A 57286-nucleotide genomic window follows, 5' to 3' on the forward strand; every position below is an offset into this window, starting at 1 on the left:
AACTACGTGGCCCTGGAAGGCAACATCGGCTGCATGGTCAACGGTGCCGGCCTGGCCATGGGTACCATGGACATCGTCAACCTGCACGGCGGCAAGCCAGCCAACTTCCTCGACGTAGGCGGCGGTGCCACCAAAGAGCGCGTTACCGAAGCGTTCAAGATCATTCTGTCCGACAGCAATGTCGCGGCCGTTCTGGTCAACATCTTCGGCGGCATCGTTCGCTGCGACATGATTGCCGAAGGCATCATCGGTGCAGTGAAAGAAGTCGGCGTTAAAGTTCCGGTCGTCGTTCGCCTCGAAGGCAACAACGCCGAACTGGGCGCTAAAGTACTGGCAGAAAGCGGTTTGAACATCATTGCGGCAACCAGCCTGACCGACGCTGCTCAACAAGTTGTCAAAGCTGCGGAGGGCAAGTAATGAGCGTCCTGATCAATAAAGACACCAAAGTCATCTGCCAGGGCTTCACCGGCTCGCAGGGTACTTTCCACTCCGAACAAGCCATCGCCTACGGCACCAAGATGGTCGGCGGCGTTACCCCAGGCAAGGGTGGCACCACCCACCTGGGCCTGCCGGTGTTCAACACCGTCAAGGAAGCTGTGGAAGCGACCGGCGCTGACGCTTCGGTCATCTACGTTCCGGCTCCGTTCTGCAAGGACTCGATCCTGGAAGCGGCCTTCGGCGGCATCAAGCTGATCGTCTGCATCACCGAAGGCATTCCTACCCTGGACATGCTGGATGCCAAGGTCAAGTGCGACGAGCTGGGCGTTACCCTGATCGGCCCTAACTGCCCAGGTGTCATCACCCCGGGCGAGTGCAAGATCGGCATCATGCCAGGCCACATCCACCTGCCAGGCAAGGTTGGTATCGTGTCGCGTTCCGGCACCCTGACCTACGAAGCTGTGAAGCAGACCACCGACGCCGGCTTCGGCCAGTCGACCTGCGTCGGCATCGGCGGTGACCCGATCCCAGGCTCCAACTTCATCGACATCCTGAAGCTGTTCCAGGAAGACCCGAAGACCGAAGCGATCGTCATGATCGGTGAGATCGGCGGTTCGGCTGAAGAAGAGGCGGCTGCCTACATCAAGGCCCACGTCACCAAGCCTGTCGTTTCCTACATCGCCGGTGTTACTGCACCTGCGGGCAAGCGCATGGGCCACGCTGGCGCCATCATTTCTGGCGGCAAAGGCACTGCGGACGAGAAGTTCGCTGCGCTGCAGGACGCGGGTGTGAAAACCGTGCGTTCCCTGGCTGACATCGGCAAGGCCCTGGCCGAGCTGACTGGCTGGGAAGCCAAGAAGTAAGTAACACGTAGTACCCCCCACGCGCACAGAGGCCACCTTCGGGTGGCCTTTGTCGTTGTATGGCACATAAAGGGTGCTTCGGAAAATTCGATTACCCCAATCAGGATTTTCAACCAGACATTCGCGCGATTCAGCAATAAATTGTCGCCTAACACGGTCAACCAGACGACAAACATGTACGCACATCGGACAAGCAGCACTGTGCCAGTGCGTTTGTTGGGTAAAACGGTTAATCTACGCGTTCACTCTGTGCCCGTACCCCAAAAGGGAACGACACGCTAAACGGGTCTGGCCTATCAGGCCGGGCAGCATTTCCCTCACCCATGGGGAAATCCCTTCTCGAATCCCGATTTCAGCAGTGTGGTACTACCCTAAATGAAAGTTTTAAAAGGCCAGGATATCCTGGCACTTGGCTTTATGACGTTTGCGCTTTTCGTGGGCGCCGGCAACATCATCTTCCCGCCGATCGTCGGTCTGCAGTCAGGGCCGCACGTGTGGATGGCCGCACTGGGCTTCCTGGTGACTGCTGTGGGCCTGCCAGTCATCACCGTGGTCGCTCTGGCCAAGGTCGGTGGCGGGATGGATGCACTGAGCAGCCCGATCGGCAAGTTCTTCGGTGGCCTGCTCGCGGCCGTCTGCTACCTCTCGGTCGGCCCGCTGTTCGCGACCCCGCGCACCGCGACCGTGTCGTTCGAAGTGGGTGTGGCGCCGCTGACTGGTGAAAGCCCGCTGGCGCTGTTCATCTACAGCCTGGTGTACTTCGCCGTGGTGCTGGCAGTTTCCATGTATCCGGGCAAGCTGCTCGATACCGTGGGCCGTTTCCTTGCGCCGCTGAAAATCATCGCCCTGGCTGCGCTGGGCATTGCCGCGTTCGCGTTGCCGGCGGGTAGCATGGGTGAGGCGCAGCCCGCTTACGCGGCTGCGGCATTCTCCAAAGGCTTTTCCGATGGTTACCTGACCATGGATACCCTGGGCGCGCTGGTGTTCGGTATCGTCATCGTCAACGCTATCCGCTCGCGCGGTGTCGAGTCGCCGAAGCTGATCACCCGCTATGCCATCATTGCCGGCCTGATTGCTGGTGTGGGCCTGGCGCTGGTGTACATCAGCCTGTTCCGGCTGGGCGCTACCAGCCACGATATCGCGGCGGATGCCACCAACGGTGCCGCGGTATTGCACGCCTATGTACAGCACACCTTCGGCTCGCTCGGCAGTGGCTTCCTCGCCGTACTGATCGCGCTGGCCTGCCTGGTGACTGCGGTTGGCCTGACCTGTGCCTGCGCCGAGTACTTCAGCCAGATCCTGCCGCTGTCGTACCGCGCACTGGTGGTGATCCTGGCGGGCTTCTCGCTGCTGATCTCCAACCTGGGCCTGACCAAGCTGATCATGTTCTCGATCCCGGTGCTGACCGCCATCTACCCGCCCTGCATCGTGGTGGTGGGCCTGAGCTTCGTCAAAGACCTGTGGAACTCGCCGGCGCGCATCCTCGCGCCGGTGATGCTGGTGTCGCTGGTGTTCGGCATGGTCGACGCAGTCAAGGGCAGCGGAATTGCCCATGTGCTGCCGGATTTCATGGCGCACTTGCCGCTGAGCGATCAAGGCCTGGCATGGTTGGTGCCTTCGGTGGTGACGCTGTTTGGTGCCGTGGCCTGCGACCGTATGCTGGGCAAGCCCCGCGAGGCGCTGGCCTGATGGCATAGGTTGAAGCCTGAGGGCGGCACCGGCCACAAGCCGTAAGGTGCCCGCCAAGGGTGGAAATACGAAAGCCCCGTATCCGCAAGGATGCGGGGCTTTTTGTTTCCTGTGCCGGCCTCTTCGCGGCTTACCGCCGCGAAGAGGCCGGCATCAACAGCGCAGTTTCAGCGTAAAAGGTGTGCCTTTTACCACTGGCCAACGTCGAATCCGGGACTCTACTCTTTATGCACCTGGCCCTCGGGAACCCTGCATGAACTTCATCCAAAGCAACCTCCACAACCTCCTGGCCGTCTGCTGGTTCGCGCTCTGCTGGGGGGGCTATACCCGCTATGCCATCTGGAAGGGCCGCGATACCGCCTGCCTGGCCAGTGTCCTGCATCTTTACCGCGAAGACTGGATGCGGCGCATGCTGCTGCGAGACAACCGGATCGCCGACGCCAGTGTGATCGGCAACCTGGAGCGCAATGCCTCGTTCTTCGCCTCCAGCACCTTGATTATCCTGGCTGGCATCCTGACCGTGCTGGGGGCCTCGGACCGCGCGCTGTCGTTGCTGGCTGACCTGCCTTTGGTGCAGCAGGCCTCGCAGGGCATGTCGGAGATCAAGCTGCTGTGCCTGGCAATGGTCTTCGTTTATGCGTTCTTCACGTTCAGCTGGTGCATGCGCCAGTACAACTTTGCTGCCGTACTGGTGGGCTCCGCGCCCATGATCGGCGAGCGCCTGGTCAATGAACTTGAACGCAAGGCCTTTGCCTCGCGGGCGGCGAGGGTGCTGTCGCTGGCCGCCAACCAGTTCAACTTCGGGTTGCGCTCTTATTACTTCGGCATGGCCATGCTCACCTGGTTCATCAGCCCTTGGCTGTTCATGGTGGTGAGTGTCGGCGTGGTATTGGTGTTGTACCGTCGCGAGTTCCATTCCGATGTACTGGAAGTCATGGTATTCACACCCACAGAAAATGCGCCCACCGACACTAACAAGGAAAGTGCCAGCCTCAATACCTGAAACGTTTAATCGGTAAATGGCAGGTACAAAAAAACCCGACAATGTCGGGTTTTTTTGTACAGCGCGATTACTGCTTGGCAGGCTCGGCTGGCGCAGTCGATGGAGCCGGAGTTGCCGGTGCGGCTTCTTCGGCAGCCTTCTGCTCGGCTTCGGCCTGATCTTTGGCGGCTTCGGCGTTTTCCTTGGCAGCGTCGTTCATTTTATCCTGAGCTTCGCCCATCTTTTCCTGGGCTTGCTCAGCGTGTTGCTGTGCGTCTTGGGCTTTGTCTTCGCTCGCTTTATCGCAAGCAGCCAGGCCCATGGCAGCAGCCAGCATCAGAGCAAAAGCAAATGGTTTACGCATGGGGGTGTTTCTCCTTGGTGGAATAAGTGACTTGTTCCTTCGAGTTCGGCCATGCGGGAATAGTTCCGCATCAGTTACAGATATATAACACCGCGTTCTATATAGACTTTTTGCCACTTTTATGCCGCTGCGGCAGTGATCAGGAACTGTACCGATGAGCGATTCAAGTTTGCTGCCCATGGCCGAACGCTTCTTGTCGGCATTGAAACATTGCCAAGTGTTGCAAATGCAAGTGGCCCATGCGGACCGCGACGGCATGACGCTGTTATTGCCCTGGTCGCCCGCCATCGTCGGCAACCCGCAGACCGGCGCGGTGCACGGCGGCGCCCTGACCACGCTGATGGACACCACCTGCGGCATGGCGACGCTCTGTGTGCTGCCCAGCTTCGAGGTGTGCCCGACCCTGGACCTGCGCATCGACTACATGCACCCGGCAGAAGCGGGCAAGGCCATCTACGGCCATGCCCAGTGCTATCGGGTTACCCGTGACGTGATCTTCACCCGTGGCACAGCCTACCAGGACGACCCCAGTCAGCCGATCTGCCAAGTGGTGGGCACCTTCATGCGCCTGGGGCAGGAAATCAAAGGCGGCATTCGTTTCGGCAAAAGCCTGAAGGAGGCCGGCGTATGATTCCCCAGGACGTTCGTATGCGGCTCAACCAAGCGCATGCCGTGGGCGACTACCAGCCCTTGCTAGGCCTGATCCCCTACGCCGGCCTGATCGGTATCGAGTGCGAGCGCCAGGGCGATGACCTGCTGTTCCGCCTGCCGGCCAACCCGGACAACATTGGTAACCCTTTGCTGCCCGCCATCCATGGTGGGGTGATCGCCGGCTTCATGGAGCTCTCTGCCGCCTTGTACCTGCTTATTTACAGCGAGAGTGCAAGCATCCCGAAAATCATCGACTTTTCCATCGACTACCTGCGCGCCGGGCATTTTCGTGACACTTACGCGCAGTGCCAGCTGTGGCGCCAGGGCCGGCGTGTGACCAATGTGGCGATCACCGCCTGGCAAGGCGATCGGCAATCGCCGATCGCCACAGCCCGTGCGCATTTCAAGATAGAACCGGAAAAGCCCTTGAAATCGTCCGGGCAGCCCCCATCTGCATGACATCCGCCAGTAAACGCATGCCGAATCGGCTGCAAGGCGCCCACTGCCATCAGATCGGAGTTTTGAAGACCATGAGTGTGGAAACACAAAAAGAAACCCTGGGCTTCCAGACCGAGGTAAAGCAGCTGCTGCACCTCATGATTCATTCCTTGTACTCGAACAAGGAAATTTTCCTGCGTGAGCTGATTTCCAACGCTTCCGACGCTGTCGACAAGCTGCGTTTCGAAGCCCTGGCCAAGCCAGAGCTGTTCGAAGGTGACAGCGACCTGAAGATCCGCGTGAGCTTCGACAAGGACGCCGGTACCGTGACCCTCGAGGACAACGGCATTGGCATGAGCCGCGTAGACGTGATCGCGCACCTGGGCACCATCGCCAAGTCCGGCACTGCTGACTTCATGAAGAACCTCACCGGTGACCAGAAGAAGGACTCGCACCTGATCGGCCAGTTCGGCGTGGGCTTCTACTCGGCCTTCATCGTTGCCGACAAGGTCGACGTGTTCAGCCGCCGTGCCGGCCAGCCGGCTGCCGAGGGCGTGCACTGGTCGTCCAAAGGCGAGGGCGACTTCGAAGTTGCCACTGTCGAAAAACCACAGCGCGGCACCCGCATCGTCCTGCACCTGAAGAAGGACGAGCAAGAGTTCGCCGATGGCTGGCGCCTGCGCAACGTGGTCAAGAAGTACTCCGACCACATCGCCCTGCCAATCCAGCTGCCTAAAGAGCAACCTGCCGCCGAAGGCGAAGAGCAGCCGGCCGAGGAATGGGAAACCGTCAACCGCGCCAGTGCCCTGTGGACCCGTCCGCGTACCGAGATCAAGGACGAGGAATACCAGGAGTTCTACAAGCACATCGGCCATGACTTCGAAAACCCGCTGGCCTGGAGCCACAACAAGGTCGAAGGCAAGCTCGAGTACAATTCGCTGCTGTACGTACCGGCCCGCGCGCCGTTCGACCTGTACCAGCGCGAAGCACCGCGCGGCCTGAAGCTGTACGTGCAGCGCGTGTTCATCATGGACCAGGCCGAGTCGTTCCTGCCGCTGTACCTGCGCTTCATCAAGGGTGTGGTCGACTCCAACGACCTGTCGCTGAACGTCTCCCGCGAGATCCTGCAGAAAGACCCGATCATCGATTCGATGAAGACCGCGCTGACCAAGCGCGTGCTGGACATGCTGGAGAAGCTGGCGAAGAACGAGCCAGAGCAGTACAAGGGCTTCTGGAAAAACTTCGGCCAGGTGCTGAAGGAAGGCCCGGCCGAGGACTTCGCCAACAAGGAAAAGATCGCCGGCCTGCTGCGCTTCGCTTCCACCCAGGACGACAGCGGCGAGCAAAGCGTTGCCCTGGCGGATTACCTGGCCCGCGCCAAAGAAGGCCAGGACAAGATCTACTACCTCACCGGCGAGTCGTACGCGCAGGTCAAGAACAGCCCGCACCTGGAAGTCTTCCGCAAGAAAGGCATCGAAGTGCTGCTGCTGACCGACCGCATCGACGAGTGGCTGATGAGCTACCTCAACGAGTTCGATGGCAAAGCTTTCGTCGATGTCGCCCGTGGCGACCTGGACCTGGGCAAGCTGGACTCCGAAGAGGACAAGAAGGCCCAGGAAGAAGTCGCCAAGGATAAAGAAGGCCTGGTCGAGCGCCTGAAAGGCGCGCTGGGTGACAGCGTCGCTGAAGTGCGTGTGTCGCACCGCCTGACCGACTCGCCGGCGATCCTCGCCATCGGCGAACAGGACCTCGGCCTGCAGATGCGCCAGATCCTCGAAGCCAGCGGGCAGAAGGTGCCGGACTCCAAGCCGATCTTCGAATTCAACCCGACCCACCCGCTGATCGAGAAGCTCGACAACGAGCAGAGCGAAGACCGCTTCGCCGAGCTGTCGCACATCCTCTTCGACCAGGCGGCCCTGGCGGCCGGTGACAGCCTGAAGGACCCGGCGGCTTACGTTCGTCGCCTGAACAAGCTGTTGGTCGAGCTGTCTGCTTGAGTTGATGCATAGGAAAGCCCGCTTCGGCGGGCTTTTTTCATGGTGAATGCCAAAGGAGTGCTTGATGAGCAAGGTAATCGTCGAATCGCTGGTCTATCACCTGTCCGGCAAGACGTATGAAAGCCGCCTGGTGTATGAGCCAGGGGCGCTGGGGCGCCCGGGCCTGGTGATGGCGCCGAACTGGATGGGTATTGGCGAAGGTGCCGAGCGCATTGCCAAGGAAGTGGCCGAGAAGGGTTACGTGGTGCTGATTGCCGACCTGTATGGGCAATCGGTGCGGCCCTCTAATGCCGACGAGGCAGGGGCGGCGATGATGCCGTTGAAGAACGACCGTGGCGAGCTGCGCAAGCGCATGAACGGGGCGCTGGAACAACTGCTGGCGCAGTCGAAGGCATTGCTGGAGCCTGGCAAGGTGGCCACCTTCGGCTTCTGCTTTGGCGGTTGCTGCGCCCTGGAGCTGGCCCGTACCGGCGCCGACCTGCGGGCTGCGGTGTCGTTCCATGGCACATTGGATACCCCCAACCCTGAAGATGCCAAGCACATCAAGGGCTCGGTGCTGGTGTTGCATGGTGCGTCCGACCCGCTGGTGCCGAGAGAGCAACTGCCGGCGTTCGAGGAAGAAATGAACGCGGCCAAAGTAGATTGGCAACTGCTGAGCTACGGCGGCGCGGTGCACTCGTTCACCGACCCGAATGCCAATGTGCCGGGCAAGATGCAGTATGACCGCAAGACCTCGGAGCGGGCGTTCCGCTCGATGCACAATCTGCTCACTGAGGTGTTCCAGCGCTGATGGCACGTTGGGGCTGCGCAGCAGCCCCAGTTTAGCGGGGCAACTCGATCCGAGAAGTCTCCCCTGGCACCACTGGCCAATCCCCCGCAGCCCACCTCGCCCTGGCCCGCTCGATCAACTCTGGGTCACTCGCCACAAAATTCCAGTTCATCCGCCGCGGCCCATCCAGCGGTTCGCCGCCGATCAACACCAATTGGCATTCACCTTGGGCATACAAGGTGATTGCTTCGCCTTCGGGCAGTACCACCAGGCTGCAGGGTTCGACGTCCTCATCGTTCACCAGCAGCTCGCCATCGAGCAGATACAGCGCCCGTTGCGCAGGCTCGGCAGGCACCAGCAGCGTGGTCGCCGGCTGCATCTGCACGTACGCGTAAAGGGTGGGGGAGAGCACCGGCACCGGCGATTCCAGGCAAAAACCGCTTCCGGCAATCATGCAGATACGTACGCCGAGGTTATCGCTCACCGGCAGGCTGGCCGCAGGGTGATGGCTGTAATGCGGCTCGCCTTGCTCAAGCGTGCGCGGCGATGCCAGCCACACCTGCAGCCCATGCAGGCGCGAACCCTGCGTCAGGGCATCCGCAGGTGTGCGTTCGACATGTGCCACGCCGCGGCCGGCAGTCATCCAGCTGACATCCCCGGGTAAAACGCGCTGGTTCGAGCCCAGGCTGTCCTTGTGCAAAATCGCCCCTTCAAACAGGTAGGTCAGCGTCGACAGCCCGATATGCGGGTGCTGACGGATGTCCATGCCATGGCCTGGCGCGTAGTCGGTTTCCAGCATATGGTCGAAGAACACGAACGGGCCAACGCTGCGGCATTGGGCCGAAGGCAGTGGGCGCAGGATCGGCTGGCCCTCGACCGATTCAGCACGCGGGCGGATGATCAGGGGGCTGCTCATGTTGGGCTCCAGGCGGGGGCGAGTGCGCCCAGCATAGCGGTTTGCCAGGCAATGCTGAACCGTCGGTTGCACCGGTCGGTCTACTCTGTTCATACCCGAAGAAGGATGCTGCCCATGATCGCCAGAGCGCTGGCCTGCCTGCTGTTATCCGCAGGGTTGTGCCACGCGGCACAGGCGCGTGACTACCGTTACAGTGACGCCCACCTGCACTATGTGGACTTCTTTCAGGAGACCGAGGGCATGCCTGCCCTGATCAAGGCCATGGATGAGGCGGGGGTGGAGCACGCGATGATCTCCGGCGTACCGGTGGCCAAGAAATGGCACGAGGACGAACCCAAGCGCCCTCGCTACTACGCCGGTGACGATGCTGATGCCTACTGGTATAGCGCCACCGATACCTACGTGGCAGCTGCAGTGCTACAGCTGCCCGAAACGCAGCGTAAACGCTTTCATCCGTTTCTAACCGGCTTCAATCCGGTAGACAAGAACGCGGTCAGCCATATCGAGCGCATGCTCGACCTCTATCCCGGTCTGTGGCAGGGCATTGGCGAAGTTTTTACCCGCCACGACGACCTGACCGCCCTTACCAGTGGCGATACGCCGCGCGCCAATAACGAGGCCATGACACGCATCTATCACCTGGCGGCCGAGCGCGACATGCCGGTGCTGCTGCATTCGAACATCACCTCCAAGCGTGAGCGCAACCCGCTGTACCTGGCCGAAATCGAAGAGCCGCTGCGCAATCACCCACATACCCGTTTCATCTGGGCGCATGCGGGCACGAGCATGGAAATTCATCGGCACCAGACGCAGATGGATTTTCTGCTGCCGGTGCTGACGCGCTTGCTGGAGGATTACCCGAACCTGTATATCGACTTGTCGTGGAGCGTGCTGGAGCCCTATCTGCTGGATGACAAGGGCGAGCCGCGCAAGGCATGGGTGGCGTTGGTCGAGCGCTACCCGGAGCGGTTCATGCTCGGGTCCGATGTGGTGGGTAAATTCGGTAGCGTTGGTGAGCAGATGCACGGCTTCAAGCCGTTTCTGGATGCTTTGCCGGAGGGGGTGGCCAAGCAGGTGGCGCGGGACAACTTCCTGGCGGTGTTGCCTAAAGCCCGCTAGCTGTGTGTACCGGCTGCTTCGCGTGCAGGTGTGGGCTGGCCTGAGAAGAGGCCGGTGCAGGCCACTACAAAGCTGACACGCAAAAAAACGCCCCGAACCAGTCGGGGCGTTTTTACTGCATCAAGGCCTTACTTGCCTTCCCAGCGCTTGAGCACCAGGGTGGCGTTGGTGCCGCCAAAGCCGAAGCTGTTGCTCATGACCGTGTCGATCTTGGCGTTTTCTTCGGTTTTGCGCAGGATCGGCAGGTCGGCGACCTCCGGGTCCAGCTCGTCGATGTTGGCGGAGCCGGCGATGAAGTTGTTTTCCATCATCAGCAGGCAGTAGATCGCCTCGTGCACGCCAGCGGCGCCCAGCGAGTGGCCGGACAGGCTCTTGGTCGAGCTGATCTTCGGCGCTTTGTCGCCGAACACTGCACGAACACCCTTGATCTCGGCAACGTCACCGACCGGGGTCGAAGTGCCGTGGGTGTTCAGGTAGTCGATCGGGGTGTCGACGGTGGCCAGCGCCTGCTGCATGCAGCGGATGGCGCCTTCGCCGCTTGGGGCGACCATGTCGTAGCCGTCGGACGTCGCGCCGTAGCCGACGATCTCGGCGTAGATCTTGGCGCCACGGGCCAGAGCGTGCTCCAGCTCCTCGACCACCACCATGCCGCCACCGCCCGCGATGACGAAGCCATCACGGTCGGCGTCGTAGGCGCGCGAGGCCAGTTCCGGGGTTTCGTTGCGCTTGGTCGACAGGGCGCCCATGGCATCGAACAGGAACGACTGGCTCCAGTGCTCTTCTTCACCGCCACCGGCGAAGACGATGTCCTGTTTGCCCCACTGGATCTGCTCCAGCGCGGTGCCGATGCAGTGTGCCGAAGTGGCGCAGGCCGACGAGATCGAGTAGTTCAGGCCCTTGATCTTGAACGGCGTGGCCAGGCACGCCGAAACGGTGCTGCCCATGGTGCGGGTGACGCGGTACGGGCCGACGCGCTTGACGCCTTTCTCGCGCAGCGTGTCCAGCGCTTCCATCTGGTTGAGGGTCGAGGCGCCGCCGGAGCCAGCCACCAGGCCGGTACGCGGGTTGGAAACCTGCTCTTCGGTCAGGCCGGCGTCCTTGATCGCGTCCTGCATTGCCAGGTAGGCGTACGCCGCAGCGTGGCCGACGAAGCGGTAGACCTTGCGGTCGATCAGTTCTTCGAGGTTGAGGTCGATGGAGCCGGAAACCTGGCTACGCAGCCCCTGTTCCTTGTATTCCGGGTTGTAACGGATACCCGGACGGCTGTTGCGCAGGTTTTCGGTGACGGTAGCTTTGTCATTGCCCAGGCACGATACGATGCCCAGACCAGTGATAACGACGCGGCGCATGCGAATAACCCTTAGAAATTGTCAGTGGAGGTGAACACGCCGACCCGCAGGGCTTCGGCCGTGTAGATCTCGCGGCCGTCAACGCTGACCGAGCCATCGGCGATGGCCATGTTCAGCTTGCCCTTCAGGACGCGCTTGATGTGAATGTTGTAGGTGACTTTCTTGGCGGTAGGCAATACCTGGCCAAAGAATTTCACTTCACCCGAACCCAGGGCGCGGCCACGGCCTGGCAGGCCCTGCCAGCCGAGGAAGAAACCTACCAGCTGCCACATGGCATCGAGGCCCAGGCAGCCCGGCATCACCGGGTCGCCTTCGAAGTGGCAGGCGAAGAACCACAGGTCCGGGGTGATATCCAGCTCGGCGACCAATTCACCTTTGCCGTACTTGCCGCCTTCTTCGCTGATATGGGTGATGCGATCGACCATCAGCATGTTCGGCGCGGGCAGTTGCGCATTACCTGGGCCGAACAGCTCACCGCGACTGCAGCGCAGCAGGTCTTCCCGAGTAAAGGCGTGTTGTTTGGTCATGCGAGCTCCTCAATAACCCCCTGCGGCAGGGGATGAATCTTCCCGGCCAACCCGGCATCTCTGTGGGTGGCAGCCTACAGGTAGACTATTGCGTTGTGGTGAAAGTCACAGCCCACCTGGCGAAAGAAGTACAGGTGTGCACTGAAACGTCTATTTTCAGGGCCGAAGAAGGTCCTGTCCAGTCCTTAAGACTGCCGCACTTTAGCATTTATCGCCAGTCGCGGCTGTCCGGCCGGGTAACCAGCGTTGCAATACCCGCTGCAGCTCGGTGCGGCGGAAGGGTTTGCTCAGGTAATCGTTCATGCCAGCGGCCATGCAGCGCTCGCGGTCGCCCTGCAGCGCGTTGGCGGTCAAGGCGATGATCGGTAGCTGGCCGCCGTTGGGCAGCAGGCGAATGCGCCGGGTGGCCTCGTAACCGTCCACCTGCGGCAGGCGGCAGTCCATCAGGATGGCGGCGAACTGCTGCTGGCTGACCTGATCCACGGCCTGGATGCCATCGTGGGCCACGCTGACTTCCAGCCCCAGGCTGCGCAGCATGGCCTCGATGACGCTCTGATTGACCGGATTGTCCTCCACCAGCAGGATGCGCTCACCTTCGGCCAGCGGCCCCTGGGCTGCCATGGCGCCTGGCAACTCAGCCGGTACGGCACTGGCCAGGGCCAGCGGCATTTCCAGCGTGAAGGTCGACCCCAGCCCTTCGCGGCTTTCGCCACGCAGCTTGCCGCCCATGCGCTCAGCCAGGGTGCGGGCGATGGACAGCCCCAGGCCGGTACCGCCGTAACGCCGCGAAATGGAGCTGTCGGCCTGCTGGAAGGCGACGAACATCATTTCCAGGCGCTCGCTGTCGATACCGATGCCGGTGTCGCGCACGCTGCAGGTGAACCACAGGGTCTGGCGGTCGAGCACCTGCCAGCGGGCTTCGACCTGCACCTGGCCGCGTTCGGTGAACTTCAGCGCATTGCCCACCAGGTTGAGGAGGATCTGGCGGATCCGCGTCGGGTCGCCAACCACGTGCAACGGCTCGCGTTCAGCGGGCAATTGCAGGTACAGCTCCAGGCCGCGCTGCTGCGCGCCGTGCTGGAACGACTGCACGCTGCTGGCGATCAGCTCGGCGAGGTTGAAGTCGATGTGCTCCAACTGCAGCGTGGTGCGCTCGATGCGCGAGAAATCGAGGATATCGTTGATCACCTTCAACAAGTGCCCGGTGGATTCGCTGGCCACGGCCGTGTATTCGGCCTGTTCGCTGGTCAGCGGGGTGGTTTCCAGCAGTTGCAGCATGCCCAGCACACCGTTCATGGGCGTGCGCAGCTCGTGGCTCATCATCGCCAGGAATTCCGACTTGGCGCCGTTGGCCTGCTCGGCCTCCTCGCGCGCCTGGATCAACTGGGCAATGGCTTGCTTCTGTTCGGCACTGGCCTGCTCGAGGGCGCTGGCCAGGTTGTTGATGTGGTGTGCCAGGTGGCCCAGCTCGCTGTCGTCCACCACCGGCAGCGGCGTGTTGTACTCGCCTTGCTGGATGGCCTTGACCGCATGGCCCATGTCGCTGATCGGCTTGGCCAGGCTCATGGCCAGGCGGCGGGCGAGGAGGAAGGTGAACAGCAGGGCGAACAGCGCCAGGATGCCGGCCTTGATCACGATTTCCTGCTGGCGCTGGCTGAACGCGTCGTCCGACATGCCGACGATCACCCGCCCTAGATAGTCGTCGCCAATCGACGGCGTGGGTGCCTTGCCCTGTTGCAGGAAATCGCTGTCCAGGCGGATCTGTTGCAGGCGGATCGGCGCCTGGAACACTTCCACGCGTTGTGCACGGTTGGCACTCTCGTCGGACTGCTCGACGTACACCAGGATGTGGTTGCGGCTGTCCTGGACCTCCAGGAAGCGTACATGGGGGATGCTCAGCGTGGCGCGCATCAAGCCTTCGAGCACCTCGTTGTTGCCCGAGATCACGCCGTACTCGGAGGCTGGAGCCAACTGGTTGGCGATCAGCTGCCCGGTGTGGTTGAGCTCCTGACGCAAGTCCTGGATACGCACGAAGGTGAAGAAACTGATCAGCAGCAAGGTCAGCAGCAACGCTGGGCCCAGGCTGATGATCTGGGTGCGGGTATGGATGTCCCAGCTCAGGCGCTTGCTCATGGGGTGGGTTCTCCTTCGGCCAGGGCCTTGGCAGTGGCCTTCGGATCGATCGGTTCAAGGCCCAGCGCGCGAGCCACCTGCTGGTTGCCGCTGACACCGAAATGCCCCGGGTACAGGCTGCGCGGCCAGCGGGCTGGCGGGTGGTCGAGCAGCTGGTCGAGCACCGCCAGCCAGTCGTCCTGGTCGCTGTAGGTGCTGGCCAGGGCGCCGGCGCGGACAAAGCCTGCGTTCGGGCCGATCAGCGCCATCTGCCGGCCATAGCTGCTGAGCAGCAGGTTTTTCGCGGTCTTGGAGTTGTACAGGTCGGGGTCGTCGAGGCCCAGCAGCACGTCGCTGTTGCCCAGCACATGTTGCAGGGGCCGGCTGTCACGCTGGTCTGGCCAGTCCTGGGCAATGACTTCCAGGCCCAGCGGGCGCGCCGCCTGGCGCAGCTCATCGAGCAGGAAGCGACTGTGTTCGCCATACAGCACGCCGATGCGCTGGGCCTGTGGCAGCAGGTAGCGGGCCAGGCGCAGCTGCCTTGCCAGCGGGGGGTCACTCCACAGCAGGGTCAAGAAGGCAGGGCGCGACTTTCCCAGGCGTTGTTCGGCCTGCACACGGCTGATGCGCATGGCCAGGGCTGGTGGGCCGGCGGTTTCGCCCAGCCGCCACTCCAGGGCGGCGCTGTCGAGCAGCACCAGGCGCACGTCGGCTTTGATCTGGCCGGGGCGGGGCAGTTCGGCGACGGTCTGGAACCGCACCTGGTCATGGCTACGGCGGCTTTCGAGCGCCGCGACAAAGCTGCGGATGCCGGGCTGGTCTTCGCCGCCGACCAACAGGATCTCGCTGGCAGACAGCGAACCCAGTGGCCATAGGCAGAACAGCAGCAGGCGCAGCAGTCGGGCCATCAGAACTCCAGCTCCGCGCTCACGCTCAGGCGGTGGTGGCTGTCATAGCGGTTCTGGATGGCTGTAGTGGGTTCATCGTCCAGGCGCTGCTGCCACAAGGCCGCCAGCTCCAGGTTGCTGCCCTGAATGCGAAAGCGCTTGGCCAGACGCAGGTCGAGGCGCTCGTAGCGGTACTGGTTGAGCGCATTGTCGCCATAGTAGAACAGCGCGCTCGACCAGCCATCGCCCCATTCGCGCATCCAGCCCGCCGAGCCGCTGTTGCGGGCCGTATTGGTGCTGTCGGCACGGTTGCTGGCCCAGGCATCGACGTAGGCGTAGGTAAAGCGCAGGCGGTCACGCCGGGTCGCACGCCAATCCAGCTGCGCTTCGGTACCGCTGAAGCGGGCCTTGTTGGCATTGCTGGCAATGTACTGGTTGTTTTTCAACGGTTCGCTGATCATCCCGGTGATCTCGTCGTAGAACAGCTTCACATCCATGTTCAGGTCGATGTCGCTGAACTGGCCGTTGTAGCCCAGTTCGCGCGAGCGCATGCGTTCCTGCTCGAGATCGCCCGGCCCGCGGGTCTTGACGAAGTATTCGGCGTTTTGCTGGCCGAACGCGGTGGGGGTCAAGTTCTTGACCGTGTAGCTCCAGTTGACGTTGTTCTCGAACATGTCCGGCGAACGTACGGCCTCGGAGTACACGGCCCGCAAGCCGTGACGCGGGGTGATCAGGTAGTTGACCGCCATGCGCGGGGTCAGCGAGCTGCCGGACAGCTGCGAGTCCTCGAACATCGCGCCGCCCTGTACGATCCAGTGTTCGTCGGCGCGCCATTCCAGCTGGCCGAACAGGCGCCAGGTCTGGTCGTCGAGGCTGCCGTTGAAATAGGTCTGCGAGTCGGCGCGATCATACCGGTAGTTCATGCCACTGAGCAGGCGCAGGCTGTCGGTCAGGCTCAGGGTGTCCTGGATTTCCAGGTCGTAGCGGGTTTCGCGGGTACTCTGGTCGACGTCGCCGCATACCACGTTGCTGCCACCCTGATTGTTCCACTGGTCCTTGATCGCATCGACCAACGCCTGTTCCTCGGGGTTGCTGCTATTGGGCGGGTTGTTGGCCCCGCGTGCCACCTGCTCGGCGAAATTCGGGTTCAGTTGCCACAGCCGGGTCAGTTCCGGGCTGAACGACAGCGCCGCGTCGCAGGCGCGCCAGACCTGCTGGCGATCAAAGTGCTGGGCCGAACCTTGGACGTACAGGCTGTGCTCGGGGTTGAAATCGATGTTCCAGCGCACGGAGCCGGCGTAGTCCTTGGCGTTCACGTCGGCGTTGTCCCCGCTTCGAGTGACGAAGGGGAACACTGGCTGATAGGTGTAAGGCCGCTGGTTGCTGCCTTCCTTCGCCGCCAGTTGCCATTCCAGGGTCTGGTTCGGCGCCAGGGTGTGGCTGACGCTGAGGTTGAAGCGGTTCAGGCGACGGCTGTCGCGGTAATCCTGGCCGAACTGGTTTTCATCGAAGCCGTCATCCTTCTGGCCTGACACCGACAGGCGCAGGTCGCCGCCGTCCCAGCCGAAACCGTGGCTCAGGTAGTAGTCGTCGATGCCATCCTGGCCTCGGGTCAGCTTCATGCGCGTGCCGTGGCTGTCGGCCGGGTTGCGGGTGAGGATGTTGACCACCGCCATCAGCGCGTTGGCGCCGTAGCTGACGGTGTTGGGGCCGCGGAACACCTCGATGCGCTCGATGTCTTCCAGCGCTACCGGGATGTCGCTCCAGTCCACCGTGGCCAGGCCCGCGCGGTACACCGAGCGGCCGTCGATCAGCACTTGCATGCGCCGCGCTTCGTTGACGTTGGTGCCGTGGTAGTTGACGGTCGGCTGGTTGCCGGCGCCGTAGCCGATCATCATGCCCGGCACCAGGCGCAGCAGTTCAGGGATGTCGCGGGCGCCGCTGGCGCGGATCAGTTCGCTGTCGAGCACGGTCATGCTGCCTGGCACGGCAGCCGGGGATTGTTTCAAGCGCGTGGCGGTCAGAACCTGCGGCAGGTCGGCGTTGTCGATGAACAGGTCGTCGGCCATGGCCGGGCCACCGAGCAAGGCAGTCAGCAGCAGCAGGCGAGGGTAGGGGGGCGTGCCAGGGAACACGATACGGCCTTGTATCAGGGTTGAAACAGGCATGTTAACTGACCGTGGGGGTTTTGCCAGTGATCTGCAGGGCTTGCATGGGGCGGTTGCGCTTTCACGGCTTGAAATTGTCTGCCTCTGTTCCTGTCGCATGCGCGCCGTATAATGGCCCGGTCGCCACTTAACTTATGGCTTTAACGGATTGATTATGACTGAACAGCAACCTGTTGCAGTTCTGGGCGGCGGCAGCTTCGGCACCGCTGTGGCCAACCTGCTGGCGCAGAACGGCGTGCCGGTGCGCCAATGGATGCGCGACCCCGAGCAGGCCGAGGCGATGCGCGTCAATCGCGAGAATCCGCGCTACCTCAAAGGCATCCGCCTGCATGATGGCGTCGAGCCGGTCAACGACTTGCTGGCCACCTTGCAGTGCAGCGACCTGGTGTTCGTCGCGCTGCCATCCAGCGCGCTGCGCAGCGTACTGGCGCCGCATGCCGACCTGCTGCGCGGTAAATGCCTGGTCAGCCTGACCAAGGGCATCGAGGCGCAGAGCTTCAAGCTGATGAGCCAGATTCTTGAAGAAATCGCGCCGCAAGCCCGCATCGGCGTGTTGTCCGGCCCCAACCTGGCCCGCGAAATTGCCGAACATGCACTGACGGCCACGGTCGTCGCCAGCGAGGACGAAGACCTTTGCCAGCGCGTGCAGGCGGTTCTGCACGGCAGCACGTTCCGGGTCTACGCCAGCAGCGACCGCTTCGGCGTCGAGCTGGGCGGGGCGTTGAAGAACGTCTACGCGATCATCGCCGGCATGGCCGTGGCGCTGGGCATGGGCGAAAACACCAAGAGCATGCTGATCACCCGCGCATTGGCCGAAATGACCCGCTTCGCCGTGAGCCAGGGTGCCAACCCGATGACCTTCCTCGGCCTGGCCGGTGTCGGCGACCTGATCGTCACCTGCTCCTCGCCCAAGAGCCGCAATTACCAGGTCGGTCACGCCCTGGGTCAGGGCCTGAGCCTGGAGCAGGCGGTCAGTCGCCTGGGCGAGGTGGCCGAAGGGGTCAACACGCTCAAGGTGCTCAAGGCCAAGGCTGAAGAAGTACAGGTCTACATGCCGCTGGTGGCCGGCCTGCACGCCATCCTGTTCGAAGGCCGTACGCTGAACCAGGTGATCGAGCGCTTGATGCGTGCCGAGCCCAAGACCGACGTCGACTTCATTTCCACCAGCGGTTTCAATTAAGCCAAGGAGCAGCACATGAACGATACCCCTGAGCACGCCCAGCGTGAGTCGATCATCCTGCGCGTGATGTGGATGCTGGTATTCCTGGTGGTCTGGCAACTGGCCGAACTGCTGCTTGGCGGCCTGGTGCTGGTGCAGCTCATCTACCGGCTGATCTACGGCGCGCCGAGCGCCAGCCTGATGAACTTCGGCGACAGCTTGAGCCAGTACCTGGCGCAAATCGGCCGCTTTGGCACCTTCCACACCGACACCAAGCCATGGCCGTTCGCCGACTGGCCGGCACCCCGTGCGCCGGAAGGCGAAGCGCCCCACGCCGTGGCCCCGGCACCGCACCCGGTGCGTGACGAGGAACCCAAGCTGTGAAGCTGTGGGTACTGCGCCATGGCGAAGCCGAACCGCGGGCCAATACCGACGCCGAGCGGCGCCTGACGGCCCATGGCCGTGAGCAGGTGTTGCACAGCGCGGCGTATCTGCTCGGCCAGCCGCTGCAGGCAATCATCGCCAGCCCTTATGTGCGGGCCCAACAAACGGCCGCTCTGGTGCATGACACCCTCGGCTTCGCCGAACCGGTGCGCACCGTGCCCTGGCTGACGCCCGAGAGCAATGTGCAGCAAGTGATCGGTGAAATCGAACGCCTGGGCCTGGAGCATGTATTGCTGGTCAGCCATCAGCCGCTGGTGGGTTCGCTGGTGGGCATGCTGGTGCATGGCCATGCTCAGCAGCCCGCGCCATTGAGTACCGCCAGCTTGGCGGAGCTGGAAGGGGGATGGCCGCTGGCCGGGTTGATGAACCTGCTGGCACTGCACCACGCGCACTGAGCCCTTGGCAACTGGCATTTTTGCCAGTTGTGGGCACATTGGATCCATTGCTAGCGTTGCACCGCAATGACAAGCGGATAACCTGGCAGGAAGCGTGGAATGATTGGTCAATTACCGGAACTGTTGCGCTCGCTGAATCTTCAGCCAACGATGGACAAGGTGCAGCGGGGTACCGTTCTGGACTATGCCCAGTACAGCGTGCTGCGCGATTCGGCCGACGCCAAGTTGCATCTCTTGCTGAGTCGAGTCCACCTTCTAAGCCCGCAACGTGCTGCAAACAACCTGCATGGCGAGGAAGAATTGCGCAAGCTGCAGGAGGCGTGCCTGCGCGCTTGCCATCTGTTGCAGACCAGCTGCCTGGCATTGCGCCGGCTGGAGCTTGATTGCAATGACCAGCGCCTGGCGCGCGAGGCCCTGGAAAGCCAAGTGGCCTATATGCAGGCCTGCTTGCGCCGCTCGCTGGCGAGCTTCGACGGTACGGCATGACCTGATCACCCTTGGCGATGACCTTTACAGACGTTGCCGATCGTCAGCGGGATGCCGACAATGGGCCATCATCCCCGCTCCGGACCAGGCGCCATGTCGCAGCAGATCTTCTTCGCCCATGCCAACGGCTTCCCGTCTGCCACCTACGGCAAGTTGTTCGCTGCCCTGGCGCCGGACTACCAGGTGCAGCACCTGCCCCAGCATGCCCATGACCCGCGCTTTCCGGTCAACGAAAACTGGCTGAACCTGGTCGATGAGCTTCTGCATCACCTGGCCCGGCAGGGCGAACCGGTCTGGGGCGTCGGCCACTCGCTTGGGGGCGTACTGCACCTGCATGCCGCCTTGCGTTGCCCGGAGTACTACCGAGGCGTGGTGATGCTCGATTCGCCAGTGCTGACCCGTGCCGACCAATGGCTGCTGCGCACCGCCAAGCGTTTCGGTTTCATCGACCGCATCACGCCGGCAGGCCGCACCCTGGGGCGGCGCGAAGCTTTCGCCGACCGTGACAGCGCCCGCGACTATTTCGCCAGCAAAAGCCTGTTCAGGCATTTCGACCCCGACTGCCTGGAAGCCTATCTGCAACACGGCCTGGAAGATGCCGAGCAAGGCCTGCGCCTGCGCTTCGACCCGGCGACCGAGATCAGCATCTACCGCAGCATTCCTCACGCCAGCCCAGCGCCGGCGCGCCAACTTCAGGTGCCACTGGCCATGGTGAGAGGGGACCGCAGCAATGTCATCCGTCGCCATCACACCCTGGCCGTGCGCGGCATGCCCCGGGGCGAGTACCACAGCGTGCCCGGCGGCCACATGTTCCCGCTGGAACGGCCGGCCGACACCGCCAGCCTCATCAAAGGCCTGTTCGACCGCTGGAGCCAGGCATGAGCGCGCAGGTCGAGGAAATTCGCCTGAGCCTTGGCCATATCGAACTGGCCGCCCACCTCTTCGGCCCCGAGGACGGGCTGCCGGTGATCGCCCTGCATGGCTGGCTGGATAACGCCAACAGCTTTGCCCGCCTGGCGCCGCAGTTGAAGGGGCTGCGCATCGTCGCCCTCGACCTGGCCGGGCATGGCTATTCGGAACACCGCCCTGCGGGCGCAGGGTATGCACTGGCCGATTACGCGCACGATGTTCTGCGGGTGTCCGAGCAACTGGGCTGGCACCGGTTTGCCCTGTTGGGGCACTCGCTTGGCGCAATCATTTCGGTGCAACTGGCCGGCGCCTTGCCGGAGCGGGTCAGCCACCTGGCGCTGATCGACGGCGTCATCCCGCCGACCGGCGCCGAAGAGGATGCCGGCGAACGCCTGGGGATGGCGCTGCAGGCCCAGCTGCGCCTGGATAGCAAGCGCAAGACGGTCTACCAGACCCTGGAGCAGGGTGTGCAGGCGCGCATGAAGGGTATGGTCGCGGTCAGCCGGGACGCCGCCGAGCTGCTCGCCCAGCGCGGGTTGATGCCGGTGCCCGGCGGATACAGCTGGCGCAGCGACAGCCGCCTGACCTTGCCATCACCGGTGCGTCTGACCGAGGCCCAGGCCATGGCCTACGTTCGCCGGGTCAGTTGCCCGGCCTGCCTGGTGGTGGCGGCCGATGGCATGCTGGCGCGCCACACCGAACTGCTGGAGCAGCTACCCTTTGAGCAGACCGTGCTGCCCGGTGGGCATCACCTGCACCTGAACGATGAACAGGGCGCGGCCCTTGTCGCAGACTGTATCAATCGCTTCTTTGGCTTTGCTTGACTTGCACCGGACAAGTGTCGAGGCTTGGCGGGTTGAACAGGGAGACAACCATGCAATTGCCAGACATCCTGGAGCTTCACTTCGGCGCCAGTCGCCGCCTGGTTCGCCGATGAGCGCGCCGGTTTTCATCCGCACAGCCGTCACGGCCTTCATGCTGCTCGCCAGCCCGTTGCTATGGGCTGGCAGCCTGCCAGTACCCCTGGACGCCAAAGTGGTCGACCAGCGCCCGGCGGTCGAGCAGGAACGCATCTACCCCATGGGCCCGCTGCGCAAGATCAGCGGCCGTCTGCGCGTCGACGATAAGGTCGAGAGTCGCGGCCAAGTCAGTTCCGTCACCTATGAATTGCCCGTCGAACGCACCGCGCGCGAAGCGTTTACCAGTGCCCGCGAGGCACTGCAACGTGACGGCGGCTACCCCTTGTTCTGGTGCCAGGGGCGCGACTGCGGTGAAGCCAGCCTGTGGGCCAACGATGTCTTCGGCAGTGCCCGGCTCAATGGTGGCGACGAGCAACAGGCGTTCATCCTCCTGCGCCGCTCCGCCGAAGAGGCCGATACCCTGGTGGCGCTGTACAGCGTCACGCGCGGCAACCGCCGCGCCTACCTGCATGTGGAAGAGTTCGTCGCCGGCAGCCCGCTGGGTGAACTGCTGCCCACGGCCGCCACGGTGCTGCGCGAAATGCGCGACACCGGCAAGCTCGACTACCCTGACCTGAGTGCACCGCAGCAGGCTTGGGCCAAGCTGCTGGCCCGCAGCTTGAACCTGGACAGCACCTTGCGCGCAAGCCTCAGTGGCGCCGAAGCCGAAGCCTGGCGCGAGCAACTGGTAAAGGAAGGTGTACGCAGCAACCGGCTCGAAGTCGGCAATGCCCCCACCGATGGCCTGCACCTGGAATTGATCCGTTGAACGAGCGCCACCATGGCCAACAATGATCGCCTGCTGATCCAGATTACCCTGCTGGCCTTGCTCGGCGCTGCCCTGTGGGTGATGGCGCCATTCATTTCGGCGCTGTTGTGGGGGGCAATCCTGGCCTTCGCCAGCTGGCCGCTGATGCGCCTGCTGACGCGTGCGCTGGGTGGGCGAGAAACGCTGGCCGCGAGCCTGCTGACCACGGCCTGGATCCTCATCGTGGCCTTGCCGCTGGTGTGGCTGGGGTTCAACCTAGCCGACCATATCCGCGACGCCACGGCGTTCGTGCGTGATGTGCAGGTGGACGGCCTGCCCGATGCGCCGGATTGGCTGGGTGGCATTCCCTTCGTGGGTGAGCGCTTGGTGCGAGGGTGGCAATCGCTCGACCAGCAGGGGGCCGCGCTAATTGCCTCGGCCAAGCCTTATTTCGGCCAGGTCGGCAATTGGCTGCTGGCGCGCAGCGCGCAGATCGGCAGTGGGGTGCTGGAGCTGACTCTGAGCCTTATCTTCGTGTTCTTCTTCTATCGCGACGGCCCGCGTCTGTCGGCATTCGTCCTGCGCTTGCTCAACCGCCTGGTGGGCGAGCGCGCCGAGTATTACCTGGATCTGGTGGCCGGCACCGTGCAACGGGTGGTCAACGGGGTGATCGGTACCGCAGCTGCCCAGGCACTGCTGGCCCTCATCGGTTTTTTGATTGCCGGCGTGCCCGGGGCCATCGTGCTGGGCCTGGTGACCTTCATGCTCAGCCTGATCCCGATGGGGCCGCCGTTGGCGTGGATTCCCGCCACTGGCTGGCTGGTGTGGAAAGGTGAGTACGGCATGGCGGTGTTCCTGGGTATCTGGGGCACCTTCGTCATCAGTGGCGTGGACAACGTGCTCAAGCCGTACCTGATCAGCCGGGGCGGCAACCTGCCGCTGGTGATCGTGCTGCTCGGCGTGTTCGGTGGGTTGATCGCCTTTGGCTTCATCGGCCTGTTCATCGGCCCGACCTTGCTGGCGGTGGGGTACAGCCTGCTGCTGGACTGGAGCCGCAACGCCGGTCAGCAGACGCCGCAGGCTTAATTCCACGCAGGCCCCGTGGGAGCGGGCTAGCCCCACGAATGGGCCCGCTCGACCAGCACAAAAAGGCTGATCTTTACGCATTCTTTATCACCAGCCCTACCCCTCGATCTCGCCCCTTTACGCCCCTCCCTCGGACAATTTCCCCAAAGCGGCCCAAGCCGCACTCAGGGGAGATCCACACATGTACATGCTCGACGGGCTGTCACTGCTTTTGGCAGTGGCATTGGCGATTTACCTGCTGGTGGCGCTGCTGCGCGCCGATCGCAGCTAGGGAGCGGCCATGCACAGTTACGATTACGCGTTGCTGCTGGCGTTTTTCGCCATCGTGCTGCTACCGGCACCCTGGCTCGGGCGGTTTTACTACACGGTGATGGAGGGCCAGCGCACCTGGCTGACGCCGCTGCTCGGCCCGGTGGAGCAGGGCTGCTACCGGCTGGCCGGTGTGCGCGCCGAACAGGAGCAAACCTGGAAGCAGTACACCCTGGCCCTGCTGGCCTTCAACCTGGCCGGCTTCCTGCTGCTGTTCGGCGTACTCCTGCTGCAAGGCTACTTGCCGCTCAACCCGCAACACTTGCCCGGCCAGGAATGGTCGCTGGCCTTCAACACGGCAGTGAGCTTCGTCACCAACACCAACTGGCAGGCCTACAGCGGTGAAGCCTCGGTCAGCTACCTGAGCCAGATGCTCGGCCTGACCGTGCAGAACTTCGTCAGCGCCGCCACCGGCCTGGCCGTGCTGGTCGCGCTGTGCCGCGGCATCGCCCGGCGCTCTACCAGCAACCTTGGCAACTTCTGGGTCGACATGACCCGCGCCACGCTCTACGGCCTGCTGCCGTTGTGCCTGCTGCTGGCGCTGCTGCTGGTGTGGCAGGGCGTGCCGCAGACCTTCGCCGACTACGCCCACGGCGTGACCTTGCAAGGCGCTGACCAGACCATCCCGCTAGGCCCTGCCGCCAGCCAGATCGCGATCAAGCAGCTGGGCACCAACGGGGGTGGCTTCTTCGGCGTCAACTCGGCGCACCCGTTCGAGAACCCCACGGCCTGGAGCAACCTGTTCGAGGTGGCTTCGATCATCCTGATCCCGGTTGCGCTGGTGTTCACCTTCGGGCACTACGTCAAGGACTTGCGCCAGAGCCGCGCGATCCTGGCCTGCATGCTTGGCCTGTTCCTCATCGGCGGCGCCACCGCGCTGTGGTCGGAGCACCAGCCCAACCCGGCCATGGACAGTGCCCAGGTTCAGCAGAGCGCGCCGATGGAGGGCAAGGAGAGCCGCTTCGGCACCACCGGTTCGGTGCTGTGGACGGTGACTACCACTGCAGCGTCCAACGGCTCGGTCAACGCCATGCACGACAGCCTCAACCCGCTGACCGGCATGGTCGCGATGGTCAACATGATGGTCGGCGAAGTGATTTTCGGCGGTGTTGGCGCAGGGCTCTACGGCATGCTGCTGTTCGTGCTGATTGCGGTGTTCCTGGCGGGTTTGATGATTGGCCGCACGCCGGAATACCTAGGCAAGAAGCTACAGGCGCGGGAAGTGCAACTGTTGGTGGCAACCTTGCTGGTGATGCCGGTTGGCGTGCTGGTGCTCGGCGCCATCGCCGCCAGCCTGCCCGGCCCGGCGGGTGCGGTCAGCAACCCGGGCGCGCATGGCTTCAGCCAGCTGCTGTACGCCTATACCTCCGGTACCGCCAACAACGGTTCGGCGTTCGCCGGTTTCGGCGCCAACACGGTGTTCCATAACGTGATGATCGGCCTTGCCATGCTGATCGGGCGCTTCGGCTACATCCTGCCGATCCTGGCATTGGCTGGCAGCCTGGCAGCGAAGAAAAGCGCGCCGCAGGGGCTGAACAGCTTCCCCACCCATGGCCCGCTGTTCACCGGCCTGTTGCTGGTGACCATCCTGCTGGTTGGCGGCCTGACCTTCCTGCCGACCCTGGCCCTCGGGCCAATCGCCGAACACCTGAGCCTGGGTTTCTGAGGACCGATCATGAATATGCCCATTCCTGAAGTGAACGCCCCGCGCAGTGCCAAGGACCAGACCCGCATCGCCGCGCTGTGGCGCCCGGCGCTGGTGCAAGCATTCGTCAAGCTCGACCCGCGCCAGCTCAAGCGCTCGCCGGTGATGCTGGTGGTCGCCCTGACGGCGGTGTTGACCACGGTGCTGTGCTTCGCGCCCGGCAGTGGTGTCAGTACGGGCGTCGCCGTACAGATCGCGCTGTGGCTGTGGTTTACCGTGTTGTTCGCCAACTTCGCCGAAGCGCTGGCCGAAGGCCGCGGCAAGGCTCGCGCCGACAGCCTCAAGGCCGGCAGCCAAGGCCTGACAGCTGAGCGCCGCAAAAGCGACGGTACGTTCGAAACCGTCACTGCAACCCAGCTGCGTAAAGACGATGTGGTGCGGGTCGTGGCCGGCGAGATGATCCCGGGTGACGGCGAAGTGCTGGAAGGCATCGCCGCGGTCAACGAAGCGGCCATCACCGGTGAGTCCGCGCCGGTGATCCGCGAGTCCGGTGGTGATCGCTCTGCCGTTACCGGCAATACCCGGCTGGTCTCCGACTGGCTGCTGATCCGCATCACCAGCAACCCCGGCGAATCGACCCTGGACCGCATGATCGCCTTGGTCGAAGGGGCCAAGCGGCAGAAGACCCCCAACGAGATCGCCCTGGATATCCTGCTGATCGGCCTGACCCTGATCTTCCTGGTCGTGGTCGTCACACTGCAGCCGTTTGCCCACTTCGTCGGTGGCAGCCTGCCGCTGATCTTCCTCGCGGCATTGCTGGTGACGTTGATCCCGACCACCATCGGTGGCCTGCTCTCGGCCATCGGCATTGCCGGCATGGACCGCCTGGTGCGCCTGAACGTGATCGCCCGCTCTGGCCGCGCGGTGGAAGCGGCGGGTGACGTGCACACGCTGATGCTCGACAAGACCGGCACCATCACCTTCGGCAACCGCCGCTGCAGTGCCCTGCATGCGGCCACGGGGGTGACCGCCAAGGAACTGGGCGAGGGCGCCTTGCTCGCTTCACTGGCCGACGACACTGCCGAAGGCAAGTCGATCGTCGAATACCTGCGCCAGTTGCACGACTTCGTTGAACCTGCGGCCGGTCAGTTTGAAGCCATTGCTTTCAGTGCCGAGACACGCCTGTCGGGCATCGATCTGCAGCAGCATCGCTACCGTAAAGGTGCAGTCGACGCAGTACTGGCCTTCGTCGGCATGCAACGCCTGGAAATGCCGGCCGCGCTGGCCCGTGAAGTCGAGCGCATCGCCCAGAGCGGGGGGACGCCGCTGCTGGTGTGCGTGGACAAGCGCCTGCTCGGCGTGATCCACCTCAAGGATGTGGTCAAGCCTGGCATCCGCGAGCGTTTTGCCGAACTGCGCAAGCTGGGCATCCGCACGGTGATGGTGACTGGCGACAACCCGTTGACCGCTGCTGCCATCGCCGCCGAGGCCGGTGTGGATGACGTGCTGGCCGAAGCCACGCCGGAGAAGAAGCTGGCGCGTATCCGCCAGGAGCAGAACGACGGCCGCCTGGTGGCCATGTGCGGCGACGGTGCCAACGATGCTCCGGCGCTGGCCCAGGCCGACGTGGGCATGGCGATGAACGACGGTACTCAGGCCGCGCGCGAGGCGGCCAACATGGTCGACCTGGACAGCGACCCCACCAAGCTGCTGGATGTGGTTCAGGTGGGCAAGGAACTGCTGGTAACCCGTGGCGCGCTGACCACCTTTTCCATCGCCAACGACGTGGCCAAATACTTCGCCATCCTGCCGGCGCTGTTCGCCGCCATCTACCCACAGCTGGGCGTGCTCAACCTGATGCACCTGGCCAGCCCGCAGAGCGCGATCCTTTCGGCGATCGTGTTCAACGCGCTGATCATCATCGTGCTGATCCCGCTGGCACTGCGCGGCGTGCGCGTGCAGGCGGCCAGTGCTGCCCACCTGTTGCGGCGCAACCTGCTGATCTACGGCCTGGGCGGCATCATCGTGCCGTTCGCCGGTATCAAGTTGATCGACCTGATGCTCAACGCCCTGCACCTGGTCTGAGGAGGCCACCATGAATACTTATGTACGCCCTGCGCTGAGCCTGATCCTGTTGATGACCGCGGTCACCGGTGCGCTGTATCCACTGGCGGTGACGGGTATTGCCCAGGTGGCATTCCCTGAACAGGCCAATGGCAGCCTGGTGCGCGATGAGCAGGGCCAGGTGCGCGGCTCGGCGCTGATTGCCCAGGATTTCCAGGGTGATGGCTGGTTCCATTCGCGGCCTTCGGCGGGGGCTTACGCCACCGTGGCCAGCGGTGCCAGCAACCTGGCGCCGAGCAACCCGGCGTTGGCCGAGCGGGTGGGGGCTGATGCGGCGAAGCTGTACCAGGCTGAGCAGGGGCCGGTGCCGCAGGCCTTGCTGACCACTTCCGGCAGTGGCCTTGACCCGCATTTGCCGCCGCAGGCTGTGGCCTATCAGATTCCTAGGGTTGCGGCAGCGCGCAAGGTGCCGGCCGAGCGCTTGCAAGCCTTGCTCGAAGAGGCCACCCTCCACCCATTGATCGGCCCACCTGTGGTTAATGTGCTGGCGCTGAACCAGGCCTTGGACAAACTGGGACGTTGAGCGTGGGGCCGCTTTGCGGCCCTTCGCGGGTTTACCCGCGAACCCCTGCAACGCAGGCCCGATTTTCGCTGATCGCTGCAATTTTGAAGGATGAAACATGAGTGACGCAGCCCGCGCAGACGCGCTGTTGGCCAACCTCCCGCGCGAAGGCCGTGGTAGGCTCAAGGTATTCCTCGGCGCCGCCCCGGGCGTAGGCAAGACCTATGCCATGCTCCAGGCTGCCCACGCCCAGCAACGCCAAGGCGTGCACATCCTGGCCGGCATCGTCGAAACCCACGGTCGCGCCGAAACCGAGTCACTGCTCGGCGGCTTGCACCAGCAACCCTTGCTGCGCAGCGAGTACCGTGGCGTCACCCTTGAAGAAATGGACCTCGACGGCCTGCTCAAGGCCGCCCCCAGTCTGGCCCTGGTCGACGAACTGGCCCACACCAACGCCCCCGGCAGCCGCCACGCCAAGCGCTGGCAAGACGTGCAGGAACTGCTCGCCGCCGGCATCGACGTCTACACCACGGTCAACGTCCAGCACCTGGAAAGCCTCAACGACAAGGTCCGCGACATCACTGGCGTGCAGGTGCGCGAAACCCTGCCGGACTGGGTGTTGCAGGAAGCCTTCGAGCTGGTGCTGATCGACCTGCCACCGCGTGAACTGCTCGAACGCCTGCGCGAAGGCAAGGTGTACGTGCCCGAGCAGGCGCGGGCGGCGATCGATGCTTATTTTTCCCAGACCAACCTGACCGCGCTGCGCGAGCTGGCGATGCAGACTGCCGCCGCCCAGGTCGATGCCGACCTGGCCCACGGTTACCGCCAGCGCGGGCAGGAAGCGCCGGCCCTGCGCGGGCGCCTGCTGGTAGGCGTGGATGGCGACGATCAGGCCGAACGCCTGGTGCGTCATGCCAGCCGGGTCGCGCAGCGTCGGCACCTGCCCTGGAGCCTGGTGCACGTCGATAACGGCCGATTGCGGGACGAAACTGCACGCCAGCGCCTGCAGGCTGCACAGCAACTGGCCGAGCGCCTGGGCGGGGAAGTGGTGCTGCTGCGCGCCGGAGAGGTAGCGCGCACACTGATCCAGCATGCCGGCGAGCGCCGTGCCAGCCTGGTGCTGGTAGGGCAATCGCGTGATCGCCTGCGCCGTCGCGTCTTCGGTGCTGGCGTGGCGGCGCGGCTGCTGCGCGAGAACCACGGCTTGGAAATCAACGTGCTCGACCGCGATGCTCAGCCCGCCCCGGCGAGCGCCGCCGTGCAGCGGGTATGGGTATGGCGTCACTACCTGCTGGCACTGGTCGCGACCCTGTTGGCAGCCGGGTTGTCCTGGGCCGTGTCCAGCGTGCTGGCGCTGCCCAACATCTCCCTGGTGTTCCTCGCCGCCGTGCTGCTGGTGGCGGTGCGCAGCAGCCTGGGGCCGGCGCTCGCCTGCGCCGCATTGTCGTTTCTGAGCTACGATTTTCTGTTCATCCCACCCAACTTCTCCTTCAGCATCCAGCGCGAAGAAGACGTGCTGACCCTGGTGTTCTTCTTGCTGATGGCGGCGCTCACCGGCAACCTGGCCGCCCGCCAGCGCCGCCAGTTGCAGGCCCTGCGCGAAACCCAGGCACAGACCAACCAGTTGCTCGACCTGTCGCGGCGGCTGACCGTCGCCGCCGACCGCCAGGCGGTATTCAACGCTGCTGGCCAGCACCTTGACGGCTGGCAGGACGTGCAAGTCTGTTTGCTCGAGCGCAACCCCGAAGGCCTGCTGCACCTGGCCAGCGGCGAGGGCCATGGCCTGAGCGACAACGAGCGTGCCGCCGCCGAATGGGCCTGGCAACACGGCCAGGCCGCCGGCCATGGCAGTGACACCTTGCCCAATGGCCGCTGGTGGTGGTGGCCGCTGGCGGTCGATGACCACCCGTTGGCCCTGCTTGGCGTGCGCCCGCGCTCCGGTGACCCGCTCAGCGCCCAACGCCGTCGCCTGCTCATGGCCCTCGGCCAACCCCTGGCCCAGGCCCTGGCCCGCGCCCGGCTGGCAGAACAGTTGGAAGCCGCCCGTCTGCATGGCGAGACCGAGCAACTGCGCAGCGCCTTGCTGGCCTCGGTCTCCCACGACCTGCGCACCCCGCTGACCGCCATGCGCGGCAGCATCGACAGCCTGCTGGCACTGGGCGAAGCCATACCTGTCGAAGACCGCCGCGAACTGCTGGAGGGCACCCGCAACGAGGCCGAACGCCTCGACCGTTATATCCAGAACTTGCTGGACATGACCCGTCTTGGCCACGGCGGGCTCAAACTGGCCCGCGACTGGGTCGCGCCCGGCGATATCGTCGGCAGCGCCCTCAACCGTCTGCGCGTGGTACTGGCGCCGCTGCGCGTGCACACCGACGTGCCCGCCGAGCTGCCATTGCTGTTCGTGCATGCGGCGTTGATCGAACAGGCATTGGTCAACGTCGTGGAAAACGCGGCGCGCTTTTCTCCGGCCCAGGGCCGCCTGGAGCTGCAGGTCTCGGTGCACGACGAACAACTGCGTTTCGCCGTCAGCGACCAGGGCCCCGGCATCCCCGTGGCCGAGCGCGAGAAGATCTTCGACATGTTCTACACCGCTGCCCGCGGTGACCGTGGCGGGCAGGGCACCGGCCTGGGCCTGGCGATCTGCCAGGGCATGATCGGCGCCCATGGCGGGCAGATCCTGGTCAGCGAAGGCATCGATGGCCACGGCACCTGCATCACACTATGCTTGCCGCTGCCCGAACAACCCGAAGCCGAAAGCGAAGCCCCATGAGCCAGTCCGCCACCCTGTTGGTCATCGATGACGAACCGCAGATCCGCAAGTTCCTTCGCATCAGCCTGACCTCCCAGGGCTACAAGGTGATAGAAGCCGCCACTGGGGGTGAAGGGCTGGCCCAGGCAGCATTGGCCAAACCCGACCTAGTGGTGCTCGACCTGGGCCTGCCCGATATGGACGGCCAGCAGGTGCTGCGCGACCTACGTGAGTGGAGCGCGGTGCCGGTGATGGTGCTGTCGGTACGCGCAAGCGAAGTGCAGAAGGTGGATGCGCTGGATGGTGGGGCCAATGACTATGTGACCAAACCGTTCGGCATCCAGGAATTCCTGGCCCGCGTACGTGCGCTGTTGCGCCAGGTGCCGCAGGCCGGCGGCAGTGAGGTGAAGGCGAGTTTTGGGCCGTTGACCGTGGACTTTGCCTTTCGCAAGGTAACCCTGGATGGCGTGGAGGTGCCGCTGACCCGCAAGGAGTACGCGCTGCTGGCGCAGCTGGCCGGGCACCCGGGGCGGGTGATCACCCAGCAGCAGTTGCTCAAGGATATCTGGGGGCCAACGCATGTGGAGGACACCCATTACCTGCGGATTGTGGTGGGGCACTTGCGGCAGAAGCTGGGGGATGACCCGACGGCGCCTCGGTTCATAATCACCGAGGCCGGGGTAGGGTACAGGCTGGTGGCACCCATTCAAGGATGACGAACATCCTGACGAACGTCTGCCAAGGCAGCTGCCTGTGTCGATCCATCCACTATGAACTGCTTGCCGCACCCAGGACGGTGACCCATCGCCATTGCAGCCAGTGCCAAAAAGGCTGGGAACGTTGTTCGCGTCCTGGCAACTGTATGCATTGGCCCACGGTGCCTCCGCGCTGATCTGGGCGGTGCTGCTGTTTGAGGGGGTGTGGGCCATCGCACAATGGCTGCCCGCCAAGCACAACCGCCTCGCGGCAGCCTGCCCCATGGCTTTAACGCCTGCAAGCAAGAACCTGTGGGAGCGGCCCGTGCCCGCGACCACCGGTAAAGCCGCTGTCATCTCCCCCATCGCCCGATATCAGCGCGGTCAATGTTGGCAGACGTATCCTCGATCCCCCTCTAGATTCGTGTGGCGTGCTGGAAGCCCCGAACAACAATAACGAGGGACCAAACGATGCCGACCGCCACCCAAGCGAACAACGCCTGGCGCATCCTGTTTCTGCTGTTCCTGGCCAACCTGTTCAACTTCTTCGACCGTACCATCCCCGCCATCATCATCGAGCCGATCCGCCTGGAGTGGCACCTGAGTGACTTTCAGATCGGCCTGATCGGCACCGCCTTCACCTTGGTCTACGCCATCGCCGGCCTGCCGCTGGCGCGCCTGGCCGACACCGGTTCACGCAGCCGGCTGATGGGCTGGGGCTTGATGGCGTGGAGCGGGCTGACCGCAGTCAACGGCATGGTCGGCAGCTTCTGGAGCTTCCTGCTGGTGCGCATGGGCGTGGGCATTGGTGAGGCCAGCTATGCGCCCGCCGCCAATTCGCTGATCGGCGACCTGTTCCCGGCCGAGCGACGGGCCCGGGCGATGGGCATCTTCATGCTCGGCCTGCCGCTGGGCCTGTTGCTGGCGTTTTTCACCATCGGTGCCATGGTGCAGGCTTTCGGCAGCTGGCGCGCGCCGTTCTTCATCGCCGCCGTGCCCGGCGTGCTGCTGGCGCTGTTCCTGTTCATGATTCGCGAACCCGCACGCGGCGCGGCAGAGGCAGTAGCCATTTCCCAGGCACCGGTGGACCGCCCCCTGCGCCGTGTACTGAGTGTGCCCACCTTCGCCTGGCTGGTACTGGCCGGCCTGACGTTCAATTTCGCCTCGTATGCTTGCAACTCGTTCATGGTACCGATGCTGCAGCGCTACTTCGAGTTGCCACTGCAGCAGGCCGCAGTGGCCACCGGGATGATCGTCGGCCTCACCGGCCTGGTGGGCCTGACCCTCGGCGGCTGGGTGGCCGACAAGGTGCACCAGCGCTTCGCCAGCGGCCGGCTGATGTTCGCCGTGCTGAGCATGCTGGCGGCCACGTTGGCCACCGCCTGGGCGCTGCACGCCGGGCGCATCGAGCTGGGCCTGTTCGTCGCCGTGTTCGGTGTGGGCTGGTTGTTCTCGTACAACTTCTACACCTGCGTGTACACCGCTATTCAGGACGTGGTGCAGCCCCGCCTGCGGGCCACGGCGATGGCGCTGTACTTCGCCGGGCTGTACCTGCTCGGCGGCGGCTTGGGGCCAGTGGTGGTCGGTGGGCTGTCGGACCACTTTGCGGTTGCGGCCATGATTGCTGCGGGGGAGGTGGTGATGAGCGAAGCGTTCAAGGCCGAAGGGCTGCATGACGCGATGTACCTGATCCCCGTGGCATTGATGCTGACCATGGTGTTTCTGCTGGCCGCGTCGCGGTGCTTCAGCCGCGATGCGCAGCGGATGCGCGAGGGGATGCTGGCTGACAGCGAAGAGGAGGTGGGCCAAGTCGCCGAAGCCTGAGGGCCTGGCTGCGGTCTGTTGGGGAACAGTTCCCCAACAGAGCACATCGATTCAATACCTGCGATAACCCGATCATTAGTGTCCTGCGTCTGCGAGGGCTCAAGCACGCCGCTTGTCCCGTAGATGGCATTCAGCCTTGTTGCAGGTTGATGTATGGATATGGGAAGCATTAACATTTGCACCCCGCGCTTAGCCCCTTTCCTGTCAGGACTTATTCAATGGCCTCCCGCTTCCCATCACGCCCAGCCCTGCTGGCGCTCTGCTGTTCCGTAACCCTGATGGCGCAAGCGGCCGAACCGATCCAGCTCGACGCCACCGATGTTAATGCCGATGCGGTCGAGCCTAACCCCAACGCACTGCCCGAGGCCTTCGCCGGTGGCCAGGTGGCCCGTGGCGGGCAGATGGGGGTGCTGGGCAACCAGGACAACATGGATGTTCCGTTCAGCATGACCAGCTACACCGCCAAGGTGATCGAGGACCAGCAGGCCGAGGACATCGGCGATGTGCTGGCCAACGACCCTTCGGTGCGTGAGTCGTTCGGCTTCGGCAACCAGTCCAAGGTCTTCGTGATCCGTGGCCTGCCGTTGGCCGGGGACGATATTTCGTTCAACGGCCTGTACGGGATTCTGCCACGCCAGATCATGTCCACCGACGGGGTGGAGCGTGTCGAGGTGTTCAAGGGCCCGAATGCATTCCTCAACGGTGTGAGCCCGACCGGCACCGGCCTGGGCGGCAACGTCAACCTGCAGCCCAAGCGTGCCGGCGACACCCCGACACGCCGTTACACTCAAGACATCAGCTCTGACGGGCGCATTGGCGAGCACCTGGATATCGGCCAGCGTTTCGGCGAAGACAACCGCTTCGGCGCACGGGTGAACCTCAGCCAGCGCGAAGGTGAAACCGCCGTTGACGATCAGGACCAGCGCACCAAGCTGTTCATTGCCGGCCTCGACTACCGCGGCGACGGCTTGCGCGTCTCCACCGACATCGGCTACCAGAAGCAGCGCATCAATCACTTGCGCAACTCCGTGCGCCCAGGCAGCGCCACCAAGGTGCCCACCGCGCCAGATGCCAGCCACAATTACGGTCAGGATTGGAGCTACAGCGAGTCGGAAGATACCTTCGGCATGGTCCGTGGCGAATGGGACCTGAGTGAAAGCTGGACGGCCTACCTGGCTGGCGGCGCTCGACACACGCGCGAGCATGGCACCTATGGCACCCCGGTGCTGGTGGGTAACAGTGGCACTGCGACCATCGCAGGCTCCGACATCGTCCACGGCGAAGACAACACCAGTTTCAGCACCGGCCTGAACGGCCGCCTACAGACCGGCCCGTTCAGTCACCAAATCGCCGTGGGCGCCACCAGCATGTGGACGCAACAGAAAAACGCCTACACCTTCTACCGTTCCACCGCCGGCAACACCAATATCTACGATCACGTGGCACTGCCAAAGCCCACCGATGTCAGCATTACCGGTGGCGAGATGGGCGACCCTGGTGTGACTGGCAAGACCCGCAACCGCAGCATTGCCATCTCCGATACGGTCGGCATGTTCGACGACCGCCTCTTGGTGACGTACGGCGTGCGTCGCCAGCAGTTGCGAGTGGAAAATTACTTCTACGATGGCACGACCCCCAATAGCGCTACCAACCCCTCGAAAGACGGCAGCCGCAATGGCGACCCCTATGAGAAAAGCGTCACCACGCCGGTCTACGGCATCGTGTTCAAGGCTACCGACAGCATTTCGTTGTACGCAAACCGTATTGAAGGCTTGGCCCAGGGCCCAACCGCGCCGGCTAATACCGTCAACGCAGGCCAGATGTTCCCGCCCGGTCGCACTAAGCAACTCGAGGCGGGCATCAAGCTCGACAAGCAGACCTATGGTGCAAACCTTGCGGTATTCCGTATTGAAAAACCCTCGGACGGCTACACACTGGGAAATGCGTATATCCGCGATGGCGAACAAGTCAACAAAGGTGTGGAACTGAGCGTGTTTGGCGAGCCGATCGAAGGCCTGCGCCTGATGGCCGGCGGTACCCGCATGACGTCGGAACAGAAGAAGACCTTGAACGGTGCCAACGACGGCAACCACGCCATCGGTGTACCGACCTTCCAGCTGAACGCCAGCGTGGATTGGGATGTACCCGGCGTGCCGGGCCTGGCGCTCAACGCTCGGATGCTGCGCACTGGCGGCCAGTATGTCGACGCCGCCAACAACCTCAGCCTGCCAACCTGGAACCGCTTCGACGCCGGTGCTCGGTACACGCTGAAGGTCGCCGAAAAAGACCTGACCCTGCGGGTGAACGTGGAAAACCTCACCGACAAGAACTACTGGGCCTCGGCCAACGGCGGCTACATGACCCAAGGTGACCCACGGTTGGTGAAGTTCTCGGGCACGATTGATTTCTAAATGGCAACGTTGCCCATAATGGCATTGGGTGTGGTGATGCTCGAAGCGTCACCACCCAGGCAACGCACATTGGAGAGTAATTGGTGCGCGGCTCTGCCGGCATCTGCCTCCAGATCAACGCCGGCTGGACCACAAGAAAAGGCTTAGATCTGATTTTTTCCAGCTTCAGGTTCTAGAAACGCCGCCTCCAGCAACTGCTGCGTATAGGCATGCTGCGGCGCATGGAATATCGACTGGGCATCCCCTTGTTCCACCACATGCCCATGCTTGATAACCATCAGCTGATGACTCAGCGCTTTGACTACCGCCAGGTCATGGCTGATGAACAGATACGTCAGGTTGTACTTCTGCTGCAAATTGCGCAGCAGCTCCACCACCTGCCGCTGCACGGTCCGGTCCAGGGCCGAGGTGGGCTCATCCAGCAGAATCAACGCCGGTTTCAACACCAGTGCCCGAGCAATCGCAATCCGCTGCCGCTGCCCGCCAGAGAACTCATGGGGGTAGCGGTGCCGCGTGCGCGGGTCCAGCCCCACTTCCTCCAGGGCTGCAACAATCGCCGCTTCCTGCTCCTCGGCGGTACCGATCTTGTGAATCCGTAACCCCTCGCCGACGATATCCGCCACACACATGCGCGGGCTCAGGCTGCCAAACGGGTCCTGGAACACCACCTGCATTTCCCGCCGAAGCGGTCGCACTTCCTTCTGATTCAGGCCTTCGAGTGATTGCCCGTGGAAGCGGATGCCACCCTGGCTCGAAATCAAGCGCAAGATCGCCAAGCCAAGCGTCGACTTGCCCGAGCCGGATTCACCGACGATCCCCAGTGTCTGCCCCTGCGGCAGGCTGAAATTGATGCCGTCCACGGCCTTCACATGGTCAACCGTGCGCCGCAGCAACCCCTTCTTGATCGGGAACCACACCTTGAGGTCATTCACCTCCAGCAACGGTGCCCCCACCGGGTTATGCGCGGGGCCGCCACTGGGCTCGGCATTGATCAGCATCTGCGTGTAGTGGTGCTGCGGTGCGCTGAACAGGGTGGCGCAATCCGCCTCTTCGACAATCTTGCCGCGCTGCATTACGCAGACGCGGTGCGCAATCCGCCGCACCAGATTGAGGTCGTGGCTGATCAGCAACAGTGCCATGCCCAAGCGCGCTTGCAGCGCCTTGAGCAGGTCCAGAATCTTCAGCTGTACGGTCACGTCGAGTGCCGTGGTGGGTTCATCGGCAATCAACAGCTCCGGCTCGTTGGCCAGTGCCATGGCAATCATCACCCGCTGCCGCTGCCCGCCGGACAGTTCGTGTGGCAGTGCCTTCAGGCGCTTGCGCGGCTCCGGGATGCCGACCAGTTCCAGCAACTCCAGCGTGCGCGCCGTGGCCGCCTTGCCGGTCAGGCCTTTGTGTATCAGCAAGATCTCGTTGATCTGTTTTTCGATGCAATGCAGCGGGTTCAGCGAGGTCATCGGCTCCTGGAAGATCATCGCAATCCGGTTGCCGCGAATGCGTTGCATGGCCTTCTCGCCTTGCTGCAGCAGGTCCTTGCCTTCATAGCCGATGGTGCCGCTGGGGTGGCGCGCCAACGGGTAGGGCAGCAAGCGCAGGATCGAGTGGGCGGTGACCGACTTGCCCGAACCACTCTCGCCGACCAACGCCAGGGTCTCGCCCTTGCGGATATCGAAGCTGATGCCATCGACCACCCGGTTGACTTGGTCGCCGGTAACGAACTCCACCGCCAGGTCGCGCACTTCGATCAGGTTCTGTTCGCTCATTTCACTTCCTCGGGTCGAAGGCATCGCGGGCGGATTCGCCGATGAACACCAGCAGGCTCAACATGATTGCCAGCACGGCGAAGGCGCTGATGCCCAGCCACGGCGCCTGCAGGTTGGACTTGCCCTGGGCGACCAGCTCGCCCAGCGACGGCGCGCCGGGTGGCAGGCCGAAGCCGAGGAAGTCGAGGGCGGTGAGGGTGCCGATGGCGCCGGTGAGGATGAACGGCATGAAGGTCATGGTCGAGATCATCGCGTTGGGCAGGATATGCCGGTACATGATCGCGCCGTTACGCATCCCTAAGGCGCGGGCGGCGCGCACATATTCGAGGTTGCGCCCACGCAGGAACTCGGCGCGCACCACGTCCACCAGGCTCATCCAGGAGAACAGCAGCATGATGCCCAGCAGCCACCAGAAATTGGGTTGCACGAAGCTGGCAAGGATGATCAGCAGGTACAACACCGGCAGGCCCGACCAGATCTCCAGGAAGCGCTGGCCGACCAGGTCGACCCAGCCGCCGTAGAAGCCTTGCAGCGCACCGGCGATGACGCCGACGATGGAACTGAGGATGGTCAAGGTGAGCGCGAACAGCACCGAAATGCGGAAGCCGTAGATCACCCGCGCCAGCACGTCGCGGCCTTGGTCGTCGGTGCCCAGCAGGTTGTCCGCCGAGGGCGGGGCGGGTGCGGGCACCCGCAGGTCGTAATTGATGCTCTGGTAGCTGAACGGGATCGGTGCCCACAGCACGAAGCTGTCCTTGTTGGCCAATAGCTCGCGGATGTATGGGCTCTTGTAGTTGGCTTCCAGCGGGAATTCGCCACCGAAAGTGGTCTCCGGGTAGCGCTTGAACGCCGGGAAATACCACTCGCCGTCGTAGCGCACGGCAATGGGTTTGTCGTTGGCGATCAGCTCGGCACCCAGGCTCAGGCCGAACAGGATCAGGAACAGCCACAGCGACCACCAGCCCCGGCGGTTGGCCTTGAAGCGCTCGAAGCGCCGGCGGTTGAGAGGGGACAAAGCCATGTCAGTGCTCCCGGCTGGCGAAGTCGATGCGCGGATCGACCAGGGTGTAAGTGAGGTCGCCGATCAGTTTCACCACCAACCCCAGCAGGGTGAAGATGAACAGGGTGCCGAACACCACCGGATAATCGCGGTTGATTGCCGCCTCGAAGCTCATCAGGCCCAGCCCGTCGAGGGAAAAGATCACCTCGATCAGCAGGGAGCCGGTGAAGAAGATGCCGATGAACGCCGAGGGGAAGCCGGCGATCACCAGCAGCATGGCATTACGGAACACGTGGCCGTACAGCACCCGCGGGCGGCTCAGGCCCTTGGCTTTGGCAGTGACCACGTACTGCTTGTTGATCTCGTCGAGGAAGCTGTTCTTGGTCAGCAGGGTCATGGTGGCGAAGTTGCCGATCACCAACGCGGTGATCGGCAGCACCAGGTGCCAGAAGTAGTCGAGCACCTTGCCGGTGGTGGACAGCTCGTCAAAGTTGTTCGAGGTCAGCCCGCGCAGTGGGAACCAGTCGAAGTAGCTGCCGCCGGCGAACAATACGATCAGCAGGATGGCGAACAGGAACGCGGGGATGGCGTAGCCGACGATGATCGCCGAGCTGGTCCACACATCGAAGTGGCTGCCGTGGCGCACCGCTTTGGCTATCCCTAACGGGATCGACACCAGGTACATGATCAGCGTGCTCCACAGCCCCAGCGATATCGACACCGGCATCTTCTCGGCAATCAGGTCAATGACCTTGGCGTCGCGGAAGAAGCTGTCGCCGAAGTCCAGCTGGGCGTAGTTCTTGACCATGATCCACAGCCGCTCGGGCGGTGACTTGTCGAAGCCGTACATGCGCTCGATCTCGGCGATCAGGGCCGGGTCCAAGCCCTGGGCACCGCGGTAGTTGGAGCCGGCCACGGACACCTCGGCGCCGCCACCGGCAATGCGGCTGGTGGCGGCCTCGAAGCCTTCGAGCTTGGCGATCATCTGCTCGACCGGGCCGCCGGGGGCGGCCTGGACGATGATGAAGTTGATGACCAGGATGCCGAACAGGGTCGGGATGATCAGCAGCAGACGGCGCAGGATGTAGGCCAGCATGTCAGTTGGCCTCTTCCACGGGTGCTTCGGTCACGGCGGGCGTGACGCCTGGTTTGATCCACCAGGTGTCGATGCCGACGTCGTACTTGGGTGAAACCTTGGGGTGACCGATGTGGTTCCAGTAGGCCACGCGCCAGGTCTTGATGTGCCAGTTGGGGATCACGTAGTAGCCCCACAGCAGCACGCGGTCGAGGGCGCGGCTGTGGTTGATCAGGCTCTGGCGCGAGTCGGCGTTGATCAGTTGCTCGACCAGTTGATCGATGGCCGGGTCGCGCAGGCCGATGAAGTTGCGGCTGCCAGGGTTGTCTGCAGCGGCGCTGGACCAGAACTCGCGCTGCTCGTTGCCGGGCGAGTTGGATTGCGGGTAGCCACCGACGATCAGGTCGAAGTCGCGTGAACGCAGGCGGGTGATGTATTGCGATACGTCGACGCGGCGGATATTCAGCTCGATGCCCAGGTCGGCCAGGTTGCGCTTGAACGGCAGCAGGATGCGCTCGAATTCGGTCTGGGCAAGCAGAAATTCGATGGATACGGGCTTGCCGTCCTTGTCGACCATCTTGTCGTTGACGATCTTCCAGCCGGCTTCCTGCAGCAATTTGTAAGCCTGGCGTTGCTGCTCGCGGATCATGCCGCTGCCGTCGGTGACCGGGTTGTGGAAGGCCTCGCTGAAGACCTGCTCGGGTACCTTGCCGCGCAGCGGTTCGAGGATCTTCAACTCGTCAGGGGAGGGCAGGCCCTTGGCGGCCATCTCGGAGTTTTCGAAGTAGCTGCCGGTGCGGGTATAGGCGCCGTTGAACAGTTGCTTGTTGGTCCACTCGAAGTCCAGCAGCAGGCTCAGCGCCTGGCGCACGCGGATGTCCTGGAAGACCGGTTTGCGCAGGTTGAAGACGAAACCCTGCATGCCGGTGGGGTTGCCGTTGGGCAATTCTTCCTTGATCAGGCGGCCGTCGCGCACTGCAGGTACGTTGTAGGCGGTGGCCCAGTTTTTTGCGCTGATCTCCAGCCCGTAGTCGTACTGCCCGGCCTTGAGCGCTTCCAGGGCGACGGTGTTGTCGCGGTAGGAGTCGAAGGTCATGGCGTCGAAGTTGAACTGGCCCCGGTTGATCGGCAGGTCCTTGGCCCAGTAGTCCTTGACCCGCTCGTAACGGATCGAGCGGCCGGCCTTGACCTCGGCGATCTTGTACGGGCCGCTGCCCAGCGGAATCTCCAGGTTGCCACGGTTGAAGTCGCGGCCTTGATACCAGTGCTTGGGCAGCACGGGCAGCTGGCCGAGGATCAGCGGCAGCTCGCGGTTGTTCTGGTGCTTGAACCTGAACAGGACGCGCAGCGGGTCTTCGGCGACTACTTCGGCCACGTCGCCGTAGTACTGGCGGTACAACGGCGCGCCATCCTTGATCAGGGCGTTGAAGGTGAACACCACGTCCTCGGCGCGCATCGGGTGGCCGTCGTGGAAGCGCGCCTCGGGGCGCAGGTAGAAGCGCACCCAGCTGTTGTCCGGGGCCTTCTCGATCTTGCCGGCCACCAGGCCGTACTCGGTGAACGGCTCGTCCAGGCTCTGGCGCATCAGGGTGTCGTAGATGGCGCTGACGTTTTCGGCGGCGACCCCCTTGTTGATGAAAGGGTTGAGGCTGTCGAAGCCACCAAAGCTGGACTGGCGGAAGGTGCCCCCTTTAGGCGCATCGGGGTTCACGTAGTCGAAGTGCTTGAAGTTGGCCGGGTATTTCGGCGCTTCATCGTAGAGGGTCAGCGCGTGTTGCGGGGCGGCCAGGGCCGGCAGGCTCAGGCAGGCGAGCAGCAGGCTGCCGGCCAGCTGGCGCAGGCGGTTGCTTGGCATCATTGGGCTTTCTCCGAAGTCTTGAGCCACCAGGTGTTCAGCCCGAGGGTATAGGGCGGCGTGGTGACGAAGCCGAACCGGTTGCGGTAGGCCAGGCGGTGATTGTCGAGATACCAGTTGGGGATCATGTAGTACTGCCATGAAAGCACCCGGTCCAGGGCGCGGGCGGCGGCGACCTGGTCGTCGCGGGTTCGCGCGGCGAGCAAGGTGTCGAGCAGGTGGTCGACCACCGGGTCCTTGACCCCAGCATAGTTCTTGCTGCCCTTGGTCGTGGCCTGGCTGGAGTGGAAGTACAGCCACTGTTCGAGGCCGGGGCTCAAGGTCTGGTTGAGGGTCATCAGGATCATGTCGAAATCGAACTGGTCCAGGCGTTGTTTGTACTGGGCGCGGTCGACGGTGCGCAAATGGGCGTCGATGCCGATGCTGGCCAGGTTTTCGACATAAGGTTGCAGGATGCGTTCGAGGTTGGGGTTCACCAGCAACAGTTCCATGCGCAGCTGCTGACCTTTCTTGTCCACCAGGCGCTGGCCGTCGAGCTTCCAGCCGGCCTGGCCGAGCAGGCCCAGGGCTTGGCGCAAGGTCTGGCGGCTGACGCCACGGCCATCGGTGTGGCTGACCTGGTAGGGCTGGGTGAACAGCTTTTCGGGTAGCTGATCGCGGAACGGCGCCAGCAGCAGCCATTCCTTGCCCGTGGGCAAGCCCGAGGCTGCGAACTCGCTGTTGGGGTAATAACTGGTCGAGCGGCGGTAGGCGCTGCTGAACAGCGCCCGGTTGGTCCACTCGAAATCGAGCATCAAGCCCAGCGCCTGGCGCACCCGGGCGTCACTGAAGGTGGCCCGGCGGCTGTTCATGAACAAGCCCTGGGTCTGGGTCGGGATGCGGTGCGGGATCTGCGCCTTGATCACTTCGCCACGGCGCACCGCTGGGAAGTTGTAACCGTTGGCCCAGTTCTTCGCCTGGTGCTCGATATAGATGTCGAACTCGCCGGCCTTGAAGGCTTCGAAGGCCACCGTGGCATCGCGGTAGAACTCATAATCAACGCGGTTGAAGTTGTACTTGCCGCGGTTTACCGCCAGGTCCTTGCCCCAGTAGTTCTTCACGCGCTCGAACACCAGCCGCCGGCCAGGCTGCACCTGGGTGATGCGATAGGGGCCGCTCCCCAGCGGCGGCTCGAAGGTGGTGGCCTGGAAGTCGCGGCCTTGCCAGTAGTGCTTGGGCAGTACCGGCATTTCACCCAGGCGCAGGATCAGCAGCGGGTTGCCGGCGCGCTTGAAGACGAAGCGGATACGCTGCGGGCCGAGGATGTCGACGCGCTGCACTTCCTGCAGGTTGGTGCGGTAGATCGGGTGGCCTTCCTTGAGCAGGGTGCGGTACGAGAAGGCCACGTCTGCCGAGGTGATCGGCTGGCCATCGTGCCAGTGCGCTTCCGGGCGCAGGTTGAACACCACCCAGCTGCGGTCCTCGCTGTACTCCACCGAACGCGCGATCAGGCCGTAGCTGGAGGTGGGTTCGTCGCCGGAGGGGTCGTACTGGCCAGTGCCGACCATCAGCGTTTCATTCAGTTCGCTGATGCCGTACTGCAGGAAATTCGGCGTGGTGACCGGGCTGGAGCCCTTGAAAGTATAGGGGTTGAGCGTGTCGAAGGTGCCGAATGCCATGGCCCGCAAGGTGCCGCCCTTGGGCGCTTGCGGGTTGACCCAGTCGAAGTGGGTGAATGTGGCTGGGTACTTGAGCGTGCCGAACTGCGCGTATCCGTGGCTTTCGCTCACCATCGCGGCTGCGGGAAAGCTCAAGGCCAGGCTGAGTGACAGCAGGAGGGGACGTATCAAGTCGGCATCCGATCCAGAGGCGTTGGGCTTTGGTCGGGGTACAGTAACAGCTTGGCGGGGTTGGAAAAAGAGGATGTCAGGGGGATCGAGCGGGGCTGCAAAGCAGCCCATCGCGGGGCAGGCCCGCTTCCACGGGTACCGCGCAGTTTCAGGGCGGGATGCATAAGCTGTGGCAGCGGGCTTGCCCCGCGAATGGGGCGCGGAGCGGCCCCAGATTCACATCAATGCGACAGGTAGACGGTCAACGTCTGGCCTGGTTTCAGCGCATGCCCGCTGCGCGGATTCCAGCGCTTGAGGTGCTGCATCTCGACATTGAAACGTTTTGCCACCAAATACAGGGAGTCGCCTTTGCGCACCTTGTATTGGGTGGAGCGTTTCGAGGAGGCCGCCACCCGGTTGCCCGCCGCACTCGGTGCATTGCCACCGCGCAGCGCCAACACCTGGCCGGCCTTCACGCGGTTGCCCGGCAGCTTGTTCCAGCGCTGGATGTCCTTGACCGACACGCGGTTGGCCTTGGCGATGGCGGTCAGGTTGTCACCACGCTTCACCCGGTAGCTGCGCGCCGTTGTCGGGGCCTTGCCTTCGGCCACGGCGCGGGCGAACACGGCTTTGTTCGGCTGCAGGCTGACCAGTTGCTCGGGCTTGAGGTTGGACAGGCTGGCGGACAGCAGTTGCGCCTTGGCGGTCGGTACCAGCAGTTGCTTGGGGCCGTCCACGGTCATGCGCTTCTTGAACGCAGGGTTGAGCTGGATCAGCTCGTCTTCATCGATGTTGGCGAAGGCGGCAACCCGCGACAGGTCGAGGCGGTCGTTGATGGCGACCGCTTCGAAGTAGGGTTCGTTGGCGATCGGGTTGAGGTTCACGCCATAGGCCTCGGGGGTCGAGACCACCTGCGACAGGGCCAGCAGCTTGGGCACGTAGTCGCGGGTTTCCTGCGGCAGCGGCAGGTTCCAGTAGTCGGTCGGCAGGCCGAGCTTCTCGTTGCGCTCGATGGCCCGGCTGACGGTGCCTTCGCCGGCATTATAGGCGGCCAGGGCCAGCAGCCAGTCGCCGTTGAACATGTCATGCAGGCGGCTCAGGTAGTCCAGCGCGGCATTGGTCGATGCGGTAACGTCGCGGCGGCCGTCGTAGAAGTTGGTCTGGCGCAGGTTGAAATGGCGGCCGGTCGCCGGCATGAACTGCCACATGCCCGCGGCGCTGGCGCGCGAGTAGGCCATCGGGTTGTAGGCGCTCTCGATGGCGGGCAGCAGGGCCAGCTCCAGCGGCATGTCGCGCTCTTCGAGACGCTCGACGATGTAGTGCAGATAAAGGCTGCCGCGTTCGCCGGCGCTCTCGATGAACGTCGGGTTGCTGGCGAACCACAGGCGCTGCTGTTCGATGCGCGGGTTGACGTCGATGCTGTCCTGCAGGGCAAAACCTTGGCGCATGCGTTCCCACACATCCTGCGGCGCCTGCTCGGCGGGTTTTACCGCGAGCGGAGCCGGTTTGTGCTTGATCCGCGCCTGGTAGCTGTGTGCGCGAACACTGTCGGATTCGTCGAGCTGACGGGTGCTCTGGCAGCCCACCAGGGTGGCGGCCAGCACCAGCGCACTGATTTGGGCCAGGCGCGTCAGGGCGACTGAATGAGCGGTTCTGCGGCTACGGGAAGACATCGGCTGGGACGGGTATCCGGGCAAAAAATTTCGGCGATTCTAGAAACCGCATCCCGCCGGGTCAACCTTCGAGCACACGTTGCGATATATCTTCAGGTTATCAGAAGGTGTCCTTCCAAGACCTCAAGGCAGCAAAAACAGTGACCTGCGACGTGTTTGAATGGCCCTTCCATTCGTCTGCTTTTTGTTTAACTAATGTTTCAGCGGTACGCAGAAAAGGGTTGGTCAGGCGTTCCAGGCCAATCGTTGATGGCAAGGTGATGCGATTGTCGGCGCGCAGCCGGGTAACGTCATCGAAACGTTGCTGAACGTGGGGATTCTGCGGTTCTACGGCCTTGGCGAAGCGCAGGTTGCTCAACGTGTATTCGTGGGCGCAGTAAACTTCGGTGTGCGCTGGCAACGCCGCCAGGCGGGCGAGGGCGGGCTGCATCTGCTCCGGCGTGCCTTCGAACATGCGCCCGCAGCCGGCGGCGAACAGCGTGTCGCCGCTGAACAGCAGCGGCGTTGCAGGTTGGTCGCTGAAGTAGGCGATATGCCCCAGGGTATGGCCAGGCACGGCCAGCACCCGGAAGGTCATGCCTAGCACCTGCACCTCGTTGCCCTCATCCAGGGCCACGTCGCGGCCAGGAATACGTTCATTGGCCGGGCCGCAGACCCGCGCGCCGGTCAGCTGCTTGAGCCGCTCGACACCGCCGACATGGTCATTGTGATGGTGGGTCACCAGGATGTCCTCCAGCACCCAGCCGGGGTTGGCGGCCAGCCAGCCTTCCACCGGGCCGGCATCACCGGGATCGACCACCGCGCAGCGGCGTTTGGCAGTATCCTGTAACAACCATATGTAGTTGTCGGAGAAAGCGGGGAGAGCATCGATCTGTATCATGGTGCGGATCCGTATCGCCAAGCGTGGCACATGAGGCCATCTTAGCCGCGATGGCGCGGTGCGAGAACCTTCGAGGGAGAGCGCAATGACCGACCAAGCCTTTGCCCAGGCCGACCCGGATTGGGTCGAGCTGATCAGCCTGGCCCGTGAGTGGTTCCACGGCCCACTCGGCCAGCTGATGCTCAAGGAAGAAGAAAAACTGCTGGAAGAAGAGCTCGGGCGCTTCTTCGGCGGTTATCTGGTGCATTACGGGCCCTGTGCCGAGGCACCGCCCAGCGCCCCCCAGGTGCAGCGCAACGTGCGCCTGGGCGCGCCGCTGCCGGGGGTGGAGATCGTCTGCGAGGAGCAGGCCTGGCCCCTGAGCGAGCACGCCGCCGATGTCGTGGTGCTGCAGCATGGGCTGGATTTCAGCCTGTCGCCCCATGGCCTGCTGCGCGAGGCGGCCAGCGCCGTACGCCCGGGCGGGCACCTGCTGATCGTCGGTATCAACCCCTGGAGCAGCTGGGGCATGCGCCATTTCTTCAGCCATGGCGCGCTGCGCAAGGCCCGCTGCATCTCGCCGTCACGGGTCGGTGATTGGCTCAACCTGCTGGGCTTCGCGCTGGAGAAACGCCGCTTCGGGTGCTATCGTCCGCCGCTTGCCTCACCGGCCTGGCAACAACGCCTGGCGGGCTGGGAACGGGTGGCAGGCGGTTGGCAGAGCGCCGGCGGCGGGGTTTACCTGTTGGTGGCGCGCAAGATGGTGGTCGGCCTGAGGCCGCTGCGCCAGGAGCGCCGCGAGCCGATGGGCAAGCTGCTGCCGTTGCCACTGGCCAAGGTCAACCGCACTGCGGTCAGCCCGGATACCGAAAAGCACTGAACATGAGTGGTACATGAGCGAAAGCGTCGAGCTGTATACCGATGGTGCCTGCAAGGGCAATCCCGGCCCCGGTGGCTGGGGCGTCCTGCTGATCTACAAGGGCGTTGAAAAGGAACTGTGGGGCGGTGAACGCGAAACCACCAACAACCGCATGGAGCTGATGGCCGCGATCCAGGGCTTGATGGCGCTCAAGCGTGAATGCGAAGTGGTGCTGACCACCGACTCGCAGTACGTGATGAAGGGCATCAACGAGTGGATGGTCAACTGGAAGAAACGCGGTTGGAAGACCGCCGCGAAAGAACCGGTGAAGAACGCCGACCTGTGGCAGCAGCTGGATGAGCAGGTCAACCGCCACAAGGTCACCTGGAAGTGGGTCCGCGGGCACATCGGCCACCCGGGCAACGAGCGCGCCGACCAGCTGGCCAACCGTGGCGTCGACGAGGTGCGCGCCAAGCGCTGAGCTGGGGTACAATCCCCGGCTTTGTAACTGATGCAAGTTGGAGCGCCCCGCGTGGAGCAGCAGCAACAAGATAAACGGCTGGTCATTCTCGATACCGAAACCACCGGCATGCCGGTCAGCGAAGGCCACCGGATCATCGAGATCGGCTGTGTCGAAGTCATGGGCCGGCGCCTGACCGGGCGGCACTTCCACGTCTACCTGCAGCCCGACCGCGAGAGTGACGAGGGCGCGATCAACGTCCACGGCATCACCGACGCTTTCCTGGTCGGCAAGCCGCGCTTCGGCGATGTGGCCCAAGAGTTCTTCGAGTTCATCGAGGGCGCCACGCTGGTCATCCACAACGCGGCGTTCGACGTCGGCTTCATCAACAACGAGTTTGCCCTGTTGGGCCAGCGCGACCGCGCCGACATCTCGCAGCACTGCACCATCCTCGATACCTTGCTGCTGGCGCGTGCCCGTCATCCGGGGCAGCGCAACAGCCTCGACGCACTGTGCAAACGTTACGACATCGACAACTCCGGCCGTGAACTGCACGGCGCCTTGCTCGACTCGGAGCTGCTGGCCGACGTCTACCTGGCGATGACTGGTGGCCAGACCAGCCTGTCGTTGGCTGGCCATGGGCAAGACAGTGACAACGAAGGGCAGGGCAGTGGCGGCAGCGAGATCCGTCGGATTACCGGGCGTGCGCCGGGGCGGGTGATCATGGCCAATGCCGAGGAGCTGGAGGCACATGCCGAGCGCCTGGCGGCGGTTGCCAAGTCGGCGGGCGGGCCGTCGATGTGGCAGGCCTTGACCGAACCTTCTGCAGGCTGATCTGTAGCCTGTACGGGCTATTTCGCGGCGACTGACAACACCAGGCTCTACTACCCTGAGAAGGACGATTCGTCCTGCGGAGGTAGTTGCCTGATGTACAAGGACCTCAAGTTCCCCATCCTCATCGTCCACCGCGCCATCAAGGCCGACAGCGTTGCCGGCGAGCGCGTGCGGGGGATTGCCGAGGAACTGCGCCAGGACGGCTTTGCCATCCTCGCCGCGGCCGACAATGCCGAAGCGCGCTTGGTCGCCGCCACCCACCACGGTCTGGCGTGCGTACTGCTCGCCGCCGAAGGCATCGGCGAAAACACCCACCTGCTGCAGAACATGGCCGAGCTGATTCGCCTGGCCCGGCAACGTGCGCCGAACCTGCCGATCTTCGCCTTGGGCGAGCAGGTCACCCTGGAAAACGCCCCCGCCGAAGCCATGAGCGAGCTGAACCAGCTGCGCGGCATCCTCTACCTGTTCGAAGACACCGTGCCCTTTCTCGCGCGGCAGGTGGCGCGCGCCGCGCACATTTACCTCGATGGTTTGCTGCCGCCTTTCTTCAAGGCCTTGGTGCAGCACACTGCGCAGTCCAACTATTCCTGGCATACGCCCGGCCACGGTGGCGGTGTCGCCTACCGCAAGAGCCCGGTGGGCCAGGCATTCCATCAGTTCTTTGGCGAAAACACCCTGCGCTCCGATCTGTCCGTTTCGGTCCCAGAGCTGGGTTCGCTGCTCGACCACACTGGCCCGTTGGCCGAGGCCGAAGCGCGCGCTGCGCGCAACTTCGGCGCCGACCATACATTCTTCGTCATCAATGGCACGTCCACCGCCAACAAGATTGTCTGGCACGCCATGGTGGGCCGCGATGACCTGGTGCTGGTGGACCGCAACTGCCACAAGTCAGTGGTCCACGCGATCATCATGACCGGCGCCATCCCCATTTACCTGTGCCCTGAGCGCAATGAGCTGGGCATCATCGGGCCGATCCCGCTCAGCGAGTTCAGCCCCGAGTCGATCCAGGCCAAGGTTCAGGCCAACCCGTTGGCCAAAGGGCGCGCACCGCGCATCAAGCTGGCGGTGGTCACCAACTCGACCTACGACGGCCTGTGTTACCACGCCGGCTTGATCAAACTGGCCCTTGGTGGCAGCGCCGAGGTGCTGCACTTCGACGAAGCCTGGTTCGCCTATGCAGCGTTTCACGAATTCTTCACCGGTCGCTACGCCATGGGCACCGAGTGCACAGAGGACAGCCCACTGGTGTTCAGCACGCATTCCACGCACAAGCTGCTGGCAGCCTTCAGCCAGGCATCGATGATCCATGTGCAGGACGGTGCGCAGCGGCAACTGGACCGCGATCGCTTCAACGAAGCCTTCATGATGCACATCTCCACCTCGCCGCAGTACAGCATCCTCGCTTCACTGGATGTGGCGTCGACCATGATGGAGGGCCCTGCCGGGCGCTCGCTGCTGCAGGAGATGTTCGACGAGGCGCTGAGCTTTCGCCGCGCCCTGGCCAACCTGCGCGAACACATTGCCGCCGACGATTGGTGGTTCAGCATCTGGCAGCCACCGGCGGCCGAGGGTATCCACCGCCTGGCCGCGAAGGATTGGCAGCTGCAACCGGGGGCGCAGTGGCATGGCTTTGGTGAAGTGGCGGGCGATTACGTGCTGCTCGACCCGCTGAAGGTCACCTTGGTGATGCCAGGGCTCAGCGTTGACGGCATTCTGGGCGAGCATGGCATTCCCGCGGCGGTGGTCAGCAAGTTTCTCTGGGAGCGTGGGCTGGTGGTGGAGAAGACCGGGTTGTACAGCTTTCTGGTGCTGTTCTCGATGGGCATCACCAAGGGCAAGTGGAGCACGTTGTTGACCGAACTGCTGGAGTTCAAGCGCCACTATGATGGCAATACTGCCTTGAACCTGTGCCTCCCCAGCATCGTCGCGGTCGATGCGGCGCGCTATCAGGGTATCGGTTTGCACGATCTGTGCGACCAGTTGCATGACTGCTACCGCGTCAATGCCACCGCCAAGCAACTCAAACGGCTGTTCAGCCGCTTGCCAGAAGCAGCGCTGAGCCCCGCGCAGGCATACGACCAGATGGTGCGGGGAGAGGTGGAGGCCGTGCCGATCGAGGCGCTGCTCGGCCGTGTCGCGGCGGTGATGCTGGTGCCGTACCCGCCGGGCATTCCGCTGATCATGCCGGGCGAGCGGTTCACCGAGGCGACCCGCTCGATCCTCGACTACCTGGCATTTGCCCGTGCTTTCAACAGTGGCTTTCCTGGCTTCGTCGCCGATGTACACGGCCTGCAGAACGAAACCGGCACGTACACCGTGGATTGCGTCAAGGAATGCGAATGATCTCGACGCCGGTCTGTGCCAGTTCGAAGCGGTCTTCACCCAGGTGGTTGACCCGGTCGCCGATGGCCAGGCGATAGGTGGTGATCGGTGCACCCACGGCGCTGCCGTCAGTCTGCAGGGTGGACTCCTGGAACTCGTGCACGGGGTAGATACGGCCTTCGGCGTCACGGGCGTGGAATTGGCCGACCATTACTGCTGCCATTTAGGTGAAAACCTCTGAATTACGTAGGAAATGTCTGCTGACATAGACCGTAGAAGATACGCGGAAGTTTTCCGCGCAGGGAAAAAAAACCAAAGCGCCGAGGAACGGTCATCTATAACTACTCAGTCTCTTAACCCAGCAAAGGTGGAAATCGCCATGAGCCAGGTGTATTCGGTAGCAGTCGTCGTCGGCAGCTTGCGCAAGGATTCCTACAACCGCAAGGTGGCCGGCGCACTTGCAGAGCTGGCACCGTCCAGCCTAACCCTGAAAATCGTCGAGATCGGCGACTTGCCGTTGTACAACGAGGACGTCGAGGCTGCGGGCGTTCCTGAGCCCTGGAAACGCTTTCGCGACGAGATCCGCCGCAGCGATGCGGTGTTGTTCGTCACGCCGGAATACAACCGTTCGGTGCCCGGCGCGCTGAAGAATGCCATCGACGTGGGCTCGCGGCCCTATGGGCAAAGCGCCTGGAGCGGCAAGCCTGCGGCGGTGGTGAGCGTGTCGCCTGGGGCCGTCGGCGGGTTTGGCGCCAACCATGCCGTGCGTCAGTCGCTGGTGTTTCTCGACATGCCGTGCATGCAGATGCCAGAGGCCTATATCGGCGGGGCGGCGAGCCTGTTCGAGGACAGTGGCAAGCTCAATGACAAGACCCGACCGTTCTTGCAGGGCTTCATCGACAAGTTCGCTTCCTGGGTGAAGCTTAACCGCGCGGTTTAAGCCGGCGTCCTTGTGGGATGCCCGCCGCGGCCTCGCCAGCCGTGTGCGCGGCATTCATTCCAACTGCAGTGATGTCGAGGCCTTCCAACAGTATTGGCGCTCCTGAACCTGATTACTGGAGCGACAATGGCCCACAATTTCGCGGCGACGCGCACTGTCGATGAAAAAATCCTCGCCGCTACTGATGACTTCATTGCCTCAAAGTTGCCAGCGTGGCTGAAGCGCGCCTCGCGCGGCCAGATGGCGGGGTTGCGTACCGCCTTCAATGCCCATCAGGCCAGCCAGGCGCGCCTGCGTGGGCTCACCCTGCAGCTTGAACCGCTGGACGTATTCGCCGAAAAGCATCTCACATCACTGTTGGCCAAGCCTCTGCCAGAGGGGGTGGAGTTTTCGCAGCTTGAGTGGCTGGATGTGACCTGGACTGCCGAGGGTGGGGGGGCTGATGAGCACGCTTTTGCTTACCAGACAAGGCGCACCGCCGGCATGTTGAAGTTGATGAGCAACTTCGAAGCTGGCATTTCCTTGTATACCGATTCTGGTCTGGTCGCGCCAGGGCGGGACAAGGTCTTGTCGATCTCGGAAACGGAGCTGGTGTCGGCGTGCCGTGAACTGGACACGGGGAAAAAGTACCAGAATGCGCTGGACCAGGTTTTCAATGATGCGGCATTGGCCATCCTGGCCGACGACAAGCGTTCCGGGCTTGCGTTGGCAAGCAAGATTGCTGCGATGAAAGGCGACGTGTCAGCCAAGGTGGAAATTGCACTGCTCGAAATGACTCGGGCAGAAATACACCTTGAGAAGTCGGGGCTGCGCGGTTATGGCGGTACTTTGCAAGTGCTCGGCCAGGTTGCTGCCGATGGCATGCTTATTCGGTTGCGCAACGTGGAGGGCGTGCAGGAGGGTATCCTGCTCTACTTGCCCAGTGATCCGCAGCAAGCCTTGCGCTATTTTGCTGATGAAGCGTCGATGAACAGTGGCATGGCCGCTTTGCTGCAGCGCGAAACATACCGTTCGTTTTTCTCCCAGTTGATCAGCCTGCGTGCCCGAGCCAGCTTTGTCGAGTTGCTCGGCAAGCGTCTGAAAGACCCTGAGCCTGATCTTGAAATGGAAGGTGTCGTGGTTCAGGGCAGCATTTTCATGGCGCTGGCCAGTGCCCAGGTCAATCGCACCAAAGACGATGCACGGTTGCTCTTGGTGCCAACTGCCGAGGCCGATGCCAGGGCCGCCCGCGCCAGGCACGAGGCCTGGAAGTCGGCGGGCTTGAACCTGATCAATCTGGCAGGGCTTTTCATTCCAGTTGTCGGCGCTGTGATGCTGGGGCAACTGGTGTTGCAGACCTTGGGTGATGTCTTCGAAGGCGCGCAGGACTGGTACGAGGGCCACCGGCATGAGGCATTGGAGCATCTGCTTGGTGTGGCCGAAACACTTGCTGCGACCACAGCGACCGTGATCGGCGTCAGTGTCGCGCGCAGCGCCTTGGTCGCAGCCATGGAGCCGGTCTCTGTGAACGCCGGCATGCAGCGCTTGTGGAACGACAATCTTGAACCGTACGAGTCGGTACCCGATAGCATCACCCTGCGCTCCGATGGCCTGTATGGCGATGGCAAGCAGCGCTGGCTGCGCTCCGGCTCACGTTACTACGAGGTGCATCGCCCCGATCCTGAGGGCCCTTACCGATTACGCCATCAACGACGTTCCGGGGCCTACGAGCCAGCCGTACTGCATAACGATGAGCGTTGCTGGCGGCCCATAGGCGAGCGGCCGTGGGAGTGGGATGACAGTGCGCGGATGCTGGATCGGCTGTGGCCACAGCACCCGATGATCGGTGCGCAGCGGGCCGAACGGTTGCTGCGCGTCGCAGGGGTCGATCAAGACGAACTGCGTGGCATCCTGATGGAAAACCGAGAGTTGCCAGTCAACCTGCGGGAAGCCTTGCGCAGCTTTGAAGCGGACGAGCGGATCGAGCGCTACTTCGATCATTTACAGCGCAAACGTCTTGATGCACAGGATGAGGAACTCCTGACGTGGTGTGAGTCATTGCCTGATATCGGCAAAGGCGTTGCGCAGGTGCTGGAAGCGAAGCTGCAGTTGCGTGGCAAGCTATACGCGTACCTGACGCGCCTGGACGGTGTTGGTAATGACCTGCTGCTGGCTCGGTTGCAGAGGGATCTTCCTGGCTTGGGAGATGCTTACGCCAAGCGGTTGGTGGCGGAGGCCAGCACGGTTGAGCACAATGAAGCGTTCAGGACTGGCAAGCTGCCCCAGGCGCTGGCGCTCAAAGCCGCTGCCTTGCTGCGTGTGGCGAGAATCAGCAAGGCTTTGGCCGGCATCTATCTGCCCAGCGCGTATTCCACGGAAACAGGCGAGCTGATATTCGCATTGCTCAATCAGCTGGGGCCGCAGACCATCAACATTAGCCTGTGCGAAGGTGAGGTTGATGGGCGCGAAGTGGCAAGTCTCGTGGCACAGGGGCAAGGGACGCCCCTGCGGATACTGGTGCACCAAGAAGGACGGTTCAATGTGTTCGAGGCTAATGGCAGCAAGCGTGCGCTTTCTGCAGGCGACCCTGGAGATCTCTTCGAGGTCATCGCCGCGCTCTTGGCGCCCGCTCAGCGGGTTGAGTTGGGCATAGAAGGGAGTGACGGGGGCAGCCAGTCACTGCGAGCCCGGGCATTGGAGCAGCTGCCTGAAAACCATCAGGACATTGCTCGCTTTCTGGAGTGGTCAGACCGTGAGCGCTGGCTGAACCCCGGGCAACGTTTGGAAGACGGCCGGGTCGGCTACTTGCTCAGCGGGCGTGCTGCAGGCCGCCTCAGGACCTCTCGGGAAGTGCTGCGAGACGGCATGCGCCGGTATTTTCCGGGCTTGAGTGAAATGCAAATTGATGAGGAACTGCAACGCTTGCTTGCCGGTAGGGCAACTGCGTATGAGCTTTTACTTGAGTTGCAGGACGATCATGAGCAACTGGAGCGGGCCCTGCAGCGCTGGCAGTGCAGCGAGCTCAACGATAACAGGCGGCGGACTCGTGGCATCGTTGCCCAGCGCTTTCGAAGAGCTTGGGCCGCGCAGGGCGAAAGTGTACCGGTGAACGATGGCAGTGCAGCAGGGCAGCAACTGAACCTGACTGGCCTGCCTATCACGACCCTTCCAGCGCTTCCGGTGCAACTGAGCTTCACCTACATCACGTCGTTGGTGATGAGGGGGACGACGATTACCGAACTGCCGACACCGTTCCTCAGTTCATTCATTCACTTGCAGGTGCTGAGCATGGGGGGTAATGCCCTGCTGCGCATTCCTGCAGGGCTTTCACACCTGACCGAACTGCGCGAGTTACGCTTGGCGCGTAACAATATTCGGTTGGATGCTGCATCTCAGCAGGCGTTGACCCGGTTGCCGCGTCTCACCTATTTGGACCTCAGCCATAACCCTCTCGGCCAATTTGCATTAAGGATGAATCACCTGCCGCACACGGTGAACCTCTATCTGCGCAACTGTCGCCTGGGTGCCTGGCCGGAAGGTGTCGAGCTTTGTGGCTTCCTCGAGGTAGCGGACTTGCGCGACAACCAGTTGCAGGGCGCACCTGATCAGTTGCTGCAGATGCCCTATGATTTTCGCCGTGTTTTCCAGCTCGAGGGCAACCCGATAAGCAGCGGGGACCTGAAGCGTTTGCATGCGCTGGACAGCATCCCGGAAGAGCCGGGCGAATTGCCCACGTCGGTGGCCGATGCCCGTACATGGTGGGTAGGGGAGGATGCCGAGGCGCGGGCTGGTCGCGGCCAGCTCTGGCATACCGTGCAGGCGACGGTCCAGGGGAGGAGGCTTGTTGCACTACTGGGCGAGCTGATTGTATTTGCGGACTACAGCTGGCCGCAGCCCTACCTGCTTGAGCAAGGTTGGAGCGTGCTGGCCGAGTGGGCAAGCAATGCCGAATTTCGCCAGCAAATCGACGCCCTCATGGTACAGCCCATGACGGATGACAACGCGGCCATCGAGCGTTTCAGCCAGTTGATGTTGCGATTGCGCATTGCCCAGGCCGAGGGGCGCGTGGCTGTTGGGCGTGGTGCTGAGCTAATGGCGTTTGGGCGGGCGCTGATGCGTTTGGATTTTCTAGACCAATACGCCCGTCGGGATGTCGCCTGGCGTCTGACATTGCGCGCGCGCGTAGACCGCACGTCCATTGTCCTGGGCTATCGGGTGCGACTGCGGCAGCGCTTTAACTTGCCTCAACAGCCATGGGCAATGCGTGACTCAGAGGGAGGGCGTATAAGCGGGGAGCAATTATTGGGGGCCATGCGTGAACTGCGTCAGGTCGATACACCTGAGCATCTGGGATCCAGCCTGTGTCGTCGATCGTTTTGGCAGGGGTTTCTCGCGCTGGAGCATGCTGATGCTTTCAATAACCTGGCCGAAGTGTACGGGCAGAGGCGTAACCTTATCGACGGGCAGCGCGCGCAGTTGGGTGAGACCCAGTACCGAACCCACCTTGACCAGCTGAGCGCTGAGCAGGACGCCGATACTCATGCCTTAAGGCTGCGGCTCACCGCCGATATCATTCGCCGTCTGGAGCGAACTCGGGGGTAGGTGGGTACTGCGGCGCTTGGGCGATATGGACTGACGCCTGGGCAAGCCTGCTTCGTCAGGGTGCATGACGAACCTGTCGAAGCAGCCTTGCTCGTAAGGGATACGACACCGAACCGTCAGAACACCTGCGGCATCTCTCCTTTGGCCAGGCGCCGGTTGATATCGGCGATCACCTCGGGCAATTCATTGATGGTGTCGATCAGGTAGTGTGGGCGCGAGCTCTCGAACATGCCGTGAATACGCTTGCGCTCGCGCTCCAGCTTCTCTGCGCTCAGGGCGCGGTAACCTTCCCAGGTCAGGCCCAGCGCGTTGCCCGAGCACACCAGGGCCACGGTCCACATGCCGGCACGGCGGCCTTCGAGAATGCCTGGTACGGTGTCGTCGACTTTCACGCAGGCCGCTACATCATCGATACCCAGCGCGATCACATTGGCCAGCGCCTGGGCCGGCCACGGGCGGCCGTTCGGGGTTTCGTCGGTGGCTACCACATGGTCGGCGACATAGCCGTTTTTCGCGGCCAGCTCCACCACCTTGTCCATCACCACTTTCGGGTAGCCCGAGCACGAGCCGATCTTCAGGCCCTTCTGGCGCAGGCCGGTCAGCGTGTCCAGCGCGCCCGGGATCAGCGCGGAGTGCACGGCGATTTTCTCGATCTGCAGCGGCATGAAGCGGTTGTAGATGGCAGTGACATCGTCGTCGGTCGGGGTGCGACCGAACACCTTGCGGTAGCGCTCGGCGATTTCTGGTACGTCGCACAGGGTACGGATGTGGTCCCATTTGCCCATGCCCATCGGCCCACGGGCTTCTTCGATGGAGACCTGAACGTCGAACTCGGCGAAGGCTTCGACGAAGATCTGCGTCGGGGCAAAGGAGCCGAAGTCGACCACGGTGCCGGCCCAGTCGAGGATGGCGGCTTGCAGCTGAGTAGGGTTGCTGTAGTTCATGTGCGCTAATTCCTGAAATTGGGTGGGCAAAGGGTCAGATGTCCAGCACTTCCATTTCCCGCAGCACATCGGCCACGGCATTCACAGCGGCTTGCATGCCGTCCGGGCCGACCACGCCGATGCAGCCGACGCGGAAAGTCTCGACCTGGGTCAGCTTGCCCGGGTAGAGGATGAAGCCCTTGGCCTTGACCCGCTCGTAGAAGTCCTTGAACTGGTAGCGGGCGTCGTTCGGGGCGTGGAAGGTGACGATGATCGGCGCCTGGATGTCGGCCGGGAGGAAGCTGCGCAGGCCGATGGCAGCCATGCCGTCGAGCAGGGTCTTGCAGTTGCTGGCGTAACGCTGGTGGCGGGCCGGCAGGCCACCTTCATCAACGTACTGCTGCAGCGCTTCGTGCAGGGCGGCGACCACGTGGGTTGGCGGAGTGAAGCGCCACTGGCCAGTCTTGGCCATGTAAGTGTGCTGGTCGTGCAGGTCCATGGCCAGCGAGTGCGCGTTGCCTTCGGCGGCGGCCAGCGCGGTTTTTTCGGCGAAGACGAAGCCCATTCCGGGTACGCCCTCCAGGCACTTGCCGGACGCGGCGATCAGCGCCTCGAAG

At 63.2% G+C, this 57286-nt stretch carries 48 protein-coding genes (2 of these 48 only partly in view); 31 read left to right on the forward strand and 17 right to left on the reverse strand.

What is annotated here, in order from left to right; translation table 11 throughout:
* The 4 genes from sucC to ACIPIJ_RS27450 form a co-directional block, all read left to right on the forward strand.
* Positions 1-417 carry the 3' end of an ADP-forming succinate--CoA ligase subunit beta gene (sucC, locus tag ACIPIJ_RS27435; protein WP_008091914.1) on the forward strand. 750 nt of this gene lie to the left of the window's left edge, so only the last 417 of its 1167 coding nucleotides appear in the window; the start codon falls outside the window, past its left edge; it ends in the stop codon at positions 415-417.
* Entirely contained in the window at positions 417-1301 is an 885-nt protein-coding gene (sucD, locus tag ACIPIJ_RS27440) for a succinate--CoA ligase subunit alpha (RefSeq protein ID WP_003254203.1), read from the forward strand. Before sucC ends, sucD begins: the two co-directional genes overlap by 1 nt.
* A 375-nt stretch (positions 1302-1676) precedes the next feature.
* On the forward strand, positions 1677-2990 hold the full coding sequence (brnQ, locus tag ACIPIJ_RS27445; protein ID WP_401083003.1) for a branched-chain amino acid transport system II carrier protein: 1314 nt from the start codon (positions 1677-1679) through the stop codon (positions 2988-2990).
* Between the two features lie 253 nt (positions 2991-3243).
* On the forward strand, positions 3244-3993 hold the full coding sequence (locus ACIPIJ_RS27450; protein WP_401083006.1) for a DUF599 domain-containing protein: 750 nt from the start codon (positions 3244-3246) through the stop codon (positions 3991-3993).
* Positions 3994-4060: 67 nt separating this feature from the next.
* On the opposite strand, the gene ACIPIJ_RS27455 is transcribed toward ACIPIJ_RS27450, so the two are convergent.
* Positions 4061-4336 (reverse strand): hypothetical protein, encoded by a 276-nt coding sequence (locus ACIPIJ_RS27455; RefSeq protein WP_401083200.1) that lies wholly within the window; start codon positions 4334-4336, stop codon positions 4061-4063.
* A 154-nt stretch (positions 4337-4490) separates the two neighbouring features.
* Here ACIPIJ_RS27455 and ACIPIJ_RS27460 point away from each other — a divergent pair, with 154 nt between their 5' ends.
* The 4 genes from ACIPIJ_RS27460 (at position 4491) to ACIPIJ_RS27475 (ending at position 8212) form a co-directional block, all read left to right on the forward strand.
* Entirely contained in the window at positions 4491-4967 is a 477-nt protein-coding gene (locus tag ACIPIJ_RS27460) for a PaaI family thioesterase (protein ID WP_401083009.1), read from the forward strand.
* Positions 4964-5446: a PaaI family thioesterase gene (locus tag ACIPIJ_RS27465; protein WP_401083012.1), complete on the forward strand. Its 483-nt coding sequence runs from the start codon at positions 4964-4966 to the stop codon at positions 5444-5446. The genes ACIPIJ_RS27460 and ACIPIJ_RS27465 overlap by 4 nt, the downstream gene beginning before the upstream one ends.
* Before the next feature lie 71 nt (positions 5447-5517).
* Positions 5518-7422 carry a molecular chaperone HtpG gene (htpG, locus tag ACIPIJ_RS27470; RefSeq protein WP_401083015.1) on the forward strand — a complete coding sequence of 635 codons (1905 nt, stop codon included), beginning with the start codon at positions 5518-5520 and terminating at the stop codon, positions 7420-7422.
* A gap of 64 nt (positions 7423-7486) precedes the next feature.
* A complete protein-coding gene (locus ACIPIJ_RS27475; RefSeq protein ID WP_401083018.1) occupies positions 7487-8212 on the forward strand; it encodes a dienelactone hydrolase family protein in 726 nt (241 codons plus the stop codon).
* A gap of 31 nt (positions 8213-8243) precedes the next feature.
* Here ACIPIJ_RS27475 and ACIPIJ_RS27480 read toward each other — a convergent pair whose 3' ends face one another.
* Positions 8244-9107, reverse strand: a complete 864-nt coding sequence (locus tag ACIPIJ_RS27480; protein WP_401083021.1) for a pirin family protein — start codon at positions 9105-9107, stop codon at positions 8244-8246.
* A gap of 114 nt (positions 9108-9221) precedes the next feature.
* Here ACIPIJ_RS27480 and ACIPIJ_RS27485 point away from each other — a divergent pair, with 114 nt between their 5' ends.
* On the forward strand, positions 9222-10226 hold the full coding sequence (locus ACIPIJ_RS27485; protein ID WP_401083024.1) for an amidohydrolase family protein: 1005 nt from the start codon (positions 9222-9224) through the stop codon (positions 10224-10226).
* 128 nt (positions 10227-10354) lie between these two features.
* Here ACIPIJ_RS27485 and fabB read toward each other — a convergent pair whose 3' ends face one another.
* The 5 genes from fabB to ACIPIJ_RS27510 form a co-directional block, all read right to left on the reverse strand.
* On the reverse strand, positions 10355-11575 hold the full coding sequence (fabB, locus tag ACIPIJ_RS27490) for a beta-ketoacyl-ACP synthase I (RefSeq protein ID WP_401083027.1): 1221 nt from the start codon (positions 11573-11575) through the stop codon (positions 10355-10357).
* Positions 11576-11586: 11 nt separating this feature from the next.
* On the reverse strand, positions 11587-12102 hold the full coding sequence (gene fabA / locus ACIPIJ_RS27495) for a 3-hydroxyacyl-[acyl-carrier-protein] dehydratase FabA (RefSeq protein WP_012315334.1): 516 nt from the start codon (positions 12100-12102) through the stop codon (positions 11587-11589).
* A gap of 201 nt (positions 12103-12303) precedes the next feature.
* Positions 12304-14235 carry an ATP-binding protein gene (locus ACIPIJ_RS27500; RefSeq protein ID WP_401083030.1) on the reverse strand — a complete coding sequence of 644 codons (1932 nt, stop codon included), beginning with the start codon at positions 14233-14235 and terminating at the stop codon, positions 12304-12306.
* Positions 14232-15122 carry an ABC transporter substrate-binding protein gene (locus ACIPIJ_RS27505; protein ID WP_401083032.1) on the reverse strand — a complete coding sequence of 297 codons (891 nt, stop codon included), beginning with the start codon at positions 15120-15122 and terminating at the stop codon, positions 14232-14234. The genes ACIPIJ_RS27500 and ACIPIJ_RS27505 overlap by 4 nt, the downstream gene beginning before the upstream one ends.
* Positions 15122-17269: a TonB-dependent receptor plug domain-containing protein gene (locus tag ACIPIJ_RS27510; protein WP_401083035.1), complete on the reverse strand. Its 2148-nt coding sequence runs from the start codon at positions 17267-17269 to the stop codon at positions 15122-15124. Before ACIPIJ_RS27510 ends, ACIPIJ_RS27505 begins: the two co-directional genes overlap by 1 nt.
* Before the next feature lie 154 nt (positions 17270-17423).
* On the opposite strand from ACIPIJ_RS27510, the gene ACIPIJ_RS27515 reads away from it, so the two are divergent.
* The 16 genes from ACIPIJ_RS27515 (at position 17424) to ACIPIJ_RS27590 (ending at position 35717) form a co-directional block, all read left to right on the forward strand.
* Positions 17424-18449, forward strand: coding sequence for an NAD(P)H-dependent glycerol-3-phosphate dehydrogenase (locus ACIPIJ_RS27515; protein ID WP_401083037.1), 1026 nt, complete (start codon positions 17424-17426; stop codon positions 18447-18449).
* 15 nt (positions 18450-18464) lie between these two features.
* A complete protein-coding gene (locus ACIPIJ_RS27520; RefSeq protein ID WP_401083040.1) occupies positions 18465-18812 on the forward strand; it encodes a DUF4389 domain-containing protein in 348 nt (115 codons plus the stop codon).
* Positions 18809-19267 carry a phosphohistidine phosphatase SixA gene (gene sixA / locus ACIPIJ_RS27525; RefSeq protein ID WP_401083043.1) on the forward strand — a complete coding sequence of 153 codons (459 nt, stop codon included), beginning with the start codon at positions 18809-18811 and terminating at the stop codon, positions 19265-19267. The genes ACIPIJ_RS27520 and sixA overlap by 4 nt, the downstream gene beginning before the upstream one ends.
* Positions 19268-19366: 99 nt before the next feature.
* On the forward strand, positions 19367-19753 hold the full coding sequence (locus ACIPIJ_RS27530) for a hypothetical protein (protein WP_401083045.1): 387 nt from the start codon (positions 19367-19369) through the stop codon (positions 19751-19753).
* Between the two features lie 93 nt (positions 19754-19846).
* Positions 19847-20635: an alpha/beta fold hydrolase gene (locus tag ACIPIJ_RS27535; protein ID WP_401083048.1), complete on the forward strand. Its 789-nt coding sequence runs from the start codon at positions 19847-19849 to the stop codon at positions 20633-20635.
* Complete coding sequence (locus ACIPIJ_RS27540; RefSeq protein WP_401083051.1) at positions 20632-21486, forward strand: alpha/beta hydrolase; 855 nt, start codon at positions 20632-20634, stop codon at positions 21484-21486. The genes ACIPIJ_RS27535 and ACIPIJ_RS27540 overlap by 4 nt, the downstream gene beginning before the upstream one ends.
* Before the next feature lie 109 nt (positions 21487-21595).
* The gene (locus ACIPIJ_RS27545; protein ID WP_401083053.1) at positions 21596-22390 is read left to right on the forward strand and encodes a DUF4892 domain-containing protein; all 795 of its coding nucleotides are present in this window, start codon (positions 21596-21598) and stop codon (positions 22388-22390) included.
* 12 nt (positions 22391-22402) lie between these two features.
* Positions 22403-23455 (forward strand): AI-2E family transporter, encoded by a 1053-nt coding sequence (locus tag ACIPIJ_RS27550; RefSeq protein WP_401083056.1) that lies wholly within the window; start codon positions 22403-22405, stop codon positions 23453-23455.
* A gap of 181 nt (positions 23456-23636) precedes the next feature.
* Positions 23637-23726, forward strand: coding sequence for a K(+)-transporting ATPase subunit F (kdpF, locus tag ACIPIJ_RS27555; protein WP_033743702.1), 90 nt, complete (start codon positions 23637-23639; stop codon positions 23724-23726).
* Positions 23727-23735: 9 nt separating this feature from the next.
* Positions 23736-25430 carry a potassium-transporting ATPase subunit KdpA gene (kdpA, locus tag ACIPIJ_RS27560; protein ID WP_401083060.1) on the forward strand — a complete coding sequence of 565 codons (1695 nt, stop codon included), beginning with the start codon at positions 23736-23738 and terminating at the stop codon, positions 25428-25430.
* 9 nt (positions 25431-25439) lie between these two features.
* On the forward strand, positions 25440-27494 hold the full coding sequence (gene kdpB / locus ACIPIJ_RS27565) for a potassium-transporting ATPase subunit KdpB (protein ID WP_401083063.1): 2055 nt from the start codon (positions 25440-25442) through the stop codon (positions 27492-27494).
* A gap of 10 nt (positions 27495-27504) precedes the next feature.
* Complete coding sequence (gene kdpC / locus ACIPIJ_RS27570) at positions 27505-28056, forward strand: potassium-transporting ATPase subunit KdpC (protein ID WP_401083066.1); 552 nt, start codon at positions 27505-27507, stop codon at positions 28054-28056.
* 97 nt (positions 28057-28153) lie between these two features.
* Positions 28154-30808, forward strand: a complete 2655-nt coding sequence (locus ACIPIJ_RS27575) for a DUF4118 domain-containing protein (RefSeq protein WP_401083068.1) — start codon at positions 28154-28156, stop codon at positions 30806-30808.
* Positions 30805-31503 carry a response regulator gene (locus ACIPIJ_RS27580; RefSeq protein WP_401083071.1) on the forward strand — a complete coding sequence of 233 codons (699 nt, stop codon included), beginning with the start codon at positions 30805-30807 and terminating at the stop codon, positions 31501-31503. Before ACIPIJ_RS27575 ends, ACIPIJ_RS27580 begins: the two co-directional genes overlap by 4 nt.
* Before the next feature lie 450 nt (positions 31504-31953).
* Entirely contained in the window at positions 31954-33306 is a 1353-nt protein-coding gene (locus ACIPIJ_RS27585; RefSeq protein WP_401083074.1) for a spinster family MFS transporter, read from the forward strand.
* 218 nt (positions 33307-33524) lie between these two features.
* Entirely contained in the window at positions 33525-35717 is a 2193-nt protein-coding gene (locus ACIPIJ_RS27590) for a TonB-dependent receptor (protein WP_401083077.1), read from the forward strand.
* A gap of 143 nt (positions 35718-35860) precedes the next feature.
* Here ACIPIJ_RS27590 and ACIPIJ_RS27595 read toward each other — a convergent pair whose 3' ends face one another.
* The 7 genes from ACIPIJ_RS27595 to gloB all read right to left on the reverse strand — a co-directional run bounded on the left by ACIPIJ_RS27595 (position 35861) and on the right by gloB (position 45771).
* Positions 35861-37480, reverse strand: coding sequence for an ABC transporter ATP-binding protein (locus ACIPIJ_RS27595; RefSeq protein WP_401083080.1), 1620 nt, complete (start codon positions 37478-37480; stop codon positions 35861-35863).
* 1 nt (position 37481) lies between these two features.
* Positions 37482-38501 (reverse strand): ABC transporter permease, encoded by a 1020-nt coding sequence (locus ACIPIJ_RS27600; protein ID WP_401083083.1) that lies wholly within the window; start codon positions 38499-38501, stop codon positions 37482-37484.
* 1 nt (position 38502) lies between these two features.
* Positions 38503-39576 (reverse strand): microcin C ABC transporter permease YejB, encoded by a 1074-nt coding sequence (locus ACIPIJ_RS27605; RefSeq protein ID WP_401083086.1) that lies wholly within the window; start codon positions 39574-39576, stop codon positions 38503-38505.
* A gap of 1 nt (position 39577) precedes the next feature.
* Positions 39578-41413, reverse strand: a complete 1836-nt coding sequence (locus ACIPIJ_RS27610) for an extracellular solute-binding protein (RefSeq protein ID WP_401083089.1) — start codon at positions 41411-41413, stop codon at positions 39578-39580.
* Positions 41410-43239, reverse strand: coding sequence for an extracellular solute-binding protein (locus ACIPIJ_RS27615; protein WP_401083092.1), 1830 nt, complete (start codon positions 43237-43239; stop codon positions 41410-41412). Before ACIPIJ_RS27615 ends, ACIPIJ_RS27610 begins: the two co-directional genes overlap by 4 nt.
* Positions 43240-43460: 221 nt before the next feature.
* Positions 43461-44891, reverse strand: coding sequence for a transglycosylase SLT domain-containing protein (locus ACIPIJ_RS27620; protein WP_401083095.1), 1431 nt, complete (start codon positions 44889-44891; stop codon positions 43461-43463).
* Positions 44892-44991: 100 nt separating this feature from the next.
* On the reverse strand, positions 44992-45771 hold the full coding sequence (gene gloB, locus ACIPIJ_RS27625) for a hydroxyacylglutathione hydrolase (RefSeq protein ID WP_401083097.1): 780 nt from the start codon (positions 45769-45771) through the stop codon (positions 44992-44994).
* Positions 45772-45856: 85 nt separating this feature from the next.
* On the opposite strand from gloB, the gene ACIPIJ_RS27630 reads away from it, so the two are divergent.
* The 4 genes from ACIPIJ_RS27630 (at position 45857) to ACIPIJ_RS27645 (ending at position 50246) form a co-directional block, all read left to right on the forward strand.
* A complete protein-coding gene (locus ACIPIJ_RS27630; RefSeq protein ID WP_401083100.1) occupies positions 45857-46630 on the forward strand; it encodes a class I SAM-dependent methyltransferase in 774 nt (257 codons plus the stop codon).
* Positions 46631-46643: 13 nt separating this feature from the next.
* Entirely contained in the window at positions 46644-47090 is a 447-nt protein-coding gene (gene rnhA / locus ACIPIJ_RS27635; RefSeq protein ID WP_401083103.1) for a ribonuclease HI, read from the forward strand.
* A gap of 108 nt (positions 47091-47198) precedes the next feature.
* Positions 47199-47903: a DNA polymerase III subunit epsilon gene (gene dnaQ, locus ACIPIJ_RS27640; protein ID WP_401083203.1), complete on the forward strand. Its 705-nt coding sequence runs from the start codon at positions 47199-47201 to the stop codon at positions 47901-47903.
* A 93-nt stretch (positions 47904-47996) separates the two neighbouring features.
* Positions 47997-50246, forward strand: coding sequence for an Orn/Lys/Arg decarboxylase N-terminal domain-containing protein (locus ACIPIJ_RS27645; RefSeq protein ID WP_401083105.1), 2250 nt, complete (start codon positions 47997-47999; stop codon positions 50244-50246).
* On the opposite strand, the gene ACIPIJ_RS27650 is transcribed toward ACIPIJ_RS27645, so the two are convergent.
* The gene (locus ACIPIJ_RS27650; RefSeq protein ID WP_401083108.1) at positions 50230-50448 is read right to left on the reverse strand and encodes a hypothetical protein; all 219 of its coding nucleotides are present in this window, start codon (positions 50446-50448) and stop codon (positions 50230-50232) included. The two genes, ACIPIJ_RS27645 and ACIPIJ_RS27650, sit on opposite strands and share 17 nt — an antisense overlap.
* A 156-nt stretch (positions 50449-50604) precedes the next feature.
* On the opposite strand from ACIPIJ_RS27650, the gene ACIPIJ_RS27655 reads away from it, so the two are divergent.
* Both ACIPIJ_RS27655 and ACIPIJ_RS27660 read left to right on the forward strand, forming a co-directional pair.
* Positions 50605-51165, forward strand: a complete 561-nt coding sequence (locus ACIPIJ_RS27655; RefSeq protein ID WP_401083111.1) for an NADPH-dependent FMN reductase — start codon at positions 50605-50607, stop codon at positions 51163-51165.
* A 126-nt stretch (positions 51166-51291) separates the two neighbouring features.
* Entirely contained in the window at positions 51292-55746 is a 4455-nt protein-coding gene (locus ACIPIJ_RS27660; protein WP_401083114.1) for an NEL-type E3 ubiquitin ligase domain-containing protein, read from the forward strand.
* A gap of 116 nt (positions 55747-55862) precedes the next feature.
* Here the strand turns inward: ACIPIJ_RS27660 and phnX are convergent, their stop codons facing one another.
* Complete coding sequence (gene phnX / locus ACIPIJ_RS27665; RefSeq protein WP_401083117.1) at positions 55863-56690, reverse strand: phosphonoacetaldehyde hydrolase; 828 nt, start codon at positions 56688-56690, stop codon at positions 55863-55865.
* A 34-nt stretch (positions 56691-56724) separates the two neighbouring features.
* A protein-coding gene (locus tag ACIPIJ_RS27670) for a 2-aminoethylphosphonate--pyruvate transaminase (protein ID WP_401083120.1) crosses the window boundary here: on the reverse strand, positions 56725-57286 show its 3' portion. The gene runs 545 nt beyond the window's last position; 562 of the gene's 1107 nt are visible here — the last part of the coding sequence; its start codon lies off the right edge, out of view; the stop codon is at positions 56725-56727.

The organism is Pseudomonas sp. NPDC087185 (assembly GCF_044744955.1).
Classification (GTDB): Bacteria; Pseudomonadota; Gammaproteobacteria; order Pseudomonadales; family Pseudomonadaceae; genus Aquipseudomonas.

What these genes read in the sequence shown, in the direction of transcription:
- ACIPIJ_RS27610 (WP_401083089.1), bottom strand. Translation starts at nt 41,413, where the DNA reads ATGATGCCAAGCAACCGCCTGCGCCAGCTGGCCGGCAGCCTGCTGCTC.
- ACIPIJ_RS27630 (WP_401083100.1), top strand. Translation starts at nt 45,857, where the DNA reads ATGACCGACCAAGCCTTTGCCCAGGCCGACCCGGATTGGGTCGAGCTG.
- ACIPIJ_RS27465 (WP_401083012.1), top strand. Translation starts at nt 4,964, where the DNA reads ATGATTCCCCAGGACGTTCGTATGCGGCTCAACCAAGCGCATGCCGTG.
- ACIPIJ_RS27530 (WP_401083045.1), top strand. Translation starts at nt 19,367, where the DNA reads ATGATTGGTCAATTACCGGAACTGTTGCGCTCGCTGAATCTTCAGCCA.
- ACIPIJ_RS27480 (WP_401083021.1), bottom strand. Translation starts at nt 9,107, where the DNA reads ATGAGCAGCCCCCTGATCATCCGCCCGCGTGCTGAATCGGTCGAGGGC.
- ACIPIJ_RS27450 (WP_401083006.1), top strand. Translation starts at nt 3,244, where the DNA reads ATGAACTTCATCCAAAGCAACCTCCACAACCTCCTGGCCGTCTGCTGG.
- ACIPIJ_RS27650 (WP_401083108.1), bottom strand. Translation starts at nt 50,448, where the DNA reads ATGGCAGCAGTAATGGTCGGCCAATTCCACGCCCGTGACGCCGAAGGC.
- ACIPIJ_RS27500 (WP_401083030.1), bottom strand. Translation starts at nt 14,235, where the DNA reads ATGAGCAAGCGCCTGAGCTGGGACATCCATACCCGCACCCAGATCATC.
- ACIPIJ_RS27515 (WP_401083037.1), top strand. Translation starts at nt 17,424, where the DNA reads ATGACTGAACAGCAACCTGTTGCAGTTCTGGGCGGCGGCAGCTTCGGC.
- ACIPIJ_RS27660 (WP_401083114.1), top strand. Translation starts at nt 51,292, where the DNA reads ATGGCCCACAATTTCGCGGCGACGCGCACTGTCGATGAAAAAATCCTC.
- gloB (WP_401083097.1), bottom strand. Translation starts at nt 45,771, where the DNA reads ATGATACAGATCGATGCTCTCCCCGCTTTCTCCGACAACTACATATGG.
- kdpF (WP_033743702.1), top strand. Translation starts at nt 23,637, where the DNA reads ATGTACATGCTCGACGGGCTGTCACTGCTTTTGGCAGTGGCATTGGCG.
- fabB (WP_401083027.1), bottom strand. Translation starts at nt 11,575, where the DNA reads ATGCGCCGCGTCGTTATCACTGGTCTGGGCATCGTATCGTGCCTGGGC.
- ACIPIJ_RS27595 (WP_401083080.1), bottom strand. Translation starts at nt 37,480, where the DNA reads ATGAGCGAACAGAACCTGATCGAAGTGCGCGACCTGGCGGTGGAGTTC.
- ACIPIJ_RS27585 (WP_401083074.1), top strand. Translation starts at nt 31,954, where the DNA reads ATGCCGACCGCCACCCAAGCGAACAACGCCTGGCGCATCCTGTTTCTG.
- phnX (WP_401083117.1), bottom strand. Translation starts at nt 56,690, where the DNA reads ATGAACTACAGCAACCCTACTCAGCTGCAAGCCGCCATCCTCGACTGG.
- kdpA (WP_401083060.1), top strand. Translation starts at nt 23,736, where the DNA reads ATGCACAGTTACGATTACGCGTTGCTGCTGGCGTTTTTCGCCATCGTG.
- ACIPIJ_RS27455 (WP_401083200.1), bottom strand. Translation starts at nt 4,336, where the DNA reads ATGCGTAAACCATTTGCTTTTGCTCTGATGCTGGCTGCTGCCATGGGC.
- rnhA (WP_401083103.1), top strand. Translation starts at nt 46,644, where the DNA reads ATGAGCGAAAGCGTCGAGCTGTATACCGATGGTGCCTGCAAGGGCAAT.
- ACIPIJ_RS27485 (WP_401083024.1), top strand. Translation starts at nt 9,222, where the DNA reads ATGATCGCCAGAGCGCTGGCCTGCCTGCTGTTATCCGCAGGGTTGTGC.
- kdpB (WP_401083063.1), top strand. Translation starts at nt 25,440, where the DNA reads ATGAATATGCCCATTCCTGAAGTGAACGCCCCGCGCAGTGCCAAGGAC.
- brnQ (WP_401083003.1), top strand. Translation starts at nt 1,677, where the DNA reads ATGAAAGTTTTAAAAGGCCAGGATATCCTGGCACTTGGCTTTATGACG.
- ACIPIJ_RS27620 (WP_401083095.1), bottom strand. Translation starts at nt 44,891, where the DNA reads ATGTCTTCCCGTAGCCGCAGAACCGCTCATTCAGTCGCCCTGACGCGC.
- kdpC (WP_401083066.1), top strand. Translation starts at nt 27,505, where the DNA reads ATGAATACTTATGTACGCCCTGCGCTGAGCCTGATCCTGTTGATGACC.
- ACIPIJ_RS27505 (WP_401083032.1), bottom strand. Translation starts at nt 15,122, where the DNA reads ATGGCCCGACTGCTGCGCCTGCTGCTGTTCTGCCTATGGCCACTGGGT.
- dnaQ (WP_401083203.1), top strand. Translation starts at nt 47,199, where the DNA reads ATGCCGGTCAGCGAAGGCCACCGGATCATCGAGATCGGCTGTGTCGAA.
- ACIPIJ_RS27460 (WP_401083009.1), top strand. Translation starts at nt 4,491, where the DNA reads ATGAGCGATTCAAGTTTGCTGCCCATGGCCGAACGCTTCTTGTCGGCA.
- fabA (WP_012315334.1), bottom strand. Translation starts at nt 12,102, where the DNA reads ATGACCAAACAACACGCCTTTACTCGGGAAGACCTGCTGCGCTGCAGT.
- htpG (WP_401083015.1), top strand. Translation starts at nt 5,518, where the DNA reads ATGAGTGTGGAAACACAAAAAGAAACCCTGGGCTTCCAGACCGAGGTA.
- ACIPIJ_RS27510 (WP_401083035.1), bottom strand. Translation starts at nt 17,269, where the DNA reads ATGCCTGTTTCAACCCTGATACAAGGCCGTATCGTGTTCCCTGGCACG.
- ACIPIJ_RS27545 (WP_401083053.1), top strand. Translation starts at nt 21,596, where the DNA reads ATGAGCGCGCCGGTTTTCATCCGCACAGCCGTCACGGCCTTCATGCTG.
- ACIPIJ_RS27655 (WP_401083111.1), top strand. Translation starts at nt 50,605, where the DNA reads ATGAGCCAGGTGTATTCGGTAGCAGTCGTCGTCGGCAGCTTGCGCAAG.
- ACIPIJ_RS27645 (WP_401083105.1), top strand. Translation starts at nt 47,997, where the DNA reads ATGTACAAGGACCTCAAGTTCCCCATCCTCATCGTCCACCGCGCCATC.
- ACIPIJ_RS27600 (WP_401083083.1), bottom strand. Translation starts at nt 38,501, where the DNA reads ATGGCTTTGTCCCCTCTCAACCGCCGGCGCTTCGAGCGCTTCAAGGCC.
- ACIPIJ_RS27550 (WP_401083056.1), top strand. Translation starts at nt 22,403, where the DNA reads ATGGCCAACAATGATCGCCTGCTGATCCAGATTACCCTGCTGGCCTTG.
- ACIPIJ_RS27580 (WP_401083071.1), top strand. Translation starts at nt 30,805, where the DNA reads ATGAGCCAGTCCGCCACCCTGTTGGTCATCGATGACGAACCGCAGATC.
- ACIPIJ_RS27535 (WP_401083048.1), top strand. Translation starts at nt 19,847, where the DNA reads ATGTCGCAGCAGATCTTCTTCGCCCATGCCAACGGCTTCCCGTCTGCC.
- sucD (WP_003254203.1), top strand. Translation starts at nt 417, where the DNA reads ATGAGCGTCCTGATCAATAAAGACACCAAAGTCATCTGCCAGGGCTTC.
- ACIPIJ_RS27475 (WP_401083018.1), top strand. Translation starts at nt 7,487, where the DNA reads ATGAGCAAGGTAATCGTCGAATCGCTGGTCTATCACCTGTCCGGCAAG.
- ACIPIJ_RS27605 (WP_401083086.1), bottom strand. Translation starts at nt 39,576, where the DNA reads ATGCTGGCCTACATCCTGCGCCGTCTGCTGCTGATCATCCCGACCCTG.
- ACIPIJ_RS27520 (WP_401083040.1), top strand. Translation starts at nt 18,465, where the DNA reads ATGAACGATACCCCTGAGCACGCCCAGCGTGAGTCGATCATCCTGCGC.
- ACIPIJ_RS27575 (WP_401083068.1), top strand. Translation starts at nt 28,154, where the DNA reads ATGAGTGACGCAGCCCGCGCAGACGCGCTGTTGGCCAACCTCCCGCGC.
- ACIPIJ_RS27590 (WP_401083077.1), top strand. Translation starts at nt 33,525, where the DNA reads ATGGCCTCCCGCTTCCCATCACGCCCAGCCCTGCTGGCGCTCTGCTGT.
- ACIPIJ_RS27540 (WP_401083051.1), top strand. Translation starts at nt 20,632, where the DNA reads ATGAGCGCGCAGGTCGAGGAAATTCGCCTGAGCCTTGGCCATATCGAA.